Source organism: Corynebacterium marambiense (assembly GCF_016342275.1).
GTDB lineage: Bacteria > Actinomycetota > Actinomycetes > Mycobacteriales > Mycobacteriaceae > Corynebacterium > Corynebacterium marambiense.
Map to the genome: position 1 here is coordinate 692057 of NZ_JAEIOT010000007.1, position 57316 is coordinate 749372.

The 57316-nt window shown below is 65.0% G+C and carries 54 protein-coding genes, 3 tRNA genes and 1 other RNA gene (2 of these 58 cut by a window edge); 19 read left to right on the forward strand and 39 right to left on the reverse strand.

The features are described 5' to 3' along the window. Positions 1-296, forward strand: the 3' portion of a protein-coding gene (locus JDV76_RS08145; protein WP_198736344.1) for a galactokinase family protein. It extends 1045 nt beyond the left edge of the window; the window shows 296 of its 1341 coding nt (coding positions 1046-1341); its start codon lies beyond the left edge, outside the window; the stop codon is at positions 294-296. Between the two features lie 17 nt (positions 297-313). Here JDV76_RS08145 and JDV76_RS08150 read toward each other — a convergent pair whose 3' ends face one another. Both JDV76_RS08150 and JDV76_RS08155 read right to left on the reverse strand, forming a co-directional pair. Then, the gene (locus JDV76_RS08150; RefSeq protein ID WP_198736345.1) at positions 314-1723 is read right to left on the reverse strand and encodes an RNB domain-containing ribonuclease; all 1410 of its coding nucleotides are present in this window, start codon (positions 1721-1723) and stop codon (positions 314-316) included. Between the two features lie 39 nt (positions 1724-1762). Continuing rightward, on the reverse strand, positions 1763-3274 hold the full coding sequence (locus tag JDV76_RS08155; protein WP_198736346.1) for a PucR family transcriptional regulator: 1512 nt from the start codon (positions 3272-3274) through the stop codon (positions 1763-1765). 182 nt (positions 3275-3456) lie between these two features. Here JDV76_RS08155 and gabT point away from each other — a divergent pair, with 182 nt between their 5' ends. Both gabT and JDV76_RS08165 read left to right on the forward strand, forming a co-directional pair. After that, positions 3457-4788: a 4-aminobutyrate--2-oxoglutarate transaminase gene (gene gabT, locus JDV76_RS08160; protein WP_198736347.1), complete on the forward strand. Its 1332-nt coding sequence runs from the start codon at positions 3457-3459 to the stop codon at positions 4786-4788. Between the two features lie 27 nt (positions 4789-4815). Then, positions 4816-6045 (forward strand): aromatic amino acid transport family protein, encoded by a 1230-nt coding sequence (locus JDV76_RS08165; protein WP_198736348.1) that lies wholly within the window; start codon positions 4816-4818, stop codon positions 6043-6045. 8 nt (positions 6046-6053) lie between these two features. On the opposite strand, the gene JDV76_RS08170 is transcribed toward JDV76_RS08165, so the two are convergent. The 6 genes from JDV76_RS08170 to cobC all read right to left on the reverse strand — a co-directional run bounded on the left by JDV76_RS08170 (position 6054) and on the right by cobC (position 12398). Next, positions 6054-7481 carry an aminobutyraldehyde dehydrogenase gene (locus tag JDV76_RS08170; RefSeq protein ID WP_198736466.1) on the reverse strand — a complete coding sequence of 476 codons (1428 nt, stop codon included), beginning with the start codon at positions 7479-7481 and terminating at the stop codon, positions 6054-6056. A 166-nt stretch (positions 7482-7647) separates the two neighbouring features. Next, positions 7648-8103: RNase P RNA component class A (gene rnpB, locus JDV76_RS08175), an RNA gene on the reverse strand. A 63-nt stretch (positions 8104-8166) separates the two neighbouring features. Continuing rightward, entirely contained in the window at positions 8167-9321 is a 1155-nt protein-coding gene (locus JDV76_RS08180) for a bifunctional RNase H/acid phosphatase (RefSeq protein ID WP_198736349.1), read from the reverse strand. Positions 9322-9353: 32 nt separating this feature from the next. Then, positions 9354-10079 carry a zinc ribbon domain-containing protein gene (locus JDV76_RS12925; protein ID WP_198736350.1) on the reverse strand — a complete coding sequence of 242 codons (726 nt, stop codon included), beginning with the start codon at positions 10077-10079 and terminating at the stop codon, positions 9354-9356. Positions 10080-10155: 76 nt separating this feature from the next. Further along, the gene (locus tag JDV76_RS08190) at positions 10156-11301 is read right to left on the reverse strand and encodes a Nif3-like dinuclear metal center hexameric protein (RefSeq protein ID WP_198736351.1); all 1146 of its coding nucleotides are present in this window, start codon (positions 11299-11301) and stop codon (positions 10156-10158) included. Next, positions 11298-12398: an Rv2231c family pyridoxal phosphate-dependent protein CobC gene (gene cobC, locus JDV76_RS08195; protein WP_248140783.1), complete on the reverse strand. Its 1101-nt coding sequence runs from the start codon at positions 12396-12398 to the stop codon at positions 11298-11300. The genes JDV76_RS08190 and cobC overlap by 4 nt, the downstream gene beginning before the upstream one ends. 10 nt (positions 12399-12408) lie before the next feature. On the opposite strand from cobC, the gene JDV76_RS08200 reads away from it, so the two are divergent. From JDV76_RS08200 to JDV76_RS08215, 4 genes are read left to right on the forward strand one after another with little or no spacing between them, the layout of a single operon-like run. After that, entirely contained in the window at positions 12409-13062 is a 654-nt protein-coding gene (locus JDV76_RS08200) for an HAD-IA family hydrolase (protein WP_198736353.1), read from the forward strand. Further along, the gene (locus tag JDV76_RS08205) at positions 13040-13555 is read left to right on the forward strand and encodes a low molecular weight protein-tyrosine-phosphatase (RefSeq protein ID WP_198736354.1); all 516 of its coding nucleotides are present in this window, start codon (positions 13040-13042) and stop codon (positions 13553-13555) included. Before JDV76_RS08200 ends, JDV76_RS08205 begins: the two co-directional genes overlap by 23 nt. Positions 13556-13594: 39 nt before the next feature. Further along, positions 13595-14614, forward strand: coding sequence for an SURF1 family cytochrome oxidase biogenesis protein (locus tag JDV76_RS08210; protein ID WP_248140781.1), 1020 nt, complete (start codon positions 13595-13597; stop codon positions 14612-14614). Between the two features lie 2 nt (positions 14615-14616). Then, positions 14617-14946, forward strand: a complete 330-nt coding sequence (locus JDV76_RS08215) for a DUF6968 family protein (RefSeq protein WP_198736355.1) — start codon at positions 14617-14619, stop codon at positions 14944-14946. A gap of 10 nt (positions 14947-14956) precedes the next feature. Here the strand turns inward: JDV76_RS08215 and JDV76_RS08220 are convergent, their stop codons facing one another. The 4 genes from JDV76_RS08220 to JDV76_RS08235 all read right to left on the reverse strand — a co-directional run bounded on the left by JDV76_RS08220 (position 14957) and on the right by JDV76_RS08235 (position 17829). Further along, positions 14957-15880, reverse strand: coding sequence for a cobalamin biosynthesis protein (locus JDV76_RS08220; RefSeq protein WP_198736356.1), 924 nt, complete (start codon positions 15878-15880; stop codon positions 14957-14959). Next, a complete protein-coding gene (locus JDV76_RS08225) occupies positions 15877-17157 on the reverse strand; it encodes an acyl-CoA thioesterase/bile acid-CoA:amino acid N-acyltransferase family protein (protein WP_232958981.1) in 1281 nt (426 codons plus the stop codon). The genes JDV76_RS08220 and JDV76_RS08225 overlap by 4 nt, the downstream gene beginning before the upstream one ends. 131 nt (positions 17158-17288) lie before the next feature. After that, a tRNA-Val gene (locus tag JDV76_RS08230) sits at positions 17289-17364 on the reverse strand. A gap of 84 nt (positions 17365-17448) precedes the next feature. Then, positions 17449-17829, reverse strand: a complete 381-nt coding sequence (locus tag JDV76_RS08235) for a DUF3052 domain-containing protein (protein ID WP_198736468.1) — start codon at positions 17827-17829, stop codon at positions 17449-17451. A 488-nt stretch (positions 17830-18317) separates the two neighbouring features. Here JDV76_RS08235 and aceE point away from each other — a divergent pair, with 488 nt between their 5' ends. Beyond that, complete coding sequence (gene aceE / locus JDV76_RS08240) at positions 18318-21062, forward strand: pyruvate dehydrogenase (acetyl-transferring), homodimeric type (RefSeq protein WP_198736358.1); 2745 nt, start codon at positions 18318-18320, stop codon at positions 21060-21062. Between the two features lie 146 nt (positions 21063-21208). Continuing rightward, on the forward strand, positions 21209-21823 hold the full coding sequence (locus JDV76_RS08245; RefSeq protein WP_198736359.1) for a LiaF domain-containing protein: 615 nt from the start codon (positions 21209-21211) through the stop codon (positions 21821-21823). A gap of 3 nt (positions 21824-21826) precedes the next feature. On the opposite strand, the gene JDV76_RS08250 is transcribed toward JDV76_RS08245, so the two are convergent. Together JDV76_RS08250 and JDV76_RS13040 are read right to left on the reverse strand one after the other, a co-directional pair. Next, positions 21827-22864: an alpha/beta fold hydrolase gene (locus tag JDV76_RS08250; RefSeq protein WP_198736360.1), complete on the reverse strand. Its 1038-nt coding sequence runs from the start codon at positions 22862-22864 to the stop codon at positions 21827-21829. A gap of 46 nt (positions 22865-22910) precedes the next feature. Further along, the gene (locus tag JDV76_RS13040; protein ID WP_418884421.1) at positions 22911-22982 is read right to left on the reverse strand and encodes a hypothetical protein; all 72 of its coding nucleotides are present in this window, start codon (positions 22980-22982) and stop codon (positions 22911-22913) included. A gap of 34 nt (positions 22983-23016) precedes the next feature. Here JDV76_RS13040 and JDV76_RS08255 point away from each other — a divergent pair, with 34 nt between their 5' ends. Beyond that, a complete protein-coding gene (locus tag JDV76_RS08255) occupies positions 23017-23304 on the forward strand; it encodes an acyl carrier protein (RefSeq protein WP_198736361.1) in 288 nt (95 codons plus the stop codon). 24 nt (positions 23305-23328) lie between these two features. On the opposite strand, the gene JDV76_RS08260 is transcribed toward JDV76_RS08255, so the two are convergent. Beyond that, entirely contained in the window at positions 23329-23733 is a 405-nt protein-coding gene (locus JDV76_RS08260; protein WP_198736362.1) for a hypothetical protein, read from the reverse strand. Positions 23734-24031: 298 nt separating this feature from the next. Next, complete coding sequence (locus tag JDV76_RS08265; protein ID WP_198736363.1) at positions 24032-24859, reverse strand: serine hydrolase domain-containing protein; 828 nt, start codon at positions 24857-24859, stop codon at positions 24032-24034. An 83-nt stretch (positions 24860-24942) separates the two neighbouring features. Here JDV76_RS08265 and JDV76_RS08270 point away from each other — a divergent pair, with 83 nt between their 5' ends. After that, a complete protein-coding gene (locus JDV76_RS08270) occupies positions 24943-26211 on the forward strand; it encodes an alpha/beta fold hydrolase (RefSeq protein WP_198736364.1) in 1269 nt (422 codons plus the stop codon). A 58-nt stretch (positions 26212-26269) separates the two neighbouring features. On the opposite strand, the gene JDV76_RS08275 is transcribed toward JDV76_RS08270, so the two are convergent. The 3 genes from JDV76_RS08275 to JDV76_RS08285 all read right to left on the reverse strand — a co-directional run bounded on the left by JDV76_RS08275 (position 26270) and on the right by JDV76_RS08285 (position 29122). After that, positions 26270-27598 carry a dicarboxylate/amino acid:cation symporter gene (locus JDV76_RS08275; protein ID WP_376992954.1) on the reverse strand — a complete coding sequence of 443 codons (1329 nt, stop codon included), beginning with the start codon at positions 27596-27598 and terminating at the stop codon, positions 26270-26272. A gap of 408 nt (positions 27599-28006) precedes the next feature. After that, positions 28007-28810, reverse strand: coding sequence for a trimeric intracellular cation channel family protein (locus JDV76_RS08280; protein ID WP_198736365.1), 804 nt, complete (start codon positions 28808-28810; stop codon positions 28007-28009). Positions 28811-29048: 238 nt separating this feature from the next. Further along, positions 29049-29122: transfer RNA gene (locus JDV76_RS08285), tRNA-Ile, on the reverse strand. A gap of 190 nt (positions 29123-29312) precedes the next feature. Here JDV76_RS08285 and JDV76_RS08290 point away from each other — a divergent pair. Continuing rightward, positions 29313-29385, forward strand: a tRNA-Asn gene (locus JDV76_RS08290). Positions 29386-29440: 55 nt separating this feature from the next. On the opposite strand, the gene JDV76_RS08295 is transcribed toward JDV76_RS08290, so the two are convergent. Then, positions 29441-30391: an ornithine cyclodeaminase family protein gene (locus tag JDV76_RS08295; RefSeq protein ID WP_198736366.1), complete on the reverse strand. Its 951-nt coding sequence runs from the start codon at positions 30389-30391 to the stop codon at positions 29441-29443. A 236-nt stretch (positions 30392-30627) separates the two neighbouring features. On the opposite strand from JDV76_RS08295, the gene JDV76_RS08300 reads away from it, so the two are divergent. Together JDV76_RS08300 and JDV76_RS08305 are read left to right on the forward strand one after the other, a co-directional pair. Beyond that, complete coding sequence (locus JDV76_RS08300; protein WP_198736367.1) at positions 30628-30876, forward strand: hypothetical protein; 249 nt, start codon at positions 30628-30630, stop codon at positions 30874-30876. A gap of 158 nt (positions 30877-31034) precedes the next feature. Continuing rightward, positions 31035-31874 carry a class I SAM-dependent methyltransferase gene (locus JDV76_RS08305; RefSeq protein WP_198736368.1) on the forward strand — a complete coding sequence of 280 codons (840 nt, stop codon included), beginning with the start codon at positions 31035-31037 and terminating at the stop codon, positions 31872-31874. 23 nt (positions 31875-31897) lie between these two features. Here JDV76_RS08305 and dnaG read toward each other — a convergent pair whose 3' ends face one another. Continuing rightward, positions 31898-33805: a DNA primase gene (gene dnaG / locus JDV76_RS08310; protein WP_198736369.1), complete on the reverse strand. Its 1908-nt coding sequence runs from the start codon at positions 33803-33805 to the stop codon at positions 31898-31900. A gap of 102 nt (positions 33806-33907) precedes the next feature. On the opposite strand from dnaG, the gene JDV76_RS08315 reads away from it, so the two are divergent. Continuing rightward, positions 33908-34402: a guanyl-specific ribonuclease gene (locus JDV76_RS08315; protein WP_198736370.1), complete on the forward strand. Its 495-nt coding sequence runs from the start codon at positions 33908-33910 to the stop codon at positions 34400-34402. After that, complete coding sequence (locus tag JDV76_RS08320) at positions 34399-34656, forward strand: hypothetical protein (protein ID WP_198736371.1); 258 nt, start codon at positions 34399-34401, stop codon at positions 34654-34656. Before JDV76_RS08315 ends, JDV76_RS08320 begins: the two co-directional genes overlap by 4 nt. Before the next feature lie 127 nt (positions 34657-34783). On the opposite strand, the gene JDV76_RS08325 is transcribed toward JDV76_RS08320, so the two are convergent. The 5 genes from JDV76_RS08325 to JDV76_RS08345 form a co-directional block, all read right to left on the reverse strand. Then, positions 34784-36856, reverse strand: coding sequence for a collagen-binding domain-containing protein (locus tag JDV76_RS08325; protein WP_198736372.1), 2073 nt, complete (start codon positions 36854-36856; stop codon positions 34784-34786). 380 nt (positions 36857-37236) lie between these two features. Further along, a complete protein-coding gene (locus JDV76_RS08330; protein WP_376992945.1) occupies positions 37237-37596 on the reverse strand; it encodes an ArsR/SmtB family transcription factor in 360 nt (119 codons plus the stop codon). Between the two features lie 18 nt (positions 37597-37614). Further along, entirely contained in the window at positions 37615-38856 is a 1242-nt protein-coding gene (locus tag JDV76_RS08335; RefSeq protein WP_248140777.1) for an MFS transporter, read from the reverse strand. A gap of 144 nt (positions 38857-39000) precedes the next feature. Next, positions 39001-40296, reverse strand: coding sequence for a deoxyguanosinetriphosphate triphosphohydrolase (locus tag JDV76_RS08340; protein ID WP_198736373.1), 1296 nt, complete (start codon positions 40294-40296; stop codon positions 39001-39003). Positions 40297-40325: 29 nt separating this feature from the next. Then, positions 40326-41042, reverse strand: coding sequence for a YdcF family protein (locus tag JDV76_RS08345; protein WP_232958983.1), 717 nt, complete (start codon positions 41040-41042; stop codon positions 40326-40328). 50 nt (positions 41043-41092) lie between these two features. Here JDV76_RS08345 and JDV76_RS08350 point away from each other — a divergent pair, with 50 nt between their 5' ends. Beyond that, positions 41093-43162 (forward strand): TPM domain-containing protein, encoded by a 2070-nt coding sequence (locus tag JDV76_RS08350; protein WP_198736374.1) that lies wholly within the window; start codon positions 41093-41095, stop codon positions 43160-43162. Between the two features lie 13 nt (positions 43163-43175). Here the strand turns inward: JDV76_RS08350 and JDV76_RS08355 are convergent, their stop codons facing one another. From JDV76_RS08355 to JDV76_RS08365, 3 genes are all read right to left on the reverse strand, one after another. Next, positions 43176-43661: a hypothetical protein gene (locus JDV76_RS08355; RefSeq protein WP_198736375.1), complete on the reverse strand. Its 486-nt coding sequence runs from the start codon at positions 43659-43661 to the stop codon at positions 43176-43178. A 14-nt stretch (positions 43662-43675) separates the two neighbouring features. Then, on the reverse strand, positions 43676-44215 hold the full coding sequence (locus tag JDV76_RS08360) for a hypothetical protein (RefSeq protein ID WP_198736376.1): 540 nt from the start codon (positions 44213-44215) through the stop codon (positions 43676-43678). Positions 44216-44288: 73 nt separating this feature from the next. After that, complete coding sequence (locus JDV76_RS08365; RefSeq protein WP_198736377.1) at positions 44289-45674, reverse strand: glycine--tRNA ligase; 1386 nt, start codon at positions 45672-45674, stop codon at positions 44289-44291. A gap of 366 nt (positions 45675-46040) precedes the next feature. Between JDV76_RS08365 and JDV76_RS08370 the strand changes: the two genes are divergently transcribed. Continuing rightward, positions 46041-46484 (forward strand): Fur family transcriptional regulator, encoded by a 444-nt coding sequence (locus JDV76_RS08370; RefSeq protein WP_198736378.1) that lies wholly within the window; start codon positions 46041-46043, stop codon positions 46482-46484. A gap of 31 nt (positions 46485-46515) precedes the next feature. Here JDV76_RS08370 and JDV76_RS08375 read toward each other — a convergent pair whose 3' ends face one another. The 10 genes from JDV76_RS08375 to hrcA all read right to left on the reverse strand — a co-directional run bounded on the left by JDV76_RS08375 (position 46516) and on the right by hrcA (position 56809). Beyond that, on the reverse strand, positions 46516-47631 hold the full coding sequence (locus JDV76_RS08375; protein ID WP_198736379.1) for a VIT1/CCC1 transporter family protein: 1116 nt from the start codon (positions 47629-47631) through the stop codon (positions 46516-46518). After that, the gene (locus JDV76_RS08380; RefSeq protein WP_248140775.1) at positions 47632-48363 is read right to left on the reverse strand and encodes an isoprenyl transferase; all 732 of its coding nucleotides are present in this window, start codon (positions 48361-48363) and stop codon (positions 47632-47634) included. It abuts the gene before it with no gap. Positions 48364-48426: 63 nt separating this feature from the next. Next, complete coding sequence (recO, locus tag JDV76_RS08385; RefSeq protein ID WP_198736381.1) at positions 48427-49194, reverse strand: DNA repair protein RecO; 768 nt, start codon at positions 49192-49194, stop codon at positions 48427-48429. 1 nt (position 49195) lies between these two features. After that, complete coding sequence (era, locus tag JDV76_RS08390; RefSeq protein WP_198736382.1) at positions 49196-50116, reverse strand: GTPase Era; 921 nt, start codon at positions 50114-50116, stop codon at positions 49196-49198. Between the two features lie 145 nt (positions 50117-50261). Then, complete coding sequence (locus JDV76_RS08395) at positions 50262-51584, reverse strand: hemolysin family protein (protein ID WP_198736383.1); 1323 nt, start codon at positions 51582-51584, stop codon at positions 50262-50264. A gap of 2 nt (positions 51585-51586) precedes the next feature. Further along, entirely contained in the window at positions 51587-52192 is a 606-nt protein-coding gene (ybeY, locus tag JDV76_RS08400) for an rRNA maturation RNase YbeY (RefSeq protein WP_198736384.1), read from the reverse strand. Continuing rightward, positions 52189-53178 carry a PhoH family protein gene (locus tag JDV76_RS08405; protein WP_248140831.1) on the reverse strand — a complete coding sequence of 330 codons (990 nt, stop codon included), beginning with the start codon at positions 53176-53178 and terminating at the stop codon, positions 52189-52191. The genes ybeY and JDV76_RS08405 overlap by 4 nt, the downstream gene beginning before the upstream one ends. Positions 53179-53265: 87 nt before the next feature. Further along, a complete protein-coding gene (locus JDV76_RS08410; protein WP_198736386.1) occupies positions 53266-54045 on the reverse strand; it encodes a 16S rRNA (uracil(1498)-N(3))-methyltransferase in 780 nt (259 codons plus the stop codon). Continuing rightward, positions 54042-55175: a molecular chaperone DnaJ gene (gene dnaJ, locus JDV76_RS08415; RefSeq protein ID WP_198736387.1), complete on the reverse strand. Its 1134-nt coding sequence runs from the start codon at positions 55173-55175 to the stop codon at positions 54042-54044. Before dnaJ ends, JDV76_RS08410 begins: the two co-directional genes overlap by 4 nt. Before the next feature lie 605 nt (positions 55176-55780). Next, positions 55781-56809: a heat-inducible transcriptional repressor HrcA gene (gene hrcA, locus JDV76_RS08420; RefSeq protein WP_198736388.1), complete on the reverse strand. Its 1029-nt coding sequence runs from the start codon at positions 56807-56809 to the stop codon at positions 55781-55783. A 220-nt stretch (positions 56810-57029) separates the two neighbouring features. Between hrcA and JDV76_RS08425 the strand changes: the two genes are divergently transcribed. Next, on the forward strand, positions 57030-57316 hold the 5' portion of the coding sequence (locus JDV76_RS08425; RefSeq protein ID WP_198736389.1) for an HlyD family efflux transporter periplasmic adaptor subunit. Its footprint extends 1372 nt past the window's final position; 287 of the gene's 1659 nt are visible here — the first part of the coding sequence; it begins with the start codon at positions 57030-57032; its stop codon lies beyond the right edge, outside the window.

The window sequence follows — 57316 nt, forward strand, 5'->3', positions numbered from 1 at the left end:
GCATAACGGAAGCTCTCACCCGGCTCACCGCTTCGCAGGAACAGGCATGCGCGGCATTCGGTCTCGGATCCGACACCGATGCCCTGGTGCGGTTGTGTCGGAGCCGGGGGGCAGCTGCGGCCAGGGCTGCGCACGCGGGAGCCTCCGGCGCGGTGATCGCCTGGTTCCCTGTAGGAACCGGCGGACGCGGTGCCCGTGACGCTGCGCTACGGCTCGCTGACGACGGGCTGCTGGTCATCCCGCTGGCCGGTGGGGGCCCGGCGGAGGTGGCCAACGATCCGGTCAACTGGGGCTGACCGTCCAGGACCCGTATTCAGGGGACCCAGGTGAACGACACCTCGCGTTGCGCGATGTCGGCGCCGTCGAGCCGTACGGTGACGCGAGTGCCCTGTTCCGGTGCCCCGGCACAACGGGCGACCACGGGCGGCTCGGCGATGAAGATCCGCGCACTATCGGAGGATTCCGACGTCGCGAGGACGACGGCGCTGAACGTCTCCCCCACCCACGGTTCGAGTACGGTGGCCTCCGCGAGATTGAGGCACGCCCGATCCACGCTACTGGCCAGTGGGGCCGTCCTGTGCATCGTCTCCAGGACGTCGGAGGCACCGTCCTCGGCCCATTCCGGGACCGGTGTGCCGTTGTGGATCGCGAGACAGAATTCGGTGGCGTAGCGGTCGACCAGACGCCGCAGGGGCGCGGTCACGTGGGCGTAGTAGCCACCGACGCCGGCGTGGGTGAACTCCTCCTGGGTCTCACCTTCTTCCCCAGTGAGGATTTCGTATCCGGCGCCCCGCAGGAGTTTCTGGGCTTCACGCATGACGGCCATGCCCTTCGGCCCGGTGACGTCGACCTGGTCGAGGAATGTTCCGATCGGATCGGCGGGGTCATAGGCGTAACCGAGGGCGGCGACCTCGGCGGCGAATTCCCAGAGGTCCGCAGGTTCTGCCGGTGCAAGGGTGCGGAGAATGCCGACGCCCGCGGAGGCCATCAACCGCCCGGCGATCATCCCGGTGAGCAGTGAGATCTCGGAGTTGTACTCCATCATCGCCAGGCGCGGCTCAACATCGAGCCGGTAGCGGCCGTCGGGTTGCTTCCCTACGCTCTGGGCGGGGGTGCTTAGAGAGACCGCTCTGCGGCGGAGCGCCGTCCGGGAACGCAGCTCACCAACCTCGGGGAGCAACCGGATTGCCGGATGGAGTCTCCCGTTCTCCATGTCAGACGTGGTTTCGACATAGTTGAACCGGGCCCGGCTGCGGACCAGCGCACGGGTGAGATCGTATCCGGTGACCTCACCCCGGGAGTCGAGACGCATACTCCAGAGGACGGCCGGGCGGTCAACGTCGGGTAGGAGGCTCGCGGCCCCCTCGGACAGTTCCGGTGGGTGCAGACGCGCAGGACCGTCCGGCAGGTAGATCGTCTGTCCCCGGTGCAGGGATTCCGCGGCGACCCGGCCTGCGGGATCGACAAATGCGGCGACATCTGCGATCGCGTAGTGCACGAGATAGCCGTTTCCGTCCGGCCGGATGCACACCGCCTGATCGAGGTCCATGGATCCCTCTGGATCGATGGTGACCAGATCGATGTCCCGCCGATCGAGCCGCTGCCCGGTATACCGGTCGGTGGCGGCTGCGGCCTCGCTGCTGACCCATTCGTCGAAGTCACGGACGATCCCGAATTCCTCGGCGATACCACTGAAGTCTAGTGCGGCCGCATAGAGTCTCATGGGGTTCGATTCTGGCACATCCGGCAATCGCGGAGTCGATCATTCACCACCTGTTCGCGTGACGATAACCAACAGCAGCTCCGCGCGGACCACCGGATCTGAGAGATCCACCTCGGTGACCTCGCTGATCCGGGCTAGTCGGGTGCGGATGGTGTGCCGGTGCACGCCGAGCGTCGCGGCACACACGGCAATCCGACCGTGTCCCCGAAGGTAGGAAACCAGGGTTTCCGCGAGCTCGGTCCCATTCACCCGATCGTGGTCGACGAGCCGTTCCCAGGTCTGTGCAGCACGGGTGTCGAGGGCGGCACGGACCGCGGGATCGTGGAGCCACCTCGCACGTGCACTGTCCCCGGAGGCGCCGAGGGGGCGGGTCTTGGCGTCGATGACCAGATCATGCACCATGTCCGTGTCGAGCTCCCGCCAGTGCACCGGTGAGCCAACCGCCACGCGGACCTCCGCCGCGGAAGACCCGAGAAGCTCCATGATTCCGCGCACCCCACGGGTTCCGCGGAACAGCAGGAGCACGGAACCCGGACCCACCCACAGGTTGTACAGATACCTGCCGCGGGACTGCAGGGCGTCATCGACGACGCTGACAGCCCGCTCGACGGTTCCGGTGTGATCACCGTGGATGATTACGGGGCGGACCCTGCCCCGCGCATCGGTCACGGCACCGAACACCCGGTCGACGGTGTCGGCTTCGTTCTCCACACCGAGAAGAAGCGCCATCGCCATGGTGTTCATTTCCGCGCGAGCGGCGCGCAGGTGCGCGGGCCGCTGAAGCAGGATGTCGGCGAGGCCTGCGGCGTGCCGGATGAGGGCGCGACCGGATGGACCGATGGGGCCGGGAGACTCCATGGCGAGCACGTGGCACCGTTCCCCGTGGCTGGACATCCGGTAGGTGTACGTGAATCCGTCTCCGGCTGCGGTCGGACCGGCAGAGTCTCGGCCGGTGCGAATCGACGCCACGGCCGCAGCTGTGGCGCTGCGTGTCCCCCGGTCCAGGCGGAGAACACTGCGGCCGTCGTTGTCCACGATCGACACAGCAGATTCGAGCACCTCAGATAGTTTCCTCCCCATGGCCTCGAGGCCACCGGTCACAGCGTGCTGGCTGAGCAGTTCCTGGGAGTTGATCAGCTGCTGGCGTTCGATGTTGCCAAGCCTGGTGCGCTCATCCCCCACGGCACCCAGTATCGAGGCGAAAGGGATGTGCCGCGGTACCTCGAACACAGCGAGGCCCGCCGCCCGGGCACCGGTGATGAGCTCCGCGGGGACCTCGTCGAACACGAGCCCGGTCCCCAGCCCGACCGCGGTGGCACCTGCGTCGGCGAGAGTCCTGCAGTAGGCGGTGAGGCGCTCCGGACCGTCGACGAAGGAGATGCCGACGGTGAGGATGATGGCACCAGGAATCAGGAACTCTGCCGGATCCTCGAGTTCGGTGGGTTGGATGACGGTGAACTCCCGCGCACCCGGGACCAGTTCCACGAGTTCGAGATGCTCCTGGCTCATCAACCAGCGGAACTGCAGCCTCGGCGTACCTGTACGAAACATGGACAACTATCCAATCTGGACAAACAGAGAAGCACTTTTATCCAGTATGGCCCTCCACGTGTGGCGTGCGGTGGACCCATAATTGTGAGCCCAGACACCAGCGATGCAGGAAGCGCCGTTCGCCACACGGTGTAGTACCCCCAAGACACCCCTTATCACACGCACAATCAAGGAGAACCAGAGTGAAAGATCTTGATCACCGCATCCCCCAGAAGCGGGCCATCGTCACCGCGCTACCGGGCCCGAAATCGGCTGCGTTCACTCAGCGCCGCCGCACGGCGGTTCCGCCTGCCCTGTCGCCGCAGTTGCCTGCCTGCGTCGTCGACGCGGACGGCGGTGTCCTCGTCGACGCCGACGGCAACAGCTTCATCGACTTCGCCTCCGGCATCGCGGTCACCTCAGTCGGTGCCTCCAACAGGCGGGTCGCCACGGCGGTCGCGGAGTCCGCGCACCGATTCCTGCACACGAGCTTCATGATCTCCCCCTACGAGAGCTATGTCGCGGTGTGCGAACGACTCAACGAACTCACACCAGGTGACCACGAGCGCCGCACGATCCTGCTCAACTCCGGTGCCGAGGCGGTCGAGAACGCGGTGAAGATCGCCCGCAGCCACACAGGGCGACCGGCGGTGGTCGTGTTCGAGCACGCGTACCACGGCCGGACCAACCTGACGATGGCGATGACAGCGAAGAACGCGCCCTACAAATCGGGTTTCGGGCCCTTCGCCTCCGATATCTACCGAGCGCCGATGTCCTACCCACTGCATGACCATCTCGACGGCAAAGCGGCGGCACAGCGGACAATCACCATGATCGAGCAACAGGTCGGTGCGTCAAACCTCGCTTGTGTCGTCATTGAGCCGGTTCAGGGAGAGGGCGGTTTTATCGAGCCTGCCCCCGGCTTCCTGGAGGCGGTCGTCGACTGGTGCAGGGACAACGGGGTTGTCTTCGTCGCCGACGAGATCCAGTCGGGGCTCTGCCGCACCGGTGACTGGTTCGCCTGCGACAGGGAGGGCATCGTGCCGGACCTGGTGTGCACCGCGAAGGCCTTAGCCGGAGGGATGCCTCTGTCTGCGGTCACGGGCCGAGCGGAGATCATGGACGCGGTCGGCCCCGGCGGCCTCGGAGGTACTTACGGCGGAAACCCCGTTACCTGCGACGCTGCCCTCGCGGCCCTCGACCAAATGGCGGAACTCGATCTGTGTGCTCGCGCCCGGGACATCGGATCGATCATTCACGAAGTGCTCGATCCTGTCGCCGAGAAATCCTCCCGGATCGCCGAGATCCGCGGGCGCGGGGCGATGATCGCCCTCGAGCTGACCACCCCCGATGGTGCTCCGGACAAGAAATACGCCTCGACGGTGCAGTCCGCCTGCCGCGACACTGGCGTCCTAATTCTCACCTGCGGGATGAACGGCAACGTCATCCGGCTACTGCCGCCCCTGGTGATCAACGAAGACCTGCTGCGCGAAGGACTGGGCATACTCGCCGATGCCCTGACCGACTACGCCTAAACCCCGCCACCGACCGAAAGGAGTCCGATGCGCACACCACACGCCGCGAAGACCGTGCTCCCGGGCGACCACGGGCACCCGACCTCCATCACGGTTCTCCAGGGTATCGCCCTGATCTTCGGAACCAACATCGGAGCAGGCATCCTCTCCCTGCCATACGCAGGGCGGAACGGAGGATTCCTCGCCCTCTTGGTAGCCCTGGCACTCGCCGGAACGCTCACCACAATCTCAATGCTGTACGTCGCCGAAGTGTCGATGCGGACCCGGAAACCTCTGCAGCTTTCCGGCCTCGCAGAGAAGTACCTCGGCAACACCGGCCGCTGGCTGGTGTTCCTGGCCATCATCGTCAACGGCACTGGTGCCCTCATCGCGTACGCCGCCGGATCCGGCACCCTCGTTTACAACCTGCTGGGTGTTCCCCCGATCCTGGGAACTCTGGTGTTCTTCGGCACCGGTACCTTCCTCATGTGGAAGGGCCTGCACGCCACGGGCGCCGCGGAGGGCGCGATCACCTCCGGAATGGCGATCATCATCGCCATTCTCTGCGGCTGGACGTTCATCGGCCCCGGAATCAGTGCCGAGAATCTCCTCGTCCTGCACCCGCTCTACATCATTCCCATCATCAACCTCGCCGTCTTCGCCTTTCTCGCCCAGTACGTCGTCCCCGAAATCACCCGTGGCCTCGAGAACTCGAACCCCGGAGCCGTACCGAAGGTCATCATCATCGGCATGTGCATCACCGGTTTCACCCTCGCACTGGTCCCCTTCGCCGCGCTCGGTCTCATGGGCCGGGACGTCAGTGAAGTGGTGACAATCGCCTGGGGCGAGGAACTCGGACAAGCCGCCTATTATTTGGCCAACATCTTCGCCCTGTGCGCGATGTTCACGTCGTTCCTCGCGATCGGCTTCACGACCATGCGTAACATCCTCGACATCCTGCACTGGCCGCAGTACGGGAAGCACCGGACGGTCGCGGTCGCCGCCACTGTCGTCCCGCCGATGATCATCTCGCTCGTCGGCCTGGGTAGCTTCGTTGCCGCCCTTAGCTACGCCGGCGGATTCGCCGGTGCGATCATGTCGGTGATACCGGTCATGATGCTGCACGCGGCCCGGCGCAACGGTGACCGGGAACCGGCATGGCAGGTGACGTGGCAGGCCCACCCCGTCATCCAGGGCACGATCATCGTCGTCTACGTGACCGCCTTCATCTACTCAATCATCTCCGCCCTCGGCTGGGTCCCCTCCTCCTGGACGTAACCACCGGATCAGTGCGCCGTCATGACGTGCTTGATCCGGGTGTACTCCTCGACCGAGTAGAGGGAGAGGTCCTTGCCGTAGCCCGAGTCCAGGAAACCTCCGTGGGGCATCTCTGCGACGAGCGGTATGTGGCAGTTGATCCATACGCATCCGAAGTCGAGTTCGCGTGAGCACCGCTCCGCGGTTGCATGGTCGGTGGTCCACACCGAGGACGCCAGCCCGTAGTCGACGTCGTTGCCCATCCTGATAGCCTCGTCCGTTCCGGTAAAGGGCTGCACCGTGATGACGGGACCAAAGATCTCCCGCCGGATGGCGTCATCGGTCTGCCGGAGACCGGTGACCACCGTGGGTTGCACGTAGAATCCGGTATCCCCGATCCGGTGTCCACCAGTCACGACGGTCGCGTGAGCGGGCAGATCCCGGATCACCGAGAGGACCTTCTCCAGGTGTCTGGCGTTATTCAGCGCCCCGTAGAACGCGTCGTCGTCATCGGGATGCCCGGGGCGGAGCTTGACTGCTTCGGCCACGAGAAGATCGACAAACCGGTCGTGGACGCTCTGTTCCACGATGACTCTCGTCGCCGCGGTGCAGTCCTGACCGGCATTGAACAAACCCGCCTGTGCGATGCCCTCCGCCGCCGCCGGGAGATCGGCGTCCGCGAAGACGAGGACGGGGGCCTTTCCGCCGAGTTCCAGGTGCGAGCGTTTGAGGTTGGTTCCGGCGCTGCCACCGACGGCGCGGCCCGCGGCCACCGATCCGGTGATGGACACCATCCGGACATCGGGATGCGCCATGAGTGTCGCCCCGGTGGAGGCGTCACCGAGGACGATGTTCACCACGCCAGGCGGGAGGATACCGCCGAGGAGTCGGGCCAGTTCCAGCGTCGATGAGGGAGTGGTGTCGGCGGGTTTGAGCACCACGGTGTTGCCCGCGGCCAGGGCGGGACCGAGCTTCCAGAGCGCCATCATGAGCGGATAGTTCCACGGCGTGACCTGCGCGACCACACCAATCGGCTCGCGGCGCACCATCGACGAGAAACCGCCCATGTACTCCCCTCCAGCCAACCCACTCAGTGTCCGGGCGGCGCCCGCGAAGAACCGGATCTGATCTGCGCCGACGACGCATTCCTCAGATTCGATCAGGGAGATGATCTGTCCGGTCTCCCGCGACTGGATCTCCGCCAGGTGACGGGAGTTGCCCTCGATGGCGTCCGCGAACTTCAGCAGGAGAGACTGCCGAAGGGCGGGGGTCGTGCCACGCCAGCTCCGGAAGGCTTCCACAGCGGCGGACACCGCCGCGTCGACATCCGCTTCCCCGGAGACCGGGGAGATCGCGGTGACCAGGCCCGTGACGGGACTGATGAGTTCGATGGTCCCGGTTCCCTGGGCGTCGACGAACGAGTTACCGATGAAGTTCTGGAGGGTTGTCGGCACGATGGTGTGGTCCTTCCGGTCTGAGCACCGGGTGGAGGTGCGGGAGGTGACCCCGGATCGACCGGGGAACACCGCGTGGACCTCAGTGTAGGGACATCACGGGACACGTGCCCGCACCCGGGGATCGGCGCGATGATCGCGGACCGGGGAGGCCGTCGGAACGTTCGGGCGAATGAGCCGACCTATAAGCCGGATTCTGTACCGCGCCGTGTGACCGGTGCGGCGGCGGTCATCCATCTGGACGCACCATTGCTGGGCGCCTCGAGCGGTTGACCCGCGAACTCGGGCGGGCAGCCCTCGATCGTCCGCGCAGGCACACCGTTGTCTCCCTGAGGAGCCGTCGGTGCGCCCTCTTACCTTGCTCCGGGTGGGGTTTACCTAGCCACCGCAGTCACCTGCGGTGCTGGTGCGCTCTTACCGCACCGTTTCACCCTTACCCCGCGCGCCCGGTTCCCCGGGGTGTGGGGCGGTTTGTTTTCTGTGGCACTGTCCCGCAGGTCACCCTGGGTTGCCATTAACAACCACCCTGCCACTGTGGAGTCCGGACTTTCCTCGGCTCGGTGTCTGCACGGACAGGGATGAACCCGCCCGCCGTTTCACCGGCCGCGACCGCCCGGCCGACTCATTCGCACCCGTCACTGTACCGTGTCGCGGACCGCACGCATGATCCAACCGGCGCTGGGGAAGGTCAGCGCAGGTGGGCGGTCTCGTTGACGAGGCGGACAGTGGTCGGACCGTCGGCGTAGAACTCGGCGACGGACAGAGACGCGAGATCGAGGTGCATGCGGTGGAAGATCCCCGGCCCGGCGTCAAGGGCGAGCCGGAGGATTCCCTTGATCGGGGTGACGTGGCTAACGACGAGGACGTTCGCCTCGCGGTAGGTATCCACGATGTGCTTCTTCGCACGCTTGATCCGGCGATACGCTGTCTGGAGTGATTCCCCGCCGGGTGGCGACACCGAGGTGTCGCTCAGCCACTTTTCGTGCAGCTCAGGGTCCGCGTCCCTGGCCTGCCCGAAGGTCAACCCGTCCCAGGCACCGAAATCGAGTTCGGTGAGTTCGTCGAGGACGTCGACGTCGAGCCCGAGGGCCGCGGCGCACATCTCCGCGGTTTCGCGGGTACGCGCCAGCGGTGACGACACGATCGCGTCGATGCCGCCGCGTGCCGAGAGCATCGCCGCAGCGAGTTCCGCCTGCCGTCGGCCCACGGCGGTGAGTGACGGGTTGCCCCGCCCGGAGTAGCGGCGCTCCGCCGACATCTCCGTCTGCCCGTGGCGGAGCAGGATCATGCGGGTGGGGCGAGTCACCGCCCCGTTCCACGAGGTCGGGGCTGCGGTGGCGGTGGCCGAACTGTCCTTCTCGACGGTGACACCGGCCTCAGCGACGACCGGGGTGTCGCCGGAACGCTCCCCGAGGTCGATCTTGCCCGGTTCCGCCCCGTCGGCGCCGGCGTCCATCGCGATGTTCGCCAACTCATCGGCCCGGCTGTTCTTCTTGCGCGGAATCCAGGTGTAGTGGATTCCCTCGAACCGGGATGCGAGACCACGGGCCTCGAGGGCGAGCTTCTTCATGTCGGGGTGCTTGACCTTCCACCGTCCGGACATCTGCTCGACGACGAGTTTGGAGTCCAACCGGACCTCGACATGGGTGGCGCCGAGGTCATGTGCCGCAATCAGCCCGTTGATCAGGCCACGGTACTCGGCGACGTTGTTGGTCGTCTTCCCGACGAACTCGGAGATCCTGCGGAGGACCTTCTCGCCTCGTTCGTCGAGCAGCAGAGTTCCGCTGCCCGCAATCCCGGGGTTGCCGCGGGAACCTCCGTCAGCTTCGATGATCACCTTCACGGTGTGTCCTTAAAGTCTCGTCCGATAGCGGGTCAGCTGCGGATTAGCCAGGTTCCGCACTCCGGGCAGCGGGGGATGCTGTCCTTCGCGGTGGCACGGATCCGAGAGATCCCCGCGGCGGGCAGCACCAGGTAGCAGGCCGTGCACGAGTTTCCGGCGAACCGGGCAGCCCCCACCCCGAATGACTCGTACTGCTCGTCGTAGGCATCGAGTGCGTCGGGCGCGACCTCCGCCAGGCGGGACCGAAGGTTCTCCCGCTTGTTTATGAGGTCGGTATGGGCGGACTCCCGGCCCTGGAGGGCAGCGTCGCGGGCACGGGTGGCGGCTGCGATCTTCTCCTCGATCTCGTCGAACAGCGCGCCATCGGAGTCGTGGTTGAGGTCCGTGGCCTCGATCCGGCGACGCATGTTCTCGCGTTCCTCCGTGATCTCCCGGATTCGCCGGCGGGTCGAGGCGAGATCGTGCTCGAGATCGCGCCGGTCCTCCATATCGGTGGCGGCACCGAGCCCGTCGAGGTCGGCCTTCTGCCTGCGTTCCAGCTTCGTCAGATCGTGGTCGAGGCGACCGAGGTCACGCCGCAGATCATCGACCCCCATCTTGGAAACCGCCGCGCCGTCCCGGAGTGTCGCGCGCTCAGCGATGAGGGCGTCGAGCTCCTTCTGTTCATCGAGGGTATGCTCAGCGCGATCGACGGTGAGCGCTGCGTCGGTGTCAGCGAGATCGAGAAGAAGACGCTGGTGGTCGGGGGCGAGTTTCACGGTGGTGCTTTCTGTTCTTCGGTTGGTGCGGTGGGTCACGGTGGTTGGTCGTGATCACGGTACGGGAGAGTTCACGTTACCCCTCATCGCGCGGATGCCGGGATATGGTCCACGGATCGGTGCGGATGTCGAGGACACGGGTCTCGACACCGGCCCGCTCGGCAATGAGTTCCGCGGCGTGGGCACACCAAGGCGATTCACTCGCCCAGTGTGCGGTGTCGATCACGGCTGGACCACCGGCACGCAGGTGCTCATCCACGGGGTGGTGCCGGAGGTCGGAGGTGAGGAACACGTCGATATCCCCCATCTCTGCGACGGTGCCGAGAAAACTGTCCCCGGACCCGGAGCACACCGCGACCCGCTGGACCATCCGGTCCGGATCGCCGGCTGCGCGCACGCCCCATTCTGTGACGGGGAGGCGGTCCGCGACCTGCTGCACGAAGTCGGCGAAGCGCATCGCTTCCGGTAGATCGCCGATGCGCCCGAGTCCCGGCGCGGTCTTCGGATCACCCGCGTCCTCTGTGGTGGTGATGTCGAAAGCGGGTTCCTCGTACGGATGGGCGGCGCGCAGAGCCGCGGTGATCGCTTCGCGGCGCGACCGGGGCGCGACGAACTCCACGCGAACCTCGTCGACGTACTCGAGGTTCCCGACTGTCCCGAGCGTCGGGTTGGCCCCGTCGACGGGACGGAACTGACCCTGCCCCGGGAACTGGAAGGAGCATTCACGGTAGTCGCCGATGGCCCCGGCACCGGCGGCGAACAGTGCCTTCTTCACCGTGCCGACGTCTGCGGCGGGAACCTGGACACCCCACTTGTCGAGTCCATCGCCGTACTTCGGCGCGACCGGACGACCCGGGGTGATCCCGATGGCCTCGGCGAGGGCGTCGTTGACGCCGGGGCGGGCGGAATCTGCGTTGGTGTGCGCCGCGAACAACGCCACTCCCCCGCGAATCAGAGTGTGCAGCACCCGTCCCTTCGGGGTGTCCGCCGCGACGCTGTCGACGCCACGCAGAAGGAGCGGGTGGTGGACGATGAGCATGTCGGCACCGGCGTCGACCGCGGCACGGGCGACCGCGTCAGTGCAGTCCAGCGCGAAGGCGACCCTGGTCACGGGGGCGTCGGGGTCACCGCAGATCAGTCCGACGCTGTCCCAGCTCTCCGCGAGGTGAGGCGGGTAGGCGGTGTCCATGATCCGGCGGATCTCGGCGACGGTGCTGGTCATTGTCGTTCTCTTTCCTTGACGTTGTTCGGGGTGTGTCCGGTGACTGCCTCCACCAGTGTGGCAACTTCCCGGGTGTCGCGCACAGCCAGCCGCCAGTAGGTACGGTCCAGCCCGGGGAAGGTGTCGCAGCGACGGACGATGACACCCCGCGCGGCGAGCGCGACACGGGTGGCTTCCGGATCCTCGACGGGTGGTGTGACCAGTAGATACGGCGCCTGCGACGGGGTGTGGACGGTGAAACCGGCTGCGGTGAGTACCTCGGTCATCGTCGTACGCTGGCGCTCCACGGTGTCCCTCTCCGCGGCGAGGAACTCTTCACCGTCACGCAGTGCGGACCGGATCGCGGTGGCCTGCAGGGTGCCGACCGCCCAGTGTGGCCGCCGGGAGGAAAGTCTGTGCACCAGGTCCGGCACCGCAAGCAGATAGCCGCACCGGAGTCCGGCGAGGGAGAAGGTCTTGGTGAGGCTACGCAGCACCACAAGCCCCGGGTGCCGAGCGACCTCCCCCGCGAGTGAATGACTCTCGTCTGTCAGGTCCATGAACGCCTCGTCGACGACGGTGATCCGCCCCGGACGGCACCACCCGAGGATCGTCTCAGCTGGGTGCAGCACCCCGGTCGGGTTCGTGGGGTTGCCGATGACCACCAGATCGGTGTCCTCGGGGGGTGTCCGGCCGGTCAGGGTGAACGGGGCGGCCAGCTCCATGCGCTCCACCGCCGCACCCGCGGCCCGGAGCGCCACCTCGGGTTCGGTGAATCCGGGGTGCACCACCACCGGGTGCTCGGCACGGAGTCCCGCGATGAGGGAGAACCCTTCCGCGGCACCGGACAGCAGCAGCACGCACTCCGGATTCACGCCGTGGTACTCGGCCACGCTCTCCCGCGCGTCGTCGATGAGTGCCGTCGGTGGGTAGGTGCCGAGCCCCGGTATCGCGTCGCGCAGCCCGGCGGCCAGCCACTCCGGGGGACCCGGGGCACGCACGTTCACGGCGAAATCCACGATCCCCCGACCGTCGTCCACCACTCCGGCGGCCGCCAGGTCGCCGTGGTACCGCAGGAGGTCATCCTCATTCACACTGCCCAGGTTACGTTCTGACACACTGGGAAGTGTGAAAACTCTGCTGATAGACGTTGACGGCACACTCATCGACTCCTACCCGGGAATCCGGGCCAGTTTCCTCCACACACTCGATGCCATGGGTCACCCGCACCCTGGCGAGGACATCCTCTCCCGGATCGCAGGCCCCCCGATGGAGCAGACCATGCGGGCCGTCGGCATGACCCCGGATGAGGCACATCAGGCCGTCGAGATTTACCTCCGCCACTACGGCGAGGGGTCCTGGGCGAATGCCGAGCCCTACCCCGGCATGCGGGAACTCCTCGCACGGTGGAAGGAGAAAGGGTTCCAGGTCTGCACCGCGACTTCCAAGGGGGAACACTTCGCCCGACAGTCCCTTGAGCTCTACGGGATGATCGACTTCATCGATTTCCTCGGTGCCGCGGAGGAGAACGGGCCGCGGCGCTCCAAGGAGTCAGTCATCGCCCACGTCCTCGACTCCCTGGCTCTCCGCGGAACCCAACCCGATATCCTCATGATCGGCGATCGCATCCACGATTTCGACGGCGCGGCCACTTTCGGAATCGATGCAGTAGCCTGTGCCTGGGGATACGGCGACGCCGACGAACACGCCAAGGCACGCTGGACAGCGACCAACACCCGTCACCTGGAGGACATAGTCGATGAGTGGAACGAACAGAGTTAGGGAACGCACCGAGGACGTCTACATCGTCTTCGTGTGCACCGGCAATATCTGCCGCTCCCCCATGGCGGAGGTCATCATGCGCGACGCCGTCGAGGACGCCGGACTCACCAGCCAGGTTCTCCTCCGATCCTGCGGCATGGGTGGTTGGCACGTCGGCCAGCCCGCCGATGAGCGGGCGCTCGCGGAGCTCCAATCCTCGGGGCACGACGGCTCGGACCACCGCGCCAGCCAGTTCGGTGACGAACACCGCGACGCCGACCTGCTCATCGCCCTCGATTCCGGGCACGTCCGCGCACTGCGCGGCGCCGGCGTACCGCGGGAACGGATCCGGCTGCTGCGCAGTTTCGATCCCGCAGCGGGCGATGGGGACTGCGCCGACCCGTATTACGGCAGCGCCGATGATTTCACCGTGGTCCGCGAGCAGATCGATGCCGCCGTCCCCGGGCTCATCAACTGGGTTAGAGAGACCTGCGCGGACATGTCGGGGCGGTGATTTTCGGTAGTTCCACCGGCGGGCACTAGACTGGCCGGTGTGAACGCCAGAGCAGTACGCCCCGGAGGATCCACGGGTCCACTGTCGGTGCTCAGGGTGTTTCTCACACCTGGCTGGGTCATCACCGCCGTCGTGGTGATCATCTTCGCCTACACCGCCTTCACCGTTCTGGCCCCCTGGCAGCTGGGGAAGAACGAGGCCACCAGCGCCCGAAACCAGCGCATTGACCAGGCATTCAACACTGATCCGGTCCCCGTCGCTACCCTCGTGGGGCCCGACGGGGTCGTCGACCCCGATCTGGAGTGGCGCCGGGTGACGCTCGACGGACACTACCTACCGGACGACGAGGTGTTGCTGCGGCTACGGCCCGTCGATCACCAGCCAGCGGTCCAGGGTCTCATCCCCTTCGAACTCGACGACGGCACGACTCTCCTGGTCAACCGCGGCTGGCTCCCGGTCGAGGCCGGGCAGATACCGGAGGTTCCCGCAGCGCCCGGTGAGGAGGTCACCATCTCGGGGTATCTCCGCCGGACCGAGGCGGTCCCCGAACGCTCCCCCGTCACCGAACAGAATCACACCCAGGTCCACGGGATCTCCACGGAGCAGATAGCTGAGCTCACGGGTGTCCCGCTCGGGAGGGACTACATCCAGCTTTCCGCAGGTTCCCCTGGAGAACTGGAGCCCATCCCACTCCCGAAGCTCGATGCGGGCCCCTATCTCTCGTACGGGGTCCAGTGGATCGCCTTCGGGATCATGGCACCACTGGGACTCGGCTACTTCATCTGGGCCGAGATCCGGGAACGCCGCCGGGAACGGGACGAGGAGGCGTCCGCCGCAGCAGCCGCCCCGGTATCGACCGGTGGCCCGGGTGGGGACACCGATCCTCCGGAACGCGCCCCGACGCGTCGCGACACTGAGGCGCAGGACGTGGTGGCCGAAACGACGCCCCCCGTGCCACAGCCGCAGCCCCGGGAACGACGCCGCAGACGAGCGCGCTACGGTTCCGGACACACCGATCACTACCGCACCATCGCCGAGAAGAATGAAGAGAGGTTCTAGCCGTGGACAACACCATCCAACCCCTGGTCAGCCGCACCTTGCACCGCGAGGACGGAAGCTCCGTCACCGTGGAGATCGCGGCCCCTGTCAACCGCGGCGAGGATTTCTGGGAGACCCGCTGGCGAATCACCGGGCTCCCGGAGGGCGATGTCGAACTCGCATCGGGAGGCGTCGACTCCATGCAGTCGCTCCTCGCTGCTCTCGCCATGTCGGGCGACCGCGTGGCCGAAGATTCCTCGCTCAGTTTCCTGGAGGGCCCGGGAACCGGGTTGCTGCACTCCGGGAAGCGTGAGGACGGCTTCTACACTGCTGTTCTGCGGATGCCGACGTAGAGCACACGGTTCAGCCACCCGTCCTGGTACGACCACCGCGTAACAGGACCGTCGCCGCCGCGGTAACGACGGTGACGATGGCCTGGGTCCTCCTGGACAGCCTGACGGCGTCGCGGATCGCAGCCACATCCGGTGGTCGGCCCGTACCGAGGACGGGCCGGTTCTCGACTCCGTGCGCATAGGCGGTGGCACCCCCGAGGCGCACGCCCAGCGCGGCCGCAGCGGTTGCTTCCACAATGCCGGCATTGGGGCTCGGGTGAGACGGTGCATCCTCCCGCCAGGCACGTACGGCGTCAGTCCCCCGTCCCGCGGCGGCGGCCAGTCCGGTGTGCACCAGGGCCGTAGTCCGGGCGGGCAGCCATGCCAGTACGTCATCCATTCGGGCGGCCGCCCATCCGAAGTTCCGGTAGCGGTCGTTCCGGTAACCGACCATCGCATCGAGCGTGTTGACCGCCCGGTGCGCGACCACCGCCGGTGCACCACCGATCGCCGCCCAGACCAACGGTGCGATGGCAGCATCGGAAGTGTTCTCCGCAAGCGACTCGACCGCGGCTCTCGCCATGTCCCCGCCGTCGAGAAGCGCAGGATCACGGGAACACAGCCACGGCACCAGTTCCCGCGCAGTGGTCGTGTCCCCGCACTCGAGGGCATCCGCCATCCGGGTACCGGTCCGCTCCAGCATCGTGCCGCCCAGAGCCGCCCACAAGCAGACGGTGTTCGTCAACCGGGGGGCGTGACGTGACGCGATCACCGTCACAGCCACCGGAAGGGCCACCGAGAGCACGAGATGCACGCACCCTGCGGCCCTTGAGTCCCGGTAGCAGCGCCTCTCCAACCACGCGGCCCAGGTCCCGAACAGAGCGACCGGATGTCCACGCCGGGGATCCGGGATCACCCGATCGGCGAGGACCCCGGCGAGGATCCCGGTACTCACGGTGTCTCCCCGCCGTGGACCTGTCCGAGAAACTCGAGTACCACGTCCCGAGACCGCGTGGCTGCCGCGCCGGATGAGGTCCGGTCACCGCCGAGCAGTACCGTGGACCCGTAGGCGGTGGCTGTATCGGGTATGGGCAGTCCCGCCGGGGTGAACGGCCACCCGACCCCGTGTCCGGCACCCGGGTACACGACGGCGTAGGCGTCGATTCCGGCCTCGGCGGCATGCTGGGCCAGTGCCCCAGCCATGGTCTCGGAATCCCACACCGCGTCAGAGGTTCCTGCGGTGACCAGCAGCGGACCACGAATGTGTTCGACCGGAATCCGGGCCGCGGCCACGGCTTCGTTCCCGGCCTCGCGGCGCGCGTCCGCGTAGTAGCTGGCGAGTTCCAGTGGTCTGTGGGCCAATGCCGGTCGAAGCCTCGACCGGAGGCGGGCGAAGACCGAGCCGAGTTCCGGGGCGGGTAGGTCCAACACCGGGCAGGCATCTCCGAGGTACGTCGTGGCCGAGGGGGCCGCGTGTGGATCGTTCGTGCGGACGTCCGTAGGCGAATGCGCGACGACCGGGCCGACCAGGTCAGGCTCCCCCACAGCGAGGAGCAACGCGAGTTCCGCCCCCCGTCCCCGCCCGATCAGTGCGACACGGTCACCGGCGACCAGCTGGTGATCCACGAACACACGGAGCGCCGCACGGAGGTCCCCAACATCGACTCCACCGGATTCCCGCGGGAACCAGTCCCAGGCGACGGTGGACCAGCCACGGTCCGCGAGCTCGGCTGCCGCTGCTGCCGGAAGACCACCCTCGGCACCGCCGAGCAGCACCACTCCGGGATGCGGCGCACCATCGTCGGGGACGAAGAAACGCGCCGCCGTGATTCCCGGCGCCGTCGGCGCGCCGACCTCGCGGGCGCGCCGTCCGATCGTACGTGACGCACCGGCACCGAGGGCTGCACCGGTGCTCCGGACGCGAATGTCCAGTCCGACCGCGCCGGACGGTTCCAGGGAGAACCCGTAACCGGGTGTTCCGTGCTCCGGTCGGAGCGTCCACAACGGCCCCAGACTGTTCGCGGGACTCCATTCAGCGGACCCCGGCAGGGATGAGCAGGTGTCCACTCGTCCCTCGCTGTCGGCAGTGAACTCGGTCAGCGAGGACCAGGCGACCCCTGCAGCATCCGTGGTCCGGACGCCGATCCGCACCACTCCACCCGGGGACACGTCCGAGACACGTATCGGGAATGGGTCGCTGAGTCCAGAAACCGGGGGAACATCGAGAAACATATCCGCCATCGTAGCGCCCCACCCTGCCCCTTTTCTCAGCCTGTGCAAAGGGCCGACCACCTGTATATTCTCCACACAGATGGCACACAGAAACGGCCCGCTCGACATTCTCGACCGGGCCGTTTCTGTTGTGGTGCGCCCTGACGGGCTCGAACCGCCGACCTGCTGGGTGTAAACCAGCTGCTCTTCCAGCTGAGCTAAAGGCGCGCGCACCGAACTCGAGCACGACTGCTCACGAGCACGGTCAACAACGACGGTAACTCTATCACGGGTCCCGTCGGATCAACGAAGTTAGCGCTTCTTCCCGCTCTGCACGAGGCAGGACCCCTGCCATGCGCCGAGTCGCTCGGCGGACGTCTGGACGAGTCCCGCGAGCTGGGCGGACTCCGCGATCAGCCCGGGTTCAATGTGTCCCGGTCTACCCGCCCCCGGGGTCAGCAACCAGATCCGACCATTCTCGGCGATGGGTCGGATCGAGTCGACCAACCCGTCCACGAGATCACCGTCTTCTTCGCGCCACCACAGCAGAACGATGTCGCAGATTTCATCGGTGTCTTCATCAAGGAGAGCTTCCCCGATGACGTCTTCGACCGCTTCACTGATGTCGGTGTCGCAGTCTTCGTCCCAGCCGACCTCCTGGACGATGTGGTCCGGCTTGACCCCGAGAAGCATGGCGTAATCCTGGGCGCTTTCTTTGGCCGCGCCCGGAGCGTCGCTCACTGTGTATTTCCTCCTAAATATGATCCGGGAACGTGGCCCGCCCCTGTACCGGGCCGTGTGGCCGGGTAAAAAGGGACCGGAGTCTCCCCGGTTGATGTGATCTCGTTAGTACACGCTACCGGGTTTCCTCCGCCAATGGTCCATCACCCGGTGTTTTTCAGGAATTATTGCGCGCCACATCTTGCCCCCGAAACAACCTCTCCCGCGGTTCCATCACGCAACGAACCATAAAACCGGTGCTCACAACAGGTTTGTTCCAGAAGGTATCGCCCGGGACGCCGATATCTCGGCGGGACCCGTATCCTTGTGGGGACACGTGCGTTTCCCCACTGACCGTGGGGACGGGTACACCTTCCGGAAGGATCCCCCGAACAGGGGTCCCCCGGGGCCGGACAGCCCGAACACAGGCGCCAGATGATTGATCCACAGGAGGATTCGGTATGTCCCAGAAGAAGGACACCACGACCAACCCGTCCGATGACAGCAACTTTGCACTTATCCGGGACGGTGTCGCGTCGTATCTGAACGACTCGGACCCCGAGGAGACCCGCGAGTGGATGGAGTCCCTGGACGGGCTTCTCGCTGAGGCCACCCCTGACCGCGCTCGATTCCTCATGCTCCGCCTTCTGGAGCGTGCCACGGCGAAACGGGTCCCCCTACCTCCGCTCACCTCCACGGACTATGTCAACTCCATCCCGACCGAGATGGAGCCCGAGTTCCCGGGCGACGAGTCCATCGAACGCCGTTACCGCAAGTGGATGCGCTGGAATGCCGCGATCATGGTGCACCGTGCCCAGCGACCTGGAATTGAGGTCGGCGGACACATTTCCACCTACGCGTCCTCCGCTCCGTTGTACGAGGTGGGCTTCAACTACTTCTTCCGCGGAAAGGACCATCCCGGCGGCGGTGACCAGGTATTCTTCCAGGGGCATGCCTCCCCCGGTGTGTATGCCCGCGCATTCCTCGAGGGCCGGCTCAGCGAGGATGACATGGATGGTTTCCGGCAGGAGGTCTCCCGTCCGCAGGGGGGCATGCCCAGTTACCCGCACCCGCACGGCATGCCCGAGTTCTGGGAGTTCCCGACCGTGTCGATGGGCCTCGGCCCGATGGACGCGATCTACCAGGCGCGGTTCAACCGCTACCTGCACAACCGCGGAATCAAGGACACCTCGCAACAGCACGTCTGGGCGTTCCTCGGTGACGGTGAGATGGATGAGCCTGAATCGCGTGGCCTGATCCAGCTCGCCGCTCTGAACAACCTCGACAACCTGACTTTCGTGATCAACTGTAACCTGCAGCGTCTCGATGGTCCCGTCCGTGGCAACACCAAGATCATCCAGGAACTCGAGTCCTTCTTCCGCGGTGCCGGCTGGTCAGTCATCAAGGTGGTCTGGGGCCGCGAGTGGGATGAGCTGTTCGAGCGGGACAAGACCGGTGAGCTCGTCCACCTGATGAACACCACCCCCGACGGCGACTTCCAGACGTTCCGGGCCAACGACGGCAAGTTCGTTCGTGAGGAGTTCTTCAACCGCACACCGGAGACGAAGAAGCTCGTCGAGGACATGACCGACGAGGAGATCTGGAAGCTCAAGCGTGGTGGCCACGACTACCGCAAGATCTACGCCGCCTACCAGCGGGCGATGGAGACGAAGGACCGCCCGACGGTGATCCTGGCGCACACCATCAAGGGCTACGGGCTGGGACACAACTTCGAGGGCCGCAACGCCACCCACCAGATGAAGAAACTCACCCTCGATGATCTGAAGCTGTTCCGCGACAAGCAGCAGATCCCGATCTCCGACGAGGAACTCGAGAAGGATCCCTACCTTCCGCCGTACTACCACCCCGGTAGGGACTCCGAGGAGATCAAGTACATGCTCGAGCGCCGCCGGGAGCTCGGCGGCTTCGTGCCCGAGCGCCGCGATTCCTACACGCCACTCGAGGTCCCGGACATGGATGCACTGAAATCACTCCGGAAGGGATCCGGCAAGCAGCAGGTAGCCACGACCATGGCCCTCGTGCGTACCTTCAAGGAACTCATGCGCGACAAGGAGCTGCGCGAGCGGTTCGTCCCGATCATCCCCGATGAGGCACGTACCTTCGGCATGGACTCCTGGTTCCCCACACTGAAGATCTACAATCCCCACGGTCAGAAGTACACCCCAGTCGACCACGACCTCATGCTCTCCTACCGTGAGGCCGTCGACGGCCAGATCATGCACGAGGGCATCAACGAAGCCGGCTCCATGGGTGAGTTCATGGCCGCGGGTACGTCATACGCCACCCACGGTGAGCCGATGATCCCGCTCTACATCTTCTACTCGATGTTCGGTTTCCAGCGCACCGGCGACTCGATCTGGGCCGCCGCCGACCAGATGGCACGCGGATTCCTCCTCGGCGCGACGGCTGGACGCACCACCCTGACCGGTGAGGGCCTGCAGCACATGGACGGCCACTCCCCGATCCTGGCGTCCACCAACCCGGCCGTCATCACCTATGACCCGGCGTTCGCTTACGAGCTGGCTCATCTGATCCGTGAGGGCATCGACCGGATGTACGGTCCGGGCCGCGGCGAGAACGTGATTTACTACATCACGATCTACAACGAGCCGACGCCCCAGCCGAAGGAGCCGGAGAACCTGGATGTGGAGGGCCTGCACAAGGGCATCTACCTCTATGATCCCGCCGGTGAAGGTGCAGGCCACGAAGCCTCGATTCTCGCCTCCGGCATCGGTATGCAGGCTGCGCTCAAAGCCAAGAGAATCCTGGGCGAGGAGTACGGTGTGCGCACCAACATCTTCTCCGTCACCTCCTGGAACGAACTCGCCCGCGACGGCCAGGCCCATGACCTCCAGCAACTGCGTCACCCCGCCGAGGAGTTCGAGGCCCCGTTCGTGCAGCGCAAGCTCGCTGACGTCGAGGGGCCGTTCGTCGCGGTCTCCGACTTCGCCACCACGCTGCCGGAGCAGATCCGCAAGTGGGTGCCGGGGGACTACACCACTCTCGGGACCGACGGTTTCGGTTTCTCTGACACCCGCCGGGCGGCCCGCCGGTTCTTCAACACTGACGCCGAATCCGTCGTCGTGGCCGTTCTCGCGGCCCTCGCCCGTGAGGGCGCAATCGATGTCTCCGTGGCGGACAATGCCGCCACGAAGTTCGAGATCACGGATCCGACGGTAGTCTGACCGGGTCGTCGACGCTTCTCCTTGAAGGGCTTTCGCCCCGGAAATTGAGTTTCCGGGGCGAAAGCCCTTCTCTTAGGCAATCCTTAAATATCCCCATAGACGATCAGCGGCACGCCGCCCGGGACTGCCCCACTAGTATCGTTGACATGGATTCAACGCTGGGCGGGTCAGGAACAACCGGTGGGTCCGGTGAGATCCCGCACCGTCAACTACGTGATGAGACCGAAGCGGAACTGATCAGGGCCGTGGGGCGGGGACAGCTGGATCTCGGAACGTTCAGTGAGCTGTCCGCGGCGGTTTGGGCCGCCGAGAATCCCGACGACATCCGCGCGATCGTCCCACGAGTCGCTGCACCGATCCCGGATCGTGCAGGTTTCCCGGCTCCCGCCCGGAAAACCATCACCGCTGTGCTCGGGGACGTCACCAGGCGAGGCGCCTGGTGTCTGCCCCGGGAGCTGCGGATCCATCCGCTCCTCGGGGATGTCACACTGGATCTGCGGGAGACCACGATGGAATCCAATTCGTGTCGCATCACGTTGATGGGCCTGTTCGGAGACTGCACGATGATCATCCCGGAAGGGGTGTCTGTGAGCGTGACCACGACGACGATATTGGGCGATATTCGCATCGCGGAGACAGGTCGGCCCAGAGGTCCCGAGATCGAGGTCGGGGGATTCATTTTCGGCGGCGATATCAAGGTGAAGACCCTGGCACCGGGACAGTCCGCAGGAAGCGGTGGCTGGTTCGACTTCCTCCGGTGATGTTCAGCTCGTGTGGGGAACCGCTGGGTGCTCCGCCAGGATGGCTTCGTCGATGATCCGGTTGATGGAATCGGGTGCCTCGAGGATCACCATGTGCCCGGCATCGGGAATGACCCGAAGTTTCGCTCCGGGCCAGAGTTCGACGGCGCGTTCCGCCTGCTCCACGGGGGTCACATTGTCTTTGTCACCGACCACCACATATCCGGGAACCTCACTCAGATAGGGCGCCGCAGCGAGTTCCTCGTGGCTCTGGAGCTCCGAGAAAAACCCGATGTAGGTCTCTGCCGGGGTCTCGTGGATCTGGTCGGCGTGAAATTCGATGACATCGTAGTCGGTGCCGTTACGCTGGAAGATCGTCACGGCCAGCAGGGGCGCCAGCATCTCCATCATCTCTTTCCGGATCCTGTCGGATTCCTCCGGATTCCGGGAAATGACCCCGTGCACCTTATCTGCCACAGGATTATCGATGATCTGGGCGATGCCACCGGACGCCATCGGTTCCATCGCGGTGGAAACGGTGATCACACCACCGATGCGGCTGCGCAGTTCCTCCCCACAGCGCCGGACGAGACTCATCAGGATCATTCCTCCCATGGAGTGACCGACCAAGATGACTCTGCCGGTTGGAACCCGTTCTGCGATCACCGCCAGGACGTCATCTCCTGCTCCGTCGATCGTGCAACGTTCGGGCGGGACCATTCCGGTGGCGCCATGGCCGCGGAGATCAAGGAGCACGGACCGGACATCAGGGTGGTCGCGACGCAGGTGATCCACCTGGAAGAACCATGATTCGGCGGTCAGCGTGAATCCGTGCACGAAGACGACGGTGGTGTCCGCGTGTTCCGGACCGATCTCGTAGTAGTGGAGGTCGATTCCATCGTTGGCCACGATTCCACGACGGTCGATGTCGGTGAGTCCGGGGCGGATCCCATCCGTCTGTATGCCTGCACGAACGGTGCGAAGACCGGAGCGCCCCCACGGGGTTATCCGGTGGGAGATGCGGCGTAGCGCGTTTGCTGCGCGCCCGGGATCCAGGACCATGACGTCCTTCCTGATGGTTGAGCTGACGGGAATGATTGATCACACACTACCGTCTCCAGGCCCGTTGGTCTGACACGGTCGCGTGCCAGTAACCTGAGCAGTGGCAGTACTGCCTCAACCCGGTCGATCAATAGCGAAGGACCCCCGCCGAGATGTCACTCACCGAACCCATCACCCACGCCGCCGAGCCGGGTACCGGCACGCTGACCTCCGTCATGGACATCATCGCGACCGCCACGGGCCTTGAACCGGAGGAAGTGGACGCTGAAGCCCGGATCGCTGATCTCGCCATCGACTCCCTGTCACTCGTCGAGATAGCTGTGCGCCTGGAGGATGCATTCGGGATCCGGATCGTCGACACCGACATGGACCGTTTCGGCACTGTCGCCGACATCGTGACGCTCGTCGAGGAGCGTGCCGCCGGTGGCCCCTCTGATTGATCCTCCGGGTGGCTGTGAAAGCCATCACCCGTCCTCCGTCGATTGAATGTCCGAAACCGTCAGCTCCACATCAAATTCGTGCGCGGAACCGAGTCCGTCCAAGAGCCTGGACAGGCGGAGGAGTTCTTTTCGGGCACCACTCAGCAGTTGATCACAATCGACGGCCCGCGGCACGGTGTCAGAGCGGTGCCAGCGCGTACACCACTCAGCGGTCAGTGGATCGACCCCCGGTGGCACCGCAATTCCCGGTGTCGGCAGGCACACAGCCATGGCGGACTCGACCACCGGCCGGAGCGTGACCGGTAGCCCGATGATATGGAGACGCGCATAGACAACGTCCGCCTGAGCAGCAGCGAACGGATTCGGCGTGGTGGTGCCGTAGCCGTCGCGTAGGGCAGGCGTTGTAGAGCATGATGATTGCTGTGTCACGGATGTCCTCGCAATGGGCAGCACGAACACCATGTCATCACGGCTGAAACGCACGATGGTTACATCATGCGGGTGATCCCGTGGTGGACACGGTGCAAGACGAGGTTCGTCTTCCCCAACGGCCTCTGTCCGCGCCCCCGCCTGTCCGACTAAACTCCTGCCCCGTGAAAAGAGCTATCAGAGAGCAATGGATGAACAACAGCGGGCTATCCTGGCCCCAGTTTCAGGCAACATAGATCACACCGGCAACTCTCGACACCAACTTGATCCCCCCATTTTTTCAACCTCAAGTTGAGAATCACTCGGTGTCGAGTTTCCTCCACACCGCATCATTGGTCTCTGCCCAGAGCGGTTTCGCCCAGGCACCGAAATCCCGGTCGGTCAGCACGACCATCGCCCTCTTTGTCGGTCGATGCACCCAGAGATAAGTACCCGACTGGCCGAAATGCCCGGCCGTATCGCTCGGCATCGACGCCCCGGTCCAGTGCGGGTTCTTGCGACCCCGGATCTCGAAGCCGAGACCCCAGGGGCACGGTTTCTGCATGCCGTAGCCGGGAACCACGCCATCCAGTTCCGGGAACTGCACCTCGATCACTTCAGCCACGGTCACCGGATGGAGCAGGACCGGGTCAAGGATCTCTCGGGCGAAGACCGTCAGGTCCCGGACCGTGGACACCGCCCCGTGTCCGGCGGATCCCTCCAGCGAGGTCCCTGTCATACCGAGCGGAGCGAAGACCGCCTGCCGGAGATATGAGGCGAAATCCATCTCGGCTTCAGCGGCAATGACATCAGCGAGGATCTCGAAGCCTGCGGATGAGTAGATCCGCCTCACCCCTGGTGCCCGCTCCAGCTCCCGTGAGGCGAAACCAACGCCACCAGCATGGGAGAGAAGGTGCCGGACCGTCGCCCCATCTGGCCCGACCTCCGAATCCAACTCGAAGATCCCCTCCTCGACCGCCACGAGGACGCCCCAGGCGGAGAGTAGCTTGGTCACACTAGCCAGCTCATAGGGACGTTCAGCGTCACCAATGGATCGTACCTTCCCGTCCGCGATCACCGCCGCAGAGACGTGTTCGACGGGCCAACCCGCGAGGGAATCGAGGAGCTCGGTAGCGCTGCGCTGCATATCGGTGATTCTAACGGGTGTTTAAAATGAACTACCCCAAAAAGCCCGCCAACCGCCCACAGAGTTCTGGGAGCCCCTACTCCATGTCACCAACACCCTTCAGATCCCGAGCGGTACTTGCGACCCTGATCGCCACCGCCATCCTCACCACCACGACGAGCATCGCCACTGCGGCGCCCCCCGATCCGGCCCCTGAACCGGGACAGGACGCAGTCCTTTGGTCAGGACCACTGCCCGATCACGGTATTCCCGGACCAGAGCACCCCACCCGGGTCTTCACCGACGGCACCCCACTCGACATCAGCGATGACACGACATTCACCTACTCCACACTCAATTCGGACAACGTCGAGATTCCAGCTACCGCACTGCTGATGCGAACACACAGACCGTGGACTGGACCGGGGGAACGCCCCCTGGCGGTAATCGCACCCGTCACCCAGGGAATGGACGACGTGTGCGCGTTCTCCAACGTCGTCCGCACAGGTGTCACCTTCGACCCGGTGCACCCCGAGCTGTCCGCGACCGCACCGGACTATTTCCGTGCGCACCTCTTACTTGATCGAGGCATCGATGTCGTCGTCACCGACTATCCCGGACTTGGATCACCCGGCCTTCACCCCTACATGGACAACGTCGCAACGGGTCGCGCCGCAGCAGATGCAGGCATCGCAGCCCTGACTCTGCTCAACCGGCCGGGAGCTCCCGTTGTCGCCACCGGCCATTCACAGGGAGGAGCAGCGACGGGCTGGATGGCGGAGAACGCCCACGAGTACACCCCGGAACTCAATCTACGGGCGGTCGCGGTCTCTTCGCCTCCCTACAATTTCCGGCAACTGACAGCGGATGCTGATGGCAGCCTGACCATGGGGCTGATGCTGATGGCCACCGACACCCAGATGCGTCATTCCCCGACGATCCGGGCGGATATGGAGCGCATCCTCACCGACGAGGGCCGACAGATGATCGAGGACATGCGGCGAACATGCACCCCCGGAGTTTTTCTTCCGACAGCGTTCCGGAAGGCCTCGTCCCTCACCACCACGGGTGAGAGTCTCATCGATGTCATCGACCGGATGCCCGAGGTACGTGCAGAGTTCCACAGGCAGGAACTCGGGACCCGAGCACCGACTGTTCCCGTCCTGCTGACCTATCACATGTCTGATCTGGTGGTGAACGGCCACGACTCGAAGACTCTCGGGGAATCCTGGCGTGCCCACGGCGGAGATGTCAGCGTCATCGAGGCGCCGGATTCTCCGATCGCACGAGCACTGATGACCGGACACCCGGACCCGGCTGTGACACACGTTCCACCGATCGTCGATTGGTTGGCCCGGCACCTGGAGAACTGAGCCGAGAAAAAGGAGGCCCCGATTATTCCGGGGCCTCCTTTTCACATGGCTGGCATCGTCAGCCTTCTGCGCTGGCTGCCGTTCGGTCGGATGCGAAGAGTTCCTCGTCGAGGATTCCCTCCCGTTTGGCGACGATGGTGGGGATCAACGCCTGACCTGTGACGTTGACCGCGGTACGCCCCATGTCCAGGATTGGGTCGACGGCAAGCAAAAGTCCGACGCCTTCGAGCGGCAAACCGAGTGTGGACAGCGTCAACGTGAGCATCACGATCGCACCGGTGGTGCCCGCAGTCGCTGCGGACCCGATGACGGAGACGAACACGATCAGCAGGTAATCAGTCAGCCCCAAGTTGATTCCGTAGAACTCCGCCACGAAAATCGCGGCAATGGCAGGATAAATCGAGGCGCAACCATCCATCTTTGTCGTCGCACCGAGCGGCACCGCGAAGGACCCGTAGGCACGGGGCACTCCCAACGCACCAACCACAGTCCGTTCGGTGACCGGCATGGTGCCCATCGAAGAACGACTCGCGAAACCGAGGGAGGTAACCGGCCATGCCTTGCGATAGAACTGTGCGATCGACAGTCCGTTGAATTTCAGTACCAGCGGGTAGACGACACCGATCACGAGGGCGAGACCGATGTAGATCGCCAGGACGAAACTACCGAGGGAGCCGAGGGTCTCCCAACCGTAGACTGCAACCGCCTTGCCGATCAGCGCCGCGGTACCGATGGGCGCGAGCCGGATGATCCACCAGAGCACCTTCTGGATGATGGTGAGCAGTGAACGGGCGACTCCGAGCACAGGCTCCGCATCCTTACCGACCTTGACAGCAGCGATACCAAAGGCGATGGAGATCAGGAGCAATTGCAGAACATTGAAATCGGGGTTGACAGAGAGATTGTCACCTGAACCACGCACCCAAAGGTCAAGACCGAGGATGTTACTCGGAACCAGGGACTGGATGAACGCGGACCAGCTTCCAATGGATCCGGGAGCCGCAGCCGCAGCAACATCAATGCTGGCACTACGTCCGGGGTGCATCAACAGACCGATACCGATACCCACGAAGACCGTCACGAAGGCAGTGATGGCGAACCAAAGCAGTGTTTGCCACGCGAGACGAGCCGCATCGGTGACCTGACGGAGATTCGCAATCGACGTCACGACAGCGGTGACCACCAGCGGTGGAATGAGGACCTTGAGCAGACCGACATAAGCCGATCCAATCGCCGTCAACGTGGTGGCAAGCCAATTTTCACCACCGATGGATCTGGCGACGAGGCCGAGGATGAGGCCGGCGATCAGACCGTAGATGATCTGGGCGCCGAAGCTGGTCAGCGGATTCGAGCGCTTCGTGGGCGCCTCCGCATCGGGTTTCTGCACCCCGTCAGAGCGTGCAGGAGAGCCGGAGATTGATGTAGACACGTCAATGTTTCCTTAGAGAGTTTGGATTCAAACGAGTGGTATGGATTCACGAACACGGAAAGTCGCCGTACAGTCCGACTGCGGTTCCACGGGAGATGCGGGCGTTCCGTCGCGCAGTTCAATACAAACGACAGCAATCACGCCTGAGTCCGAGAGTCAGCGACAGCGGCACAGCGCACACATGTACGGGCGACAGCGGGCGACCACTCGGGTCGCGGTGCCGGGAGACATGCGCGGGGGCTGACGGAAACTCATGTCAGCAACCCTACTCCGTACCGATCTGTATGGTCAATATAGACATATCTGTCTATATTTTTTTGGCGCATAGTCCCAGCTCAGAACAGTGAATGAAAGTACCTCCCGGAATCAGTCAGGACCATCCGGGTCCTCCCCACCCGAATCCCGCCACCGTCGACGCTCCTCGGCGACACCCTCTGCATGACCCTCACGCCGGCCCTCGGCAATACCCTCACGCTCCCCCTTGCGCTCCGCCCGCTTGAGCGCCTTCACCATCTGAGCCGCCGTCATATTCACGGGCGCCCACTCCGGATTCGCAGGCAGAACCCAACCACGCCAGTACGCGAGAATCGCAAAACCGGCACCACAGACGGTGGCCGCAATCATCCCCACACCATCATGACCCGCCCAGTTGAACATGACCATCGTCGTCGCCGCCGTGATCGCAGGCGTGGCATAGAGTGTGTTCCCACCGAAGATCGACGGAATCTCCCCACACGCGACATCCCGGATCATCCCACCACCGACCGCCGTGAGAACCCCCATGAACACCGCCGACGCCGCAGGCAGCCCATAGCTGAGCGCCTTCGTCGAACCGGTCACCGCCCACACCCCGAGAATCACCGCATCCCCGTGCACCCGAAACAACTCCCAGGCCCGCCCCTTGAGATGAATGACCATGGCCAGCACCCCGCCTGCAACGGCAACACCCATGTACAGCGGCTCGGCGATCGCCGCCGGTGGCCCCTGCTGCAGCAGAGTGTCCCGAACCATGCCGCCACCGAGCGCGGAGAGCAGAGCGAGCACGGAAAACCCGATGATATCGAAGTTTCGTTGCCGGGCGATCGTCCCACCGATGGCGCCGTTCAACAGGACACCGATGAGGTCAAGACTGCGATAAATCCCCAGAATCGAGGGGTCGACGGTGAGCATGTGCCCCATCCGACCACGAATAAACCCCCCGTGCCACCCCACACACCGGGGGTAATCATGAGAATACCCCCGACATTATCGCCCGCACAGCCACCCGAAGTTATCCGGCGACCCGCCACACCCAGAGACAGTGGGGGACGGAACCGCGGGATCGCGGCCCAACTCGGATATCCGCCCCTGTCGAGAGACCACCACGAAACGCGTGATACCCCGCTGCACGTGCAGCGGGGTATCACGGTGGGGCCGCCGGGGCTCGAACCCGGGACCAGCGGATTATGAGTCCGCGGCTCTAACCGACTGAGCTACAGCCCCATTCCGACGGTCTGTGATCGCCGGTCGGGTGACAGTATAACCACGCCACAACCCGCCGGTCACACCGGTCCGGCAAGTCCGGAGCAAAACCGCGGAAGGGGATCGTGAAGTGGTGATTTGCCATCCCCGACAGGCGCCGATATAGTAACTCTCCGTTGCCCGGGTGCTTCCCGGAAGACAATCACGATATTCCCCCATAGCTCAATTGGCAGAGCATTCGACTGTTAATCGAAGGGTTACTGGTTCGAGTCCAGTTGGGGGAGCTCACAGAAAAGACCGGACGGTTCCCACCGCCCGGTCTTTTCGTCGTACAGTGCGTCAGTCCGACCCGGCCACAGCGGTCGTGTCGACGAGCGCACGCATGAGCGCCCAGTCCTGCACGGCGACACCGACGGATTTGAACACGGTGACGCGGGCGGGGTCATGGCCCATTTCCCCCGTGGCGAGAGCGGACCCGAGGGTGCGCAAATCCTCGCGCACCAGCCCCCCTGTCTCCAGAGCCTCGATGATCTCCCCCGACTCAGCAGCGACGGCCTCGACATCATCGACGAACAATCGGGCACGGGCGACGTCCGCACCGGACATCTCACGCATCGCCGGGCGATAGGCCCCGATGAGATTGACGTGCGCTCCGGGTTTGAGATCATTGAAGGTGAACAAAGGCTCCGTCGACGGAGTGACGCAGCAGATGATGTCCGCACCGGCGACGGCGGCGCGGGGTTCGTCGGAGGCGATGAACCGAACATCCGGGAATTCGCCGTCAACCCGCGCGATACACGCCTCCGCTGATTCCCGGGTCAGGGCGGCGACCGTGACTGAGCTGATGGGGCGGACTGCGAGGACCGCTCGGATCTGGTCGGGCGCTTGTCCCCCGGCGCCGATCACCGTCAGGTCACGGGCATCGGGCGCGGCGAGCAGGTCCGCCGCGACACCGCTGACGGCGCCCGTCCGCATGGCTGTGGCCTCAGCGGCGTCGGCGCCGATGTGCCGTTCGGTGTGCCATTCCTCCCACGTCAGCGTCCCGGAGAGCGCCGGTCGACGTCCGGTGAAATTGGCTGACAGCGACTTCACCGCGAGAGTCTCGCTAGCGATATGCCGGACCGGCATCACGAGGAAGTTTCCCACCCCCGGGGCGAAGCGCAACGGGATCTCGAACTCCCCCTCGTGCAGACCGATCAGTGCTTCACGGACCCGGTCGATGACGGTGCTCATGGCGACGGCCGTGCGCAGTTGCTCGGCGTCGAACCAGACAGTTCGGGACAATGCCACATATCCTCCTCGCGATATCGGTGGAGGTTCGTATAGTGCGCCGTCCCCGCGCTCCACCGGCCCCAGGGCGCGGAACCGCCCCAAGACTAACAACATTTCCGTCCTACCCGGTGGGCGCGCGGTTCGTTCAACCAGCATCGATCGGCCACAGGTCGCGGATCAGTGCCGCCAGTCAACGCGTTCGGTAGAGTGAGAACATCGACCTCAAGCCCCCTATCAAGGAGCATCCTCCACACATGATCCAGTTCGTCGTCGGCGCGGCCGCAGGTTATGTCTTCGGTACCAAGGCCGGCCGAAAGCGGTACCACCAGCTCAAGAAGGGGTACACCATGGCGGTCGAGTCCCCGGTCGCCCGCGCGGCTGTCACCGCAACCAGGAAGGCCGTCGCCAACAAACTTGACCCGGAGCCCCGGATGAAGGAAGTCAAGGATCTTCGGAGGGGCACGGGTGCCGACCAGACGATCCTTGAACCCGACGAGGACTGACCCCGGTTTCGTACACCCAACAGCCACCGTTTCGCGCCACCGTTCCGCGCTGCTGCAAAGCGGCGTATTCTCACTGATGCAGGATGCGGCCACGGTGGCTTTCTCCTGCGACGGGCCCGCACCGGGGGCCGTCGGCACCAGGTGAGAGGCGGACGAAAATGACCGCGACAGCGGACCTCTACGGAGACAACGTCGGTGCAACGCTGGCGACTACGGTGTACTCGCGCGCCACGGCGGGTGAGCGCTACCGCATACCCGAATGGCACGACGATCAGGCCCGGGAGGTGTGGCGGAAACTGGTCGAGGTCGGCCGGGCCGCCGGATCCGACCCACACGACCTCGTGCTGACCGGCAAATCGAACCTCGCGGGAACCGTGTGGCGGTCGATGGCCATGGACGGCCGCGTCCGGCAGTTCGCCGCCGACCACGAGGCAACGAAGATTCAGGTGGTCACCCTCGGCATCGGTCTGTGCAACCGCGCGTCACGCCTCGCAGACATCGACGCGTCCTGGCTCGGGATCGACAGGACGAAGGTCCTGGAACTCCGGTCCAGGATGATCCCGGACGACGACACGCAACTCATCGACGCCTCCGTTACCGAACCCGGGTGGATCAACGGCGTCGATGCAACGGTACCCACCGTGTTCGTCGCGGAGGGCCTGCTCATGTACCTGACCCGCGACGATGTCACACAGATTCTCGCCGACATCGGGCGGCACATGTCCGCCCCGGCGCGGTTCGTCTGCGATGCGCACCACGCGAGTATCATCCGACGCCCGACCAGGTCCGAGATCACCAAGCGCACCGGCGCCGTCTACACCTTCGGTATCGAGGATTCCCGCCATCTGGCGGCGCTGGCACCGGGCTGGCGGGCGGTCGGGGACGATGACACGTGCAGCCCGATCAGCATCAGCATGAAGATCGTGTCCAGGGTGTTCCGGATGCTCCGCGGCGGTGTCCTCTACGGGGTCAAGACCATCGAACTGTCACCCCACTGACGGTCCGACGGGTGGTGCCGGGTTCAGCCGGTCCTGAATGCCCGGTCCAGAAGTTCCCGACGCGCCTGCTCCAGCGCGACGAGGTCGGCGAACATCGAGTTGTACGCCAGTTCATCATCCGAGGGGCGCATCCGCTGCAGCTGCCCCTTGAGCTGCGCGATCTGGTTGCCGACGCGGACCTCCTGCAGCCTGGACAGCACGCTGTCGGCGTACCGGCCCAGTTCCCCGTCCTCGCAGTGGATCGGCTCCACTGCCAGACCGGAGACCAGATGCTGCCCGACCAGATCATCCATTTCCCCGGCGACCTTCGACAACCAGTCGACGCCGTCGTGGGCGTTACCGCAGCCTCCGGCTTCACTGATGGCCTGGCGGATCGCCTGGTAGGTGGGATGCGTGAACGCGTCCACCGGCAGACCGTCGAAGTACTCCCCCGCGTACTCCGGGTACTGCAGGGCGAGTTTGAGGCTCTCCCGTTCCGGCCAGAGCCGGGGCGTGCGCTGATCCGGTAGCTCGAGCGCCGGTTTCGTCGGGTCGCCGACGGGTGGCGTCTCCGTGTTGTCGAACCGGCGGGCGCGCCGCGGCTCCTGCTTCCTCTTCGGCCGCCGGGCCTCTACCCGGACCTGGTCGAGGACCTCGGTCGGATCCGCCCAGCCGACCCATCCGGCGAGTTGTCGGGCGTACTCGTTGCGGAGCGTCTCGTCCCTGATCCCCGCCACGACGGGTACGCCCCGGCGGAGTGCCTGCAGGCGCCCATCCGCGGAATCGAGTGGGTAATCGGCGATCATCGTCCGGACGACGAACTCGAACATAGGGACCCGCCTGGCGACGAGATCCCGGACCGCGGCATCGCCGCGCTCGAGGCGGAGATCGCACGGGTCCATGCCGTCGGGCGCCACCGAGACGTAGGACTGCCCGGTGAACTGCTGGTCCCCCTCGAAGGCGCGCATGGCGGCCTTCTGCCCGGCCTCGTCCCCGTCGAAGGTGTAGATCAACTCGCCGCGGAAGTAGTTGTCGTCCAGCATGAGACGGCGCAGTATCTGCAGGTGCTCCTCACCGAACGCGGTGCCGCAGGCCGCGACGGCAGTGGTCACCCCGGCGGCGTGCATGGCCATGACATCGGTGTACCCCTCAACGACGACAGCCTGATGCCCTGCGGCGATCGCCTTCTTCGCGTGATCGAGCCCGAACAGCACCTTCGACTTGTGGTAGAGCAGCGTGTCGGGCGTGTTCATGTATTTGCCCATCTGGTCGTCATCGAAGAGCTTGCGCGCCCCGAAGCCGATGACGTCGCCCGCGAGATTGCGGATGGGCCAGAGCAGCCGGCGATGGAACCGGTCGATGGGGCCGCGCTTGCCCATCGTGGTCACACCCGCCGCGGTCAGTTCCTTGACGTCGAAGCCCTTACGCAGCAGGTACTTCGTCGTGGTGTCCCATCCGCCGGGCGCGTAGCCGCAGCCGAAGCTCCGGGCGTGCTCGGCGGAGAAACCCCGGTCCGTGAGGAATGCGCGGGCGGTCGCGGCCTCCGGGGTCTCGAGCTGTTCCCGGTAGAAGGCGTGGGCGGCCTTGTTCACGGCGACGAGCCGCTGCCTGGTCCCGGGCTCCTCACGGCGCCCGGGACCGCCCCCCTCGTAGTTGATGTGGTAGCCGATCTTCTCGGCGCAGATCTCCACGGCCTCCGGGAAGGGGATCTGCTCCATCTTCATCAGGAAGCTGAATACGTCCCCGCCTTCACCGGTGGAGAAGCAGTGGAAGTAGCCCCGGTTCGGCCGGACGTGGAACGACGGGGTCTTCTCGTCCTTGAATGGGGAAAGGCCCTTCATGGAGTCGCTGCCGGCGGGCTTGAGCTGGACGTACTCCCCGACGATCTCCTCGATCGGGGTGCGCTCACGGATCGCCGCGATGTCACTCTCCGGAATACGTCCCTTAGCCATGCCCACCACTGTAGTGCCGGAGCGGCGGACCGGAGGAGTGACCACGGGCCGTCGCACCACCCGGGTCCCGGTAGGCCGCGGTGTTCATGCGATCATGGGGCAATGGACAATCGCCGCCTGCTGGGTGCCGTCGCCGGAGCCGTTCTCGTGCTCGGTGCGGCGTGGTTCGGTATCGATCTGAGCGGGGACCCCGCACCACCTTCGGCCCCGACGCGGGAATCCGCCCGCCCATCGACGACACAGGCCCCACCCTCGCGGTCGGCGACCCGGACCCCGTCCGCGGAAGCGGAGCGGACCTGTCCCCTCGACACCCTCCCGGAACAGGCCGAACTGGTGGTGGAGGACATCCTCGCCGGTGGCCCGTTCGACCATCCCGCGCACGACGGAAAGCACTTCGGCAACTACGAACGCCGACTGCCACGGGAGAACAACAGCTACTACCGCGAGTACACGGTGGAGACACCGGGTCTCAGGCACCGCGGTGAACGCCGCATCATCACCGGCGGCGGCTCCGACCGGGACCCGGACGTCTGGTACTACACGGACGACCACTACGACAGTTTCTGCCTGATCCCGGATGCGGAGGAAAACCGATGACCGCACGGACGGTGACTCTCGGAGCGGCCGCCGCGGCCAACGAGACCACGTGGTTCGCCGCCCTGTTCCACGCCTGCGACGCAGACCCCGAGAGCCCCGTCCCGAAGAATCTCGATGCTCTCGCGGATTTCCTCGGCGAGCGGACCGGGCTACGCAAGGTGGTGAGCCCCGATCTGTCGCACTGGCCCCGGGAACGGCGGATCCTGCTGTGCCGGGTGTTCCTCGGCGCCCGGGTCGATCTGCAGATGAAGTGATCCCCCGGTGAGCTGTCACCACGGGGACCACTTCATCATCCGGTGTGGTTCCGGATAGCACCGAAGTACATCACGGCGTATCCGGATATTTGACTCAGAGTTCAGCCCACGCCTCGGAGTCGGCCACTCAGTTTTTGCGCCGTTTCAGCGCCAGCAGCAGACCGCCCAGAAGCACTGCGATTGCTGCGATGCACACGAGCCACTTGACGTCAGCGCCTGTCTTCGCGAGTACCACATTCCGCGGAGTTGTCGCAGGCGGCTGGCTTTCCGCAGGAAGAATGGATGATGTCTTCGTCGGTGGAGCAGCGCCCGGGGTCGTCACCGTGGAGGACGGGGTCGTCACCGTGGAGGACGGGGTCGTCACCGTGGAGGACGGGGTCGTCACCGTGGAGGACGGGGTCGTCACCGTGGAGGACGGGGTCGTCACCGTGGAGGACGGGGTCGTCACCGTGGAGGACGGGGTCGTCACCGTGGAGGACGGGGTCGTCACCGTGGAGGACGGGGTCGACGTTACTACGGTGTAATCATTGACGAAATGCGCGGTGGGGAAATCCGTGGAAACAGTGACGGTCTGATCAGCAGGTTCCTTCAGCGTATATTCCGCGATCTGGGAACCCGTTGTGTCTTCCGAGACAACGCAGGCTGTTCCGATAGGAACATCAGAGACCACAACCGCCTTTTCTCCGTTCGGCTTAACCAGAACCTCTCCCGAGGACCTGTCCGGATCATTGCACGAGTACCTAAATTTGAACTCGTGATCAGGATCAAGGTGTGCCGAGGTGACCCCGTTCACCGCCTTCGTGATACTGAATCCCGCAACCGGTTTGGTGTACTTGTTCGTGACCTGTGCGTCCGACGTGGAATCTGCCGTGATGGTCACAGGGTTGCCGGTGTAGGTCGTTTCGACCAGGTATCCGTCACGCTCCGCTGAAGAAGTTTCCTCGCTGATCTTGCACGTGGTTCCTTCAGGAAGGACGGGTCCCTTGACTGGCACGCCATCACCGGGCAGCTCAAATACTCCCGAGGTATTGTCCGCATCATCACACACGTACGTGATCCGGAACTTCTCGTCCGATGAGGGGGTGTAGTCCCCATTGACGTTCTTCGACACCGAGAAGGAACCGGTACCGGGGGTGGCTTCACAAGGTACCTTCACCTTGTTGGTGAACGGGAAGAAGTGTTGCTCGCTTCCCCCCAGGACCCCTCCCTTTATAACCAGAGTTCCCTGGATGTTTGCCTTGGTCTTCTGAAGATCCGCCAGTGGTGCAAGAATTGACCCATCGAGTGAATCACCCTTCTGATAGATCTGTTCCACACCCGGCATATTCCACAGGATCGCCCTTGGATCACGGTTGCCCGCCATGTTCATCGTGAAGGTGACCGGTCCATCTCCAACGACGTTGACGATGAGGGCCGAACCGGAATTGACCCCGGGAGAGACACCCTGGAACTTCAACTCCGTGATTTTACTGATCTGCTCAGGGGTCACCGACCAGACATTCGTCTCCCCCGGCTTCAGACTGATACTGACCTTCGCCCCCTCCCAGGTCACCGTCGGCTCGGCCCCAAGCCCCTCGCTGGCCGCAACTGCAATCCGAGCGCTGATTTCCCGGGCGTTGTCCTGGGACCCGAAGATCTTCCCAAAAGCTCCGGGCTCGTGGAGCGTTTTGTTGAGTCGATTGTTCAGGACGACTCTGGGCCGACTGTCACGGCTTTTTCCTTCGGCAACGACGAATTTGAGTACTTCTCCACTGCCACCCTCCCGCGCAAATTCGACACCTTCGCGATTTTCCAGGATCAGATCCCCATCCAAGACCTTGAGCTCGCCAGAAGTCGGAGTTCCGAGATTCAGCCTTCCGACAACCAGGCCAATCGTTCGATCATATCCTTCAGCTCTGGCAGTGTTCTTGGAGTGTGTTGCAACATTGGTTTCACGAAAACTGAGGGTTCCGCCGACGCCCATCGAGCCTTCACTCTCAGCGCTCACCGTGAGATCCTCGAACGCGACGACATTCCAGGATCGATAGTCCTTCATCGGATCAATCTCACAGGTTGATACAACAGCGTCTTCTGCACCGCTGGCCACCGGGGTAACAACACACGTCATCATTCCCAGAATCAGAGCGGAGCTCACGGTGGTCACCCGCTTCAGGACACCCTTGACCCGGTGACCGTGCACCGAGTTCTCGATCATGGCCATTCTTTTCCCATCAGACTAGTAGGACGTGGGTATTTTCCTTCCAAAACGTGCACATCGGAACACTGTCCCCGCCCTTGCTCCACCGAATTTCTCCGGACTCAACTCGACAGAGTTATGGCCGTGAACCACTTTAAAAAACTGACACGAAAACTAATTCGAACCAATTTTCGTACTGCCAAAATTGTGCACCAGGCCACACGTCAACTTCAATTTATAGCCGTCCCCCGGAGAAACCCGCAACAGGTAGCAGACCCCAGGCAGTACATTCCCAAAAGTATCTTTAATACTACTTTCGCCCGGGCATGCATTTCACCTTCTCACGGAAGGGGGCGGCCCACCGGCCCGTGACAGAAAATGCCCCCGCCCCACCCCCGGCGAACCTACTCATGCCGGGGTTCGCCGCTGATGACGTGATCGGCGTGATTGACGGCCTCGGTCACGAGCCGGACGAGGTGCCCGTCATCCATCCGGTAAATCACGCGGCGCCCGTCCTTCCGGGTCTGCACCAGGTTTCCGGACCGGAGCTTGGCCAAATGCTGGGACACGGCCGTCCGGGAGATCCCCGTGGCCGCCACGAGATCGTTGACCGAGTACTCGGCGCCACTGAGCAACCACAGGAGGTGGAGACGCGTCGGTTCGGCCAGGAGCTTCAGGGTGGCGGCCCCGGTGTTCAGCAGCTCGCCAGACACCGGTGGATCGTGTTCCAGAGAAGTGGCGGGATTCCGCGGGTTCATCTTCATGCCCTCTCACGGTACCGGCTACCGGGATTTGAACGACCTGAGTCCCGCGACGATCGCCAGCAGGGTCATCGCGAGGAGGATACCTGTGGCTGCAGGCAGTCCGAACCAGACACCGAGGAACCCGGCAGCCGGGTACGTCGCGAGGTAGCAGGCGTGGGACAACGAGAACTGGGCGGCGAAGATGTAGCTGTAGGACTCGGGTTCCACGTTCCGCCGCAGCACCCTAGACATGGGGGTCTGCAGAGCAGAGGTAGCGGATCCGAGGACGATCCATAGGGCGATGGCCGTCAACCAGGCACCGGCACCGTCTAGCTGACCGCCAGCGGTCAGCAGCAGGATGAGCCCGGCGAGGGCTGTAGCTCCCGCGATTGCTCCTCCCACCATCACGGCACGGTCGGGTACTTTGGTGAGGATCCGGGGCAGGGCGAGAGCGGTGACCATGGACCCGAGGCCGAATCCCGCGAGGGTGATCGCGAGAGCGGTGTCGTTCCTGCCCATCTCTCCCCGGACGACCACGACGGTGTTGATCATGACTGTCGCCATCGGCGCGGCCACCGCGAGGTTGAGCCAGAGCACGCCCCGGAGTTCCGGCTCGGCCGCCATGATCCGGGCACCGCGGAACACCCGGGACAGGAAACCGGATTCCTCCACCTGTGTTTCGGGGCGGGCCGGTAACCTAGCCCCGAACACCAGCGCCGCGGAGACAAGAAAACCAAGCATCGTTCCGATGAACAGGTTGTGGTAGCTCATCACCGCAAGCAGCAGGGCCGCGACAGCGGGGCTGGTTATCTGTTCGACGTCGTACGCCATCCGGGACAAGGAGAGGGCGTTGGTGTACTCGTCCTCGTCGGGAAGAACCAGCGGTATGACCGATTGGAAGGTCGGGGTAAAGGTGGCCGACGCGGCCTGCAACAGGAAGATCGCAGCGTAAAGCTGCCATTCGGAGTGGATGAACGGCAGACAGACCGCAATGGAGGCGCGGAGGAGGTCCGCGGTTATCAGAACGGGCTTGACAGGGAGCTTCGCTGCGACCGCCGTGACGGTCGGGGCTCCGATCACGTAGACGAGGATCTTGATGGTCAACGCTGTGCCGAGCACGAGTCCGGCATTGCCGCCCGCGATGTCGAAGGCGAGGAGCCCAAGGGCGACGGTGAGCAACCCTGTGCCGACCAGGGCGACGACCTGGGCGGTGAAGAGCCTCCGGTAGGTACGGTGCCGGAGGACACTCAGCAGTGGTGGGGCGCTGGTAGGTGTGGACACTCCGGGCTCGTTTCTGTCGTCGCGGGGGATACCCCGGCCGGGGCCGGAGATCTACATACATGTGCATAGGTGTGCACATGTATGTAGATTAGGCTGCCTTCACGGATCCGCGCAACCACCCGTTCCCCCGAGCCTGCAAAAACGTCAGATGTAATACCCCGCCACGCCGCTGGCCTGTTTCGCGGTGCGTTCGAGGCGGGACTCCGTCATCGAGGCGATCTGGTCGATGATCGCCCGGGAACGCGCGACGTCGCTGTCGGCGTCCGCCCACCAGGCCGCGAAGATCGGGTCCAGCGTGCCGGGGGCACCGAAGGTCAGGTAGTCGTGGACCTGCGCGATCCGCTCCCGCTGCCGGTTCTGCCGTTGCTGGTGGCGGGTTTCCTCCATGACGTAGAGGACCGCGATGGTCTTGAGCATCTGGACCTCCGCGGCGGCTGCCGGTGGGACAACCAGCCGTCCGTGCATCCTGCCCAACCGCTCATCACCGACGGCCCCGAGGGTCGCACCGACGGTGGCCCCCACATACCGGCCGACGAGTTCACTGGTCAGCGCCTTGAGCGCGACGAGAGAGGAGAGCGAACCGTCGTAGTCCGCTGCTGCCGCGACGACGGGTAGCTGGCGCAGGGAATCCGCTGCGGCGATCATCTCCTCCGGGTCACCGCCGAACGCCTCAGCCCCCTTCTCCGCGAGTTCCGCGAGCTCGAAAAGATCCCACAGGACCTTCAGGCTGATGCGTCCCGAGCAGATGCCGTCCTCGACGTCGTGCACCGAGTAGGCGACGTCATCGGACCAATCCATCACCTGACCTTCGATGGAGGGCCTGGTGTCCAGTGGGTCGTGACCCTCGCGGATCCAGGCGAGCAGCTCCGACTCCTCGTCGTAGGCGCCGTACTTGCGGCGCGGCGTCCCGTCAGGCGCGATCCGTGTCCACGGGTACTTGCAGGCGGCGTCGAGGGAGGCTCGTGTCAAGTTGAGACCGTGGGGGGACCCGTCCGGTGCGAGGATCTTCGGTTCCAGGCGCGCAATGATCCGCAGCGTCTGGGCATTTCCCTCGAAGCCCCCGCAATCGGCGGCCAGCTCGTCGAGGGCCACCTCTCCGTTGTGTCCGTAGGGCGGGTGCCCGATGTCATGGCAGAGCCCGGCGAGATCCGCCAAATCCGGGTTCACGCCGATTCCGGAGGCGATGCCGCGGGCTATCTGGGCCACCTCGAGGGAGTGCGTGAGCCGGGTCCTGGGGGTGTCCCCGTCCCGGGGCCCGACTACCTGGGTCTTGTCGGCGAGTCGGCGGAGTGCTGCGGAGTGGAGAACCCGGGCTCGGTCGCGTGAGAAAGCACTGCGGTTGTCCACCGATGCGGCGAACATCTGGCTACCTTTAGGGTTCTCATCGCAGAAGCGCACCCTATCTTCGGCGGTGTAGTGGTACTGGGCGGGGCTCTCCACGGTCAGTCGGTTTCTCCTGATCAGGTTGACTAAGGGGACTTCAGTTTCTCTGCGTCGCAGCTCTTGTCGCGGTCAAGGTAACGGTAACGGGTGTTTCTCGACGGTCTCAGTCGGCCCGCGACCTTGCGTAGTGTCCTTTCCAGCATATCGGCCACCCCGGCTAATCCGGGTAGGCGACGCAGGTCAGCTACCGCGAGTCCAGCGGACTCGTGCAACAGAGTCCACGCCCAGTGCTTCCCCGGGAACCGGGTGGGGGTCCCTGCCGCCCCGACCGTGGACACATTCCGGAACCCTACCTCCCGGGCGATCAGGCGGGCCCGCAGACAGTGGTTGGGATCGGTGACGATGATGACCCCACCAGGATCCGGGTATGCGGCCAACGCGGCGGCGAAGGAGCCCCTGGTGTCGTTGCCCTGTGCCACAGCGGTGATCGCCCCCGGGTCGACTCCTGCGCGGTGGAGATGGTCCGCCCCGACACCTGCTTCTGTATACCGGTCTCCCGGCAGGTTCCCGCCGACCGTGATGATGTGGAGGGACGGGTTGACCCGCCAGAGTTCCACCGCCTGATCCAGTCGGGCCGCGAACTGGGCGCTGGGGCGGCCATCGTACTGGGCTGTTCCCGGGATGATGAGGGTCTGCACCGACCGCGGATCAGGTGTCGGGCGGTGAGCCTGCAGGACTACCCGCACAGGCCAGATCATCACCACCGCGGCGCCAATGACGCCGACTGCGCTCATACGGTTCATGCACGCCAGTCTGTCATCGCTCCGGTACGTCGTCGCGGTACTCTTGGGCCATGAGTTCCGCAGCACCGTCCCCCTGTCCGCGCCGCGCCGCCCGGCCGTCGTATCCACCGCTGTTCCACCGGCTCCCCGTCCGTCTGGCGGGAGTGAGTGCCATCGGGATGATGGCGCTCCTTGGTACCGGTGCGCCGGCTGCATGGGCGGATCAATCAGTCTCCGTGGTCGCGCAGCAGCCAGGAGTGCTCACCTCAACGGTGACCGACAACGCCGGGGTCCTGGACGCAGGGCAGGTCGCGGAACTGGAGGCGAAGATTCGCGACTACCAGAAGTCCTCGGCGAAGAAGATCTACATTGTCTTCGAGCGCGACTTCGGTGGCATTGAGGGCTCCGAATGGGCGGAACGGGAGTTCCGGGCCAATGACGGCGCCAATGTTCTCGTCTACGCGGTGGCGGTGGAATCCAGGGACTACGGGCTGAGCTACGGGAAGGAGTTCTCTTCCTCCGAGGTCGAGCGCATGCGTGACGCGGCGTACGACCATCTGGTGGACTCCGACTTCACTGGCTCCGCCTTCGCGCTCGTCGATACTGCCTCCGGTTCCGGCGGCGGGATGTCCGGCACCGGGTGGTTGTTCCTGCTCGGTGGAGGTGGTGCTGCCGCGGCGACTTTCGTCGGTGTGAAGCGCTCCGCGAAGAAGAATTCCCGGAAGAAGCGCGCCGCTCTCGTCAGCGATGCCCGGGCGCTACCACCGGAGCAGTCGGACCGGCTAGAGGACATGCCGCTGGATGTCCTCGAACAATTGGCGCAGGAGGAGCTAGTAAGCACCGACGAGTCAATCAGGGGGGCCCGCGAGGAGCTCGATCTCGCGGTGTCCGAGTTCGGCGCGGAACGCACGCGCCCGTTCACCCGCGCGATGAACGACTCGACGGGGACGCTGCAGCGGGCCTTCGCGACGAAACGACGTCTCGATGACGCAGTCCCCGAAGATGCCGGGACCCGCCGGGGCATGCTGATCGACATCATCACCAGCTGCAAGAAGGCAGACCAGGCACTCGAGGCCAAGGCCGACGAGTTCAGCTCCATGCGGAATCTGCTGGTCAACGCCAACAGTCGCCTCGATGAGCTCACGCAGAAGACCATCGCTCTACGCACGGATCTTCCGCAGGCTCGCGAGTCACTCGAGCAGCTGCACGAACGCTTCGACGCCGGGTGGGTGTCCGCTCTGGACGACAACCCGGATCTGGCCGAGGCGCACTTGAACGAAGCCGAGTCCACCATGGAACGGGCCCGCGCACTGGCCGCGAGGCCCGCCGGGCAGCAGGGCGGCCTCGTGGACGACATCCGGCACATCGAATCTGCTCTCCAGCAGGCGGAGAAGCTCCTCGACGGGGTGGAGCACGGGGAATCCAACATCCGTGCGGCGCGGGCCAATCTCGGCCCACTCGCCGACGAGATCAGGGCTGAGATCGCCGAGGCCCGACAGATCATCTCCTCCGCCGAGCGGGACGGCCTCGGTGTCGATCACTCTGCTCTCACCGAGATCGCCGGACGCGCGGAGAAGGACAGCGCCGCGGCGATGGCCCGGGCCGACAGTGACCCGCTGGGAACGTGGGAGACGCTGCTCGCCCTCGACGCAGAACTAGATGACCGTCTCGATTCCTTCCGTACCCGGGCCGCTGACGCGGGGCGCAGGCGGGAGATGTTTGACCGGGCGATGGGGACCGCGACGACAACTCTGCAGGCGGCGGAGGATCTCATCTCCACCCGCGGCAGGGTGATCGGCGGAACCGCCCGGACGCACCTCGCGGCGGCCCAACGGCTGCACGCGACGGCTCTCAACGACCGTGACGGAGATCTTCGGGCCGCCACCCGTGCGGCAGGGCAGTGCGTGTCGGCGTCGAATGCGGCACTTGCTGCCGCGCAGCGGGACATCCGTGACTACGAGCGCCGGATGAATCGCCGCAGTGGTGGCGGGAACGGGGCGTTCGTCGCCGGCATGGTCCTCAACTCGATCCTCAGCAACGGTGGTCGAGGCGGTGGCTTCGGCGGGGGATTCGGTGGCGGCGGCGGCAGCTTCGGCGGTGGCGGCGGAAACCTCGGCGGGTCTTTCGGCGGCAAATTCTGACGCCACCCCGGGGTCAGACCCTGAGGTTGTGTTCCACCGCATCGACGAGGACGCACGCCCACGACAGCACGATGCCCTGGATCATGGGCAGATCGGCGTGCCGGGGGCCGTCGAAGACCTTCAGTGCCCCCCTGAGATCCGGGTGCGTCGAGGCGACGATTCCGGTGGGCCCGATGATGTCCCGGTCGGTGCGGAACAGGGAGCGGCGGCGCAGGGTGTACCGAGTTCCCGCACAGTAGCCCGTCAATCGGCGGACCGTGAGTCCCTGTTGGAGAACGGTGTAGACCTCACCGCCCGAGAGCGTGGCCCGGCACCGGAACCGGAGGCCCGGGGCGGAACGCTCGACCAGTATCCGATCGTCCACGGTGTGGATCACGCCGGCGGACATCATCGCGATGACGTCACCGTGACCGTCCCTGAGGTAACCGTCCGCCCAAACCCAGTGATCGGGAGACTCTGCCGCGAACAGCCCCGCCTTGTCCTCGTCCCCGGCAGACATCGTTCCTCCGGCGCTCAATTCAGGAAGAACCAGATGATCAGTGGAGTCAGGATCAACAGGCTCACCGTGAGCACCACGGTCGAGCTGATCATCTTCGCTTCAAGGGCCATCCGGGACACCCACGCGGCGAACACGGCGCGGTCCACCGGTAGGGTCACGTCGGGTTCCATCTCCACGATGACCTTCCTGACGCCGTGGTTCGCCCCGGAGAACTGTCCCAGTTTCGTCCCATCGGCGGCCTCGATGACCCAGTCCGTGCGGGCTTCGTTGACGAAGACTGCCTCCGATTCACCGGCGAAGTCGACCGTGATCGTTTTAGCGCGGGCCAGTCTGGGTTTGTTGGGCGTCGCGGTGAATACCCGACCGTCGGCGAGGGTTGCGCTGAGGGGGCCGGATTTCGGGGCTGACAACCGCCATTCAGCGCCCTCGACCGTGGCGAGGTGATCGTCCACGGGTTCGGTCTCAAAAACGGCAACGTCCCGGTCCCCCAGTGCGAGGGACAGCGTCGTGTGCCCGTCGGACGTCTCCCGTGGTCCCCAGGTCAGATTCTCCATGGCGGTGTGCCAACCTTTCTTCCGGTGAACAGGTGACCCGGTCCGGGGCACCCAGTCTCCCCTGAGGGAGGTGTCAGCAGCCGATCAGGCGTGCGGCGAGGTAGCTCTCCAGCTCGTCGAGGGCGACCCGCTCCTGCTCCATGGTGTCACGCTCACGAACGGTGACCGCGTTGTCCTCGAGCGTGTCGAAGTCGACCGTGACGCAGAACGGGGTGCCAATCTCGTCCTGACGACGGTACCGGCGGCCGATGGCGCCGGAGGTGTCGTACTCGATGTTCCAGTGCTGGCGCAGGGTCTCGGCGACCTTCTCCGCGGTCGGGGTGAGAGTGTCCTTCTTGGACAGCGGCAGAACCGCGACCTTTACTGGCGCGAGACGACGGTCGAGCTTCAGCACGACGCGCTTGTCCACGCCGCCCTTGGAGTTCGGGGCCTCATCCTCGTGGTAGGCATCGACGAGGAACGCCATCATCGAACGACCGAGACCGGCTGCGGGCTCAATGACATAGGGGGTCCAGCGCTCGCCGGATTCCTGGTCGAAGAAGGAGAGGTCTTCGCCGGAGCCTTTCGCGTGGGTGGACAGATCGAAGTCAGTGCGATTGGCCACGCCCTCGAGCTCGCCCCACTTGCCGTTGGCGAAGTGGAACGCATACTCCACGTCGACGGTGCGCTTTGAGTAGTGCGACAGCTTCTCCTGCGGGTGCTCGTAGAGGCGCAGGTTCTCCGGGTCGATACCGAGGTCGACGTACCAGTTGAACCGGTGGTCGATCCAGTACTGGTGCCATTCCTCGTCCTCGCCGGGCTTGACGAAGAACTCCATCTCCATCTGCTCGAACTCGCGGGTCCGGAAGATGAAGTTGCCCGGGGTGATCTCGTTACGGAAGGACTTGCCGATCTGCGCGATACCGAACGGGGGCTTCATCCGGGCTGAGGTCATGACGTTCTTGAAGTTGACGAAGATGCCCTGGGCGGTCTCGGGACGCAGGTAGTGCAGGCCCTCCTCGTCGTCGACGGGGCCGAGGAACGTCTTGAGCATGCCGGAGAACTCGCGGGGCTCGGTCCAGTTACCGGGCTGGCCGGTCTCCGGGTCGTTGATGTCGGCGAGGCCGTTTGCCGGCGGGTGCCCGTGCTTCTCCTCATAGGCTTCCAGCAGATGGTCGGCGCGGTAGCGCTTGTGGGTGTGGAGTGACTCCACGAGCGGGTCTGTGAACACCTCCAGATGACCGGAGGAGACCCAGACCTGGCGGGGCAGGATGACCGAGGAATCCAGACCGACGACGTCGGGACGGGAGGTCACCATGGATCGCCACCACTGCTTCTTGATGTTCTCCTTGAGCTCGACACCGAGCGGGCCATAGTCCCACGCGGAGCGGGTACCGCCGTAGATCTCGCCGCAGGGGTAGACCAGTCCACGTCGTTTACAGAGGTTCACGACGGTTTCAATGGTGGTTTTCTGTGCCACGGTTCTTCAGTACTCCTATAAGGGAAGATGTACGGTTCGTTGATGCTCGGTGACGGCGGCGTCTGGGTTTCACCTTCCCGGTGACTCCACAGAAGCCAGAGCACACCGGCGGAGGGCTCTCACCCCGCCGCACCAGTCCAGAACCAGTCTAGCCCGCGGGGCCCGAGGCTCAGGATCGGCCCGGGGTTTTCCCTGCGGTCCATCCTGCGGCGCGGCGGCAGGTACGGGGTAGCGGACAACCTGGACGCGCTATCATGTGGGGAACAGACTGTCTCGCCGCCGTACGGTCCGGCGGCAGGGGGAATCCAGCCCTCTCCCCCTGAATCCGGGCAGCTGATCATGCACCCTGCAGGAAGGACCCCGCACATGTCCGCCAACCAGGACTCGACCATTCCGAAGCTGGGTGTGCGCAGCACCCGTCAGCGCGCCGCCGTGGTCGAGGTACTCCGCGGTCTGGACACCTTCGCTTCCGCGAAGACGATCCACCGCGAACTCGGCGAACGCAACCACAAGGTCGGTCTGACGACCGTTTACCGGACCCTCCAATCGCTCGCGGATATCCATGCGGTCGACGTGCTGCACATGGCGACCGGTGAGTCCCTCTACCGGCACTGCGACACCGAGGCGCACCATCACCATCTGGTCTGCACCGAGTGCGGTCACACGATCGAGATCGAGGGCGGACCGGTGGAGAAGTGGGCTCTGGAGGAATCCCGCCGCAACGATTTCCAGCTCACCGGCCACACCGCCGAGGTGTTCGGCTTGTGCGCCGACTGCCGTGCCGGACGGAGCACCGGCACGGACAACTGACGGGGACCGGAGAGCGGCGTCAGTCAGCTCATCAGACCAGAACGCCAAGCACGTTGCCGAGGCCGAATGTGGCCGCCGCGGCACCAATGCCGACGGCGAGTTGGACCAATGCCTTCCGGAGGGGCTGTACCCCGGACAGCAGCCCCACGATGGAGCCGGTACACAGCAGGGCGATCCCGACAAGAATGCAGGAGATCACCGTGGCCGTCAGGGTGGACAGTCCGAAGAAAAACGGCACACACGGGATCAGTGCACCGGATGCGAAGAACAGGAAACTGGACACTGCGGCGGACATCCCGGAGCCGACGACCTCTGGATCAGCAGGCGCTGCGCCGACCGGAACCGTCGATATCGCCTCCCGTTCCACCGGTCGATTCGCCCGGATCCCGGCGAACACCACCGCAGCTTTCGCTTTCGCCTCCTCTCCGCTCATGCCACGTGCGCGGTAGACCAGCTCGAGTTCATTGGAGTTCACGTCCAGCTGCGGGAGCTGGGCGGAGGCCATCGGATCGGCGGTGGACGCCTCGAGGAGGTCCCGCTGCGAGGACACCGAGATGTACTCTCCGGCGGCCATGGACAGTGCCCCGGCGAGCAGGCCCGTCAACCCAGTCATCACGATGACACCGTTGCTCGTCACGGCCCCCACAACACCGAGGATGAGAGCGAGGTTACTGACCAGGCCGTCGTTCATGCCGAACACGGCGGCCCGGAAGTTGCCGGAGATCTGTTCCCTGCCCCGGGCCGCGAGCCCGCGCACGACCTCAGCGTGGATGCACTCGTCCGCGGTCATCTGGTCGGTAGCGTCTTCGTCATCCAGGTACGGGGTGCGCTGCTCTGCGGACTGCATGAGGGCGAGGGTGAACACGCTGCCGAAACGACGGGCGAGGAAACCCATGAGGAGGGTGGAGTAGTCGGGGCGCCGCGGCATTCCGACGTGATTGCCCAGCAGGGTGCGCCAGTGTTCCTCGTGCCGGGCCTCCGCGTCGGCGAGGGAGAGGAGGATGTCGCGTTCCTCGCCCGTCTTGTGCAGAGCGAGCTCGCGGTAGACGGCGGCTTCTGCTCGTTCGTTGGCGAGATACCGCTGCCACCGTTTGATCTGTGCGCGGGTCGGTTCTCCCACCACAGGAGCTTCGGAGTTCTCCGTCATCTATCTGACCCCCCCAAAACGCCGGTCCCGGTGTGCATACTCGATGACCGCGTCATACAGATCCTGCGGCGTGAAGTCGGGGAACAGCTTGTCCTGGTAGACCATCTCGGCGTAGGCGGACTGCCAGAGCAGGAAGTTCGACGTCCGTTTCTCACCCGAGGGACGGAGGAAAAGATCGACGTCGGGCATGTCCGGCTCATCGAGGAAGTTCGGGAAGCTCGCCTCGGTGATCTGCTCAGGTCGTAGACGACCGGCCGCGGCTTCTGCAGCGATGGCCCGGGCGGCATCGATGATCTCGGCTCGCCCACCGTAGTTGACGCACATCGCGAGCGTCATCGTGGTGTTGTCCTTGGTCAGTTCCTCGGCAGCCTCCAACTCACGGATCACCGAGCGCCACAGCCGCGGCCGACGCCCGACCCACCGAACACGCACCCCCTTGGCGTGCAGACCGTCCCGCTGCCGACGCAGCACATCCCGGTTGAACCCCATGAGGAACCGAACCTCATCGGTGGAGCGCCGCCAATTCTCCGTCGAAAACGCATACGCCGAGAGATAGGGCACACCGAGGGCGATACAGGCGTCCACGACGTCGAGAAGCACCGCCTCCCCCCGGCGGTGCCCCTCCGTGCGCTTCATGCCCCGCTCCGTGGCCCAGCGGCCGTTGCCGTCCATCACCAGTGCAATGTGCTTGGGAAGGAACTCGGCGGGGATATCGGGCGGGGTGGTGTTCACATTCACCGCTCCATTGTGCCACCCGGCCCCGTCCCGGGAAACCACCCCGGTCACTGCTCACGGTCAGCCCTGATCGAGCAGGTCCAGGGACCGGACCCGGTGTTCCAGGTGCCAGTGCAGATGCGCACGCACGAGTTGATGCGCCTGACCGGCGAAATCAGTGAATACCCCGTCCCCAGTGTCCTCGGAGGCCGCCCGCGCCGCCTCCACCGCCGGCCACGCTTCGTGGGCGAGCCACCACATGAGGCGGAGCACCGCTTCATCGGGCGTCGCCGCCCCGGGAGGCCTGCACGTCCCGCACACCGCTCCCCCGGCCGCGGGGTGGAAGGCGTGGTGCGGTCCGGGTCGCCCGCAGTGCGCGCAGTCGAACAGGCTCGGCGCCCATCCGGCGTGCCCCATCGCCCTGAGCAGGAAGGAGTCGAGTTCGGCCGTCGGGTCGGGGGCGGTGCGCAGGCGGGCCAGCGCTGCTGCGCTAGCGTCGAACAGCCACGGATCATCGCCGAACTCGGCGACGGCGAGGCGTTCCGCGGACTCGAGGACCGCGCAGGCACAGGTGTAGCGGGCGTAATCCTCGATGATCCCGGAACCGTGATAGGCCACCGTGTCTGCGTCGGTGATGCTGTACAGGTTTCGCCCCGGGTACAGCTGCACGTCGATCTCGACGAACGGCTGGAGGCGGGACCCGAACCGTGACCGGGTGCGCCGCACGCCCTTCGCCACGCTGCGCACCAACCCGTGTCCGCGGGTCAGGAGTACGACGACGCGGTCGGCCTCACCGAAGTCGTGGGTCCGCACCACGAGCGCCCGGTCGCGGAAGCTCGGTGCACGCATCCTAGAAACCGAGGCGGCCGAGCGCCTTCGGGTCGGACTGCCAGTTCTTCAACACCTTGATCCGTAGATCGAGGTAGATGTTCTGGCCAATCAGCTCGATGATCTCCTTACGGGAGTTGTGGATGATCCGACCCAGCCTGCGGCCGTCCTTGCCGATGATGATGTCCTTCTGACCGGGACGTTCCACGTAGAGGACCGCGTGGATGTCGAGGACATCGGGGCGTTCCTCGTTCGGCAGGACCTCGTCGATCTCGACGGCGACCGAGTGTGGCAGTTCATCCTTCAGGCCGGCGAGCGCGGCCTCCCGGATCAGCTCCGACATGCGGGTGTTCCGGTCATCATCGGTGATGTGGTCGTCCGGGTAGAACTTCGGCCCCTCAGGGAGCACACCAGTGAGAACATCGACGAGAACGTCGAGTTGTTCACCGGACTGCGCGGAAACCGGGATGACCTCGCAGTCACCGCCGAGCATCTCGTGCAGGGCCATCAGTTGTACGGCGACGCTGTCGCGGGAGACCTTGTCGACCTTGGTCACGATCCCGACGATGGTGGTCTTCGGGGCAACCTTCTTCACCGCGTCGAGGATCCACCGGTCGCCGGGACCGATCTTCTCGTCCGCAGGCACCGTAATGCCGATGACGTCGACGTCCGAGTAGGTTTCCTTCACCATTTCGTTCAGCCGTTCGCCCAAAAGAGTCCGCGGGCGGTGGAGGCCCGGGGTGTCCACGACGATGATCTGGGCGTCGGGACGGTGCACGATGCCACGGATCGGGTGGCGCGTGGTCTCCGGCTGGTTGGCGGTGATGGCGATCTTCTCGCCGACCAGTGCGTTCGTCAGGGTCGACTTGCCCGTGTTGGGCCGCCCCACGAAGCTGACGAAACCGGAACGGAACCCCTCGGGGGTGTCGGTGAAAGAAGTCAACGTTGTTCTCGTCCTCCACGGAGCCGAACGGCCCCGGATTGTCGGTGGGTGATACTGATGGACCCGACCACCCCGTACATGGGGCGGGCGGTTCCGGATGATCTCCCATCGTACCCCGTGGGTACTCCACGACCGCGGAGCACGCTCAGCGGTCGTCGGTGCTAGCGGTCTCCCGATCGAGGACCGTGACGATGACGGACCGGACACGCATGCGGCCCCGCCGGTCCCGCCCACCCTCCGCGGTGAGTTCCAACCCGCAGGTCTGAACAGTCGCTCCAGGTAGAGGTACCCTACCGAGTTCGTAGGCGATGAGCCCGCTGACGGTCTCCACCTGGTCGGTGATGTCCTCACCGAACTCCAGCTCGATGTCGAGGTCCTCGTCGACGAGATCAGCGAGATCCTCGAGGGTGAGCCGGGAGACAACCCGGTATCGGCCAGAGTCAAGCTTCTCGATCGGTGCGACCTCCGCGGAATCGTACTCGTCGGCGATCTCGCCGACGATCTCTTCCAGGATGTCCTCGATGGAGATGAGACCGGCGATACCGCCGTACTCATCGACGAGGAGAGCAATGTGGTTCCTGTTCAGCTGCATCTCCCGTAGGAGATCATCGAGGTTCTTCGAGTCGGGAACGAAGGTGACGGGCCGCATGACATCCACGACACTGACGCTGTGCCCGTTGTCACTCGACGAGTACGTCCTCTGGACGAGATCCTTGAGGTAGACGACACCAACGATGTCGTCAACGTTCTCTCCCACCACCGGAATCCGGGAGAACCCGGAGCGCACGCACAGTGCGGTCGCCTGACCTGCGGTCTTATCCGATTCGATCCAGATCATCTCCGGACGCGGGACCATGACGCTGCGGGCCGTGGTCGACGCGAGGTCGAACACCGACTGGATCATGCGGCGCTCGCCGATCTCCACAATGCCGTGCTCCTGGGCGATGTCGACCATCTCCCGAAGCTCGACCTCGGTGTTGAACGGCCCGTCACGGAAGCCTGCCCCGGGGGCGAGGATATTGCCGAGCCAGATCAGCACCTTGGTTACCGGCCCGAGCAGGTGCGCCAGCACGGAGAGCATGAGAGCCGACTTGAGGGACACCGTGTACGGGTTCTGGCGGCCGATCGTCCGCGAATAGACCCCGACCACGACGTAGGTGACCAGAGTCAGAGCGCCGATCGCCGCAACCAGGGCCCAACCCCTGGAGTCGATCAATTGGAATGCGAGGGCACCGGTACACACGGCCGCAGTTGATTCCAGGAGGGTCCGGAGGAGCACGAGGAGGTTGATGTGGTCGGCGCGGCGGTCCACGACCTGAAGTAGATTCACCGCCCCCGGACGTTCGTCCTTGACGAGTTCCTCGACGCGGGCGCGGGAAATTGAGGTTACCGCAGATTCGACGGAACCGAGAGCACCGGAGGTGATCAGGGCAGCAGCGGCGCCGAGAGCCAGTAGGACTGGATTCACGGTCAGTTCTTCTCCGTTGTGCCCGGCTCGGCGATCACGGGAATCGTACCGTCCGGATTCACATGGTCGAGGGCCTCACGATCCGAGGCGCTCGGGAACGCACCCGGCCCCGAGGGCTTGGGCTGATAGTGAACGCCCCGGGCCTCGAGGTCGTCGTACCAGTCAGCCAGGATCTCGTTCTGCAGCGCGAACATCTCCCGTTCTTCATCGGGTTCGACGTGGTCGTAGCCGAGCAGATGCAGGACCCCATGGACGGTGAGCAGGGAGAGCTCATGGTCGAGACTATGTCCGGCACGGGCGGCCTGTCCCTCGGCGAACTCGGGGCACAGGACGATGTCCCCGAGCATTGCGGGGCCCGGTTCCGCGGCGTCGGGACGCCCGGAACCGGGGGTCAGTTCATCCATCGGGAAGCTCATCACGTCGGTGGGCCCCGGCAGATCGAGCCAGCGTTCGTGGAGTTCAGCGATAACATCAGGGTCGACGATGTGCAGGGAGCACTCCGCCTGCGGGTGCACGTCCATGCGGGACAGTGCGTAGCCACAGACGTCGATGAGCATCTCCTCGTTCACATCGCCGTACGCCGCCTCATTAAAAACCTCGGTGCTCATGACAGATCCCGCCCCTTCGTCTCCGTGTTCTCCCAGTCCTCGTACGCGTCGACGATGCGGGCAACCAGCTGGTGCCTCACGACGTCCTCACTCGTCAGTTCGGCGAAGTGCACTCCGTCGACACCGCGGAGGATGTGCCGCACCAGCCGCAGCCCCGACCGCTGACCGCCGGGCAGGTCGACCTGGGTGACGTCACCGGTGACCACCATCTTCGACCCGAATCCGAGTCGGGTGAGGAACATCTTCATCTGCGCCGGGGTGGTGTTCTGTGCCTCGTCGAGGATGACGAAGGCATCGTTGAGGGTGCGCCCCCGCATGTAGGCCAGCGGCGCGACCTCGATGACACCGGCCTCCATGAGCTTCGGGATCATCTCCGGTTCGACCATGTCGCGCAGAGCGTCGTGCAACGGACGGAGGTAGGGGTCGATCTTCTCGTTGAGGGTGCCGGGGAGGAAACCGAGCTTCTCCCCCGCTTCGACTGCGGGACGGGTGAGGATGATGCGGCTCACTTGTTTGGTCTGCAGCGCCTGCACCGCCTTGGCCATCGCCAGATAGGTCTTGCCGGACCCGGCGGGTCCGAGACCGAAGACGATGGTGTTGTCGTCGATGGCATCGACGTATTCCTTCTGTCCCAGGGACTTCGCCCGGATCACCTTGCCACGGCGGGCGATAATGTCGCTGGCGAGGACGCTGGCTACGGACTGTGGTGCTTCACTGGTGATGAGGTTGACGGCGTGCTTCACGGCCGTCGGACTGATGTGCCCGCCCCGACGGGCGGTCGCCTGCAGCTCATCGAGCACCCGGCGGGCACGGGACACCTCGTGCGCGGGCCCGGTCAGCGTGACCGTGTTCCCCCGGACGAAGATGTCGCAGTCGACGTACTTCTCCAGTGTCTTCAGATTTCCGTCGGTGGTACCGAGCACGCTCTGCACGAGCGCCGGGTCGATGTCGAAGGTCTCGGAGACACTCTCGGTGGTGTTGTAGATGGCCACGTGCGGAGCTTCGCCTACTTTCGGGGAGATGTTCGGTGGATCTGCCTGCTGATACCGCGACCGGCAGGCTCATGGTGGACCTTACCAGCGGGAGCTGGACACTCCGATGGCGGAAAGCGCGGACAGCGCCGCAGTCGCGGTGCGCAGAACCTCGGGCCCCAATCGGACGGATCGAGCACCGGCTGCGGTGAACCGGTCAACCTCCGCCGGGGAGATGCCTCCCTCGGGACCGATGACGAGAACCACGTTCCGGGAATCAGCCCAGTTGATCGTGGTGAACGCGACTGCGGACTCCTCGTGCAGCAGGACAGCTTCGCCACCACCCGAGACGGTGTCCCGGATGATTTTCTCCACGTCACCGCCGTCGGCGAGGCCCGGGACCCGGGGGACATCGGTGCGCCGGGACTGCTTCGCCGCAGCGACGGCGGCGGCCCGCCACTTGCCCAGTGCCTTGTCGCGTTTCGGCCCGTTCCAGCGGGCAATGCACCGGTCGGCCTGCCACGGAATGATGGCGTCCGCACCACCCTGACATGCGAGATCGACGGCCAGCTCCGCACGGTCCGCTTTCGGGATCGCCTGGACAACAGTGACCCTGGGGTCGCGTACCGTGGGCGCCAGAACCTGATCCACGGCGAGGATCATGGTGTCCCGGCCCTCGGTCTCCCGCACCGTGCAGTGGACGGCCTTACCCCGGCCGTCAGCCAGAATGAGTTCATCGCCAGTGCCGAGACGCCGCACGCTGACGGCGTGCCGGGCCTCAGGCCCAGTGACGGTGACGGTTTGACCTGGACCGGGTAAGGGTGCCGGTGCCGTACCGGCGAGCACCGCGTCGAGATCGGCGAGAAAGACGGGGAGGGTCATCGCCGGAACCGGTTACGGAGTCGACTGAACAGGGTCTCCTCCCCGTCACCCTCGCGGTTGACCTCGGCCAATTCATCCCGGTGATTGCGGAGCTTCTCGAGAAGGGCGCGGGACCGGTCATCCAGTTCGCGGGGCACCACGACGTCTAGATGTGCGACGAGATCGCCTGCCCCTTCGGCGCGCAGGCGCGGCATGCCTGAGCCTGCGAGCCGGATACGGTCTCCGGGCTGGGAGCCTGCAGGCAGAGTGATCGTCAGCGATTCACCGGTGAGGGTCTCCGTATGTATCTCCGTTCCGAGGGCCGCGTCGACCATGGGCACCCGGACAGTGAGGTGGAGATCGTCACCCTGGCGGCTGAACACGGGGTGCCGCTGGACGGAGATCTCGACGTAGAGGTCACCGGCGGGCCCACCGCCGGGGCCGACCTCCCCCTGGCCTGCCATCCGGATACGCATGCCGTCATCGATACCGGCGGGCACCGTGACCACGAGATCGCGGCGCGCCTTGCAGCGCCCCTCCCCGTGGCACCGGTTGCAGGGATCCTGGATAACGTCGCCGGTCCCCTGACAGGTCGGGCAGGGGCGGGAGGTCATCACGTTCCCGAGGAAACTGCGCTGCATCTCCTGCAGTTCACCGGTACCGGAACAGGTCTGACACGGGACGGGTTTGGCTCCCGATGCGGAGCCGGAACCCGAGCACTCGTCACAGAGGATCGCGGTGTCGACGGTGATCTCCTTGCGGACACCGACGAAGGCGTCCTCGAGTGTGATCGAGGTACGCAGAAGAGCGTCGGCACCAGGCTGGACGCGGGACCGGGGGCCGCGACCGGTGCCGCCACCGCCGAAGAAGGCGTCGAAGATGTCTCCGAAGCCACCGCCACCGAAGCCGCCACCGAAGCCGCCGCCACCGCCCTGTTCGGCGGGGTCGCCGCCGAGATCGACGATGCGGCGCTTCTCCGGGTCCGTCAGGATCTCGTAGGCGAGGGACACTTCCCGGAACTTTTCCGCCGCCTCCTCACCCGGGTTGACGTCCGGGTGGTACTTGCGGGCGAGTTTGCGGTAGGCCTTCTTGATCTCCGAGTCCGATGCGGAACGGTCGACGCCGAGAATGCCGTAGTAGTCACGAGCCACGTTGTCTGATACTTCCTTCTGTCACCGACCATATCGCGGTCGGAATGAGGGTTTTGGGTGCGTGTTCGGGGGCGGGGTACTCCCCCGCATTCCTCCCATAGTAGTGAGCGCCCGGTACTTCGCCCAAGCGGGTACCGGGTTCGAGGTATCGGTCGCGCTTCCCACAGCGAGACCGGCGGAAACAGGCCCTCACCCAATTCCGTGTGCGCCACTGCCACCGCGCGCACGGTGTGGACACGGGCGCACCCCGTGCCCGGTCGCCGTTCCACACCACACAGAGGTATCCGACGTGCACAATGCCCCGGCCGCACCCATGTTCCCCGCGCGGCGGTACGCACCGTCCGCGTGGATCACGCGCCCTGGTGTGCCCTCATCCGCCGCTCCGCATAGATCCCGTTCCACGGAGAAGTGCGGAGCCGAACCAGGGCAGAGAACGCGGGTGCGCTGGATCTCCCTCTCGTCCCGTTGTGTAGAAGCACCGGACCTACCGGGGTCGGGTGAACTAGCGCTCTCCTGCGGGCGAAATGCGGGCGCTTGGGCCACAGCCTGCACCGTGCTCCGGTGACGCAGCTGCCAACAAGTCTCCTTCCGGAGGGTTTGCGCAGCTAGTTCCCGCCGAGCACCCGGGAAACGTAGCGGGCGACGGCCTGGACTTTGGCGATGGTGCCGGGGTAGTCCATATAGGTGGGCCCGACGACCCCCATTCCACCGAAGGTCGCCCCGGTCGCGCCGTAACCGGTGCTCACGATGGAGGCACCGCGCAACTGGTCGTCCTGATTCTCCTCACCGATGCTCACGTGTACGACGCCGTGCGCGGTGACGCTGGACAGCAACCGGAGCACCACGACCTGTTCCTCCAGAGCATCGAGGACCGTGGGGAGTCCGGCGGGGAAATCGCCGGTCAGGCGGGAGAGATTCGAGGCGCCGGCGAGAACCATCCGCTCACTGGGGGCTTCGACGAGTGTCTCGATGAGTGTGGTAGACGCCCGGATGACGGCGGTCCTGATGTCAGCCGGGGCATTCGCCGCGAGATCGGCCATCGAGACTGAGGCGTCACTCAGGGTCTTGCCCACGAGTGCCTGGTTTAGCACGTCGCGGAGTCTCGCCACCTGATCGGCGGTGAGCTCGATATCGGTGTCGACGTTGCGCTGATCAACGCGTCCCGTGTCGGTGATGAGGACGAGCAGAATTCGGGAGGGGGTGAGCTGCACGACTTCGCAATGCCGGACTCGGGAGACATCCAGGGTCGGTAGCTGTGCGACTGCGGCTTGTCTGGTGAGCTGGCTGAGCAGCTGCACACCGCGCCGCAGAACATCCTCCAGGTCAACCCCGTCCTCGAGGAAGTTCTGGATCGCCCGCCGTTCCACCGGGGAGAGGGGCTTGACCTCGTGGAGCGAGTCGACGAAGAGCCGGTAGCCCTTCTCTGTGGGGATCCGGCCGGAGCTAGCGTGCTGCTGCACGATGTAGCCCTCGGATTCGAGGACGGCCATGTCGTTGCGGATGGTGGCGGAGCTGACCCCGAGTCGGTGGCGTTCGACCAGTGCCTTGGAGCCGACGGGTTCGTGGGAAGCGATGTAGTCGGTGACGATGGCGCGCAGCACCTCGGCGCGTCGCTGGTCGGTGGCTCCGGCCATGTCCGATCCTCTCCCCTGCTGTGTTTCCGGCGGCCATCGGATGGGCGATATCACCGGGCGTCTGCTTCCGCTGTCCGCACCCCAGTATAAGGGCCGGTACAGGAACACAGCTTTCCCCCAGCTTCCTCCCGGCTCGACCCCGGGAAGGCCCCCTAGCGTGACATCTCAGCCGACCTGTGCGGGTCGCAGTATCCGAAAGACCGAAAGGCCCTGGTTTCCGATGTCACTTTCCTCCGTTCTCCGCATCCCCCGCCCACGCCGTCTCCTCACCGGGGCGGCCGCCGCATTGTGCCTCGCCGCCACGGGTTGTTCCGGGAGCGGGGACGGCACAGTCCTGGCCGCCCACGAGTACCGGGCCGCGGAGATCGAGGACGTGAGCCGGGCGGTCCAGGCCACGGCGACGGTGACGGCCGCGAAGACGGAGGCCGTCACCACCGCTCTCACCGGTCCACTCACCTCCCTGTCGGTCACCGCCGGGGATCGGGTCGAGGCCGGGCAGTTACTGGC

Bases quoted from the DNA above. Each gene is read 5' to 3' on its own strand.
- JDV76_RS08150 (WP_198736345.1), bottom strand. From the start codon at position 1,723: ATGAGACTCTATGCGGCCGCACTAGACTTCAGTGGTATCGCCGAGGAA.
- JDV76_RS08155 (WP_198736346.1), bottom strand. From the start codon at position 3,274: ATGTTTCGTACAGGTACGCCGAGGCTGCAGTTCCGCTGGTTGATGAGC.
- JDV76_RS08165 (WP_198736348.1), top strand. From the start codon at position 4,816: ATGCGCACACCACACGCCGCGAAGACCGTGCTCCCGGGCGACCACGGG.
- JDV76_RS08190 (WP_198736351.1), bottom strand. From the start codon at position 11,301: ATGACCAGCACCGTCGCCGAGATCCGCCGGATCATGGACACCGCCTAC.
- JDV76_RS08205 (WP_198736354.1), top strand. From the start codon at position 13,040: ATGAGTGGAACGAACAGAGTTAGGGAACGCACCGAGGACGTCTACATC.
- JDV76_RS08225 (WP_232958981.1), bottom strand. From the start codon at position 17,157: ATGTTTCTCGATGTTCCCCCGGTTTCTGGACTCAGCGACCCATTCCCG.
- JDV76_RS08235 (WP_198736468.1), bottom strand. From the start codon at position 17,829: ATGCTTCTCGGGGTCAAGCCGGACCACATCGTCCAGGAGGTCGGCTGG.
- aceE (WP_198736358.1), top strand. From the start codon at position 18,318: ATGTCCCAGAAGAAGGACACCACGACCAACCCGTCCGATGACAGCAAC.
- JDV76_RS08245 (WP_198736359.1), top strand. From the start codon at position 21,209: ATGGATTCAACGCTGGGCGGGTCAGGAACAACCGGTGGGTCCGGTGAG.
- JDV76_RS08250 (WP_198736360.1), bottom strand. From the start codon at position 22,864: ATGGTCCTGGATCCCGGGCGCGCAGCAAACGCGCTACGCCGCATCTCC.
- JDV76_RS08255 (WP_198736361.1), top strand. From the start codon at position 23,017: ATGTCACTCACCGAACCCATCACCCACGCCGCCGAGCCGGGTACCGGC.
- JDV76_RS08265 (WP_198736363.1), bottom strand. From the start codon at position 24,859: ATGCAGCGCAGCGCTACCGAGCTCCTCGATTCCCTCGCGGGTTGGCCC.
- JDV76_RS08270 (WP_198736364.1), top strand. From the start codon at position 24,943: ATGTCACCAACACCCTTCAGATCCCGAGCGGTACTTGCGACCCTGATC.
- JDV76_RS08280 (WP_198736365.1), bottom strand. From the start codon at position 28,810: ATGCTCACCGTCGACCCCTCGATTCTGGGGATTTATCGCAGTCTTGAC.
- JDV76_RS08300 (WP_198736367.1), top strand. From the start codon at position 30,628: ATGATCCAGTTCGTCGTCGGCGCGGCCGCAGGTTATGTCTTCGGTACC.
- JDV76_RS08305 (WP_198736368.1), top strand. From the start codon at position 31,035: ATGACCGCGACAGCGGACCTCTACGGAGACAACGTCGGTGCAACGCTG.
- dnaG (WP_198736369.1), bottom strand. From the start codon at position 33,805: ATGGCTAAGGGACGTATTCCGGAGAGTGACATCGCGGCGATCCGTGAG.
- JDV76_RS08315 (WP_198736370.1), top strand. From the start codon at position 33,908: ATGGACAATCGCCGCCTGCTGGGTGCCGTCGCCGGAGCCGTTCTCGTG.
- JDV76_RS08320 (WP_198736371.1), top strand. From the start codon at position 34,399: ATGACCGCACGGACGGTGACTCTCGGAGCGGCCGCCGCGGCCAACGAG.
- JDV76_RS08325 (WP_198736372.1), bottom strand. From the start codon at position 36,856: ATGGCCATGATCGAGAACTCGGTGCACGGTCACCGGGTCAAGGGTGTC.
- JDV76_RS08330 (WP_376992945.1), bottom strand. From the start codon at position 37,596: ATGAAGATGAACCCGCGGAATCCCGCCACTTCTCTGGAACACGATCCA.
- JDV76_RS08345 (WP_232958983.1), bottom strand. From the start codon at position 41,042: ATGAACCGTATGAGCGCAGTCGGCGTCATTGGCGCCGCGGTGGTGATG.
- JDV76_RS08350 (WP_198736374.1), top strand. From the start codon at position 41,093: ATGAGTTCCGCAGCACCGTCCCCCTGTCCGCGCCGCGCCGCCCGGCCG.
- JDV76_RS08355 (WP_198736375.1), bottom strand. From the start codon at position 43,661: ATGTCTGCCGGGGACGAGGACAAGGCGGGGCTGTTCGCGGCAGAGTCT.
- JDV76_RS08360 (WP_198736376.1), bottom strand. From the start codon at position 44,215: ATGGAGAATCTGACCTGGGGACCACGGGAGACGTCCGACGGGCACACG.
- JDV76_RS08370 (WP_198736378.1), top strand. From the start codon at position 46,041: ATGTCCGCCAACCAGGACTCGACCATTCCGAAGCTGGGTGTGCGCAGC.
- JDV76_RS08375 (WP_198736379.1), bottom strand. From the start codon at position 47,631: ATGACGGAGAACTCCGAAGCTCCTGTGGTGGGAGAACCGACCCGCGCA.
- recO (WP_198736381.1), bottom strand. From the start codon at position 49,194: ATGCGTGCACCGAGCTTCCGCGACCGGGCGCTCGTGGTGCGGACCCAC.
- ybeY (WP_198736384.1), bottom strand. From the start codon at position 52,192: ATGAGCACCGAGGTTTTTAATGAGGCGGCGTACGGCGATGTGAACGAG.
- JDV76_RS08410 (WP_198736386.1), bottom strand. From the start codon at position 54,045: ATGACCCTCCCCGTCTTTCTCGCCGATCTCGACGCGGTGCTCGCCGGT.
- hrcA (WP_198736388.1), bottom strand. From the start codon at position 56,809: ATGGCCGGAGCCACCGACCAGCGACGCGCCGAGGTGCTGCGCGCCATC.